Consider the following 56,924-nt stretch of genomic DNA (forward strand, 5'->3'; position numbering starts at 1 on the left):
ACTGCATTCGGCCTCGGGGCCTGAAGTAGGGTTTGCGTTCATGGGTCTGTTCGACATGATTACGTTCCCCGTCCGTGTTGCTGTCGCGTTCGGCGAGGCGAGTATCGGTGTTGCCAAATTGGTCGACCCCGATGGTCCGCTTCGGATGGCGAATCAGGTGTCGACGATGACGGCCGCCGACCAACCGCTCGGCAAGGCGTTGGCACCCGGTGGAGTGCTGGATAGGTTGCTCGCCGAGGACGGGATCGTCGCGAGACTGTCGACCCCCGGCGGCCCGTTGGACCGGTTGATGGAGCCCGGTGGCGCGGTGGATCGCGTCACGGCACCGGGTGGTCCGTTGGAGCGTCTGCTGTCCGACGACGGTGCGCTGGAACGAGTTCTTGCCAAGGGCGGTGTGCTTGATCAGCTACTTGCAGAGCAGGGTTTGATCCAGCAGCTCGTCGAAGACGGCGGCATCATCGAACGCGTCACCGACTCTTTGGAACGTATCGCGAGGATCGGTCCGGTGATCGAATCACTGGACCGTCCGATCAAGGCGGTGGACGAGTCGGCGCAGTTGCTGTCGGTCGCTGTCGAGCCGTTGCGCGATTTCGCGATGCGGATGCCGGGGATGAAGCGCAGACCTGCGCCGCGGACTGTCAGGAGCGAGCGCGACATCGCGGAAGCGGCCGACGTCGCGGAGATTATCGACGCAGACACCGTCGACTAAGCACGCTCGAAGTTGTCCACGAGTAGGCCGGTGATCTTCGGCAGCAGTTCTACGGGTAGGTCGTGGCCCATGCCGTCGATGATGTGCAGCGTCGAACCTTTGATCGCGCGAGCGACGGCCTTGCCTGCCGCAGGACGGATGAGTGGGTCCTTGGCACCGTGAATCACGACGGTCGGCTTGTCGATCTTCTTTGTGAAGCGAAGCAGGCTGCCGCTACCTGTGACCGCGCCGAACTGCCGGACGACGCCTGCCGGGTGGTAGCTGCGGTCGTAACTCTCGCCCGCGCGTTGGGCGGCGACCTCGGCGGACACCCGATACGCGGGGCTGCCGATTGCTTGTTGACCTCGCATGATCAGCTTGACGACGTCGTCTCGCGTCGGGTTCTTGCCGGGGCTGGAGAGCAGTGCCTTGAGCGCGAGGGGCGCGGGAGGCGGTAGGAACGGCTGGTTCGTGCTCGAGAAGATGATGCCGAGGGTGCGGACGCGATCCGGACTCTGGGCGGCGAGCACCTGGGCGATCATCCCGCCCATCGATGCGCCGACGACGTGGGCCGAGTCGATGCCGAGGTGGTCGAGCAGGCCTCGGGTATCGGCGGCCATGTCGGGGAGGGTGTACGGCACAGCGCTTGGCCGGCCGAGTTCGAAGAGCGCCATGCGCAGCAGCATCGAGCCGGATACCCGGGTTCCGTCCATCTTGGTCGAGAGGCCGATGTCGCGATTGTCGAAACGGATCACTCGGTAGCCTGCATCGACAAGTTGGTCGCAGAACTCGGTTGGCCACAGTGTGAGCTGTGCGCTGAACCCCATGATGAGCAGCACCGGCGGTGCGCCGATATCGCCCATGTCCTCGTATGCGAGCGTCAGTCCGTTGGCGTCCGCTGTGCCGCGTCGAATGTCCTGCGTCATCGGTGACCCTCACAGTCGTCGTCGGTCGTTCTCCGCCCGACTGTAAGCGTTTTGGCTGTTCGCGCCTGGGTCGGGTACGCTGTCGGACGGCCGTCGAGCATTTCGATAGCCACCCAATCACGTTCTACCCAAGACCGTTGGTCACTGTGATTCTGGGATTTCTACCAGAAGCGCAGTTGAAGGTCCGGAAAGCATTGTCCGGCGACCCACGCAGGAGATCGAGGTAGGGATTGCGATGCTTTTGCGTTGCGTCCTCATACGCCCCGTGTGCCCTGCACCGGGGCGTTTTGCATTCTCTCCTCCCTTCGTACTTTGCCTGACCACCAACGGCTTTCGGTCGAACAGGGTCCAAGAAGTACTGACCGTCACGAGAGGAGGCGAAGTATGGCAAAGCCTGAGAAGGTCACCGCGGTAGCGGAGATCACGGAGCAGTTCAAAGGTTCCACCGCAGCGGTTGTCACGGAATACCGTGGTCTGTCCGTAGGAAAGATCACTGATCTGCGGCGTGCGCTCGGCGCGAACGCTACCTACTCCGTCGCCAAGAACACCCTGGTCAAGCGTGCCGCTGCTGAAGCGGGCGTAGAAGGCCTCGACGACTTGTTCGTCGGTCCGACCGCCATTGCATTCGTCAACGGCGAACCGGTCGACGCAGCGAAGGCGATCAAAGCCTTCGCGAAGGACAACAAGGCGCTGATCGTCAAGGGCGGCTACATGGACGGCCGTGCGCTGTCCGTGGACGAGATCAACCGGATCGCGGACCTCGAGTCTCGCGAGATCCTGTTGGCGAAGCTTGCCGGCGCGATGAAGGGCAACTTGGTCAAGGCCGCAGTTCTGTTCAACGCTCCCGCATCGCAGGTGGCCCGCTTGGCCGTTGCGTTGCAGGAGAAGAGGCAAGCAGCAGAGGGTGCTCCGGCGGTTTCCGAAGCCGCCGAAGCGACCGACGCTGCCGAAGTTGCTACCGAAAGCTGATCCGCACCCGCGCATCACGCATAACCACCACGCACGCTGCGCGTGCAATCCAGGTCGCGGGATCAGCGACTGGAACCAAAAGGAAGGACCGCCATCATGGCGAAGCTCACCACCGATGAGTTGCTCGACGCTTTCAAGGAACTGACCCTGCTCGAGCTCTCGGAGTTCGTCAAGGCATTCGAGGAGACCTTCGAGGTCACCGCCGCTGCTCCGGTTGCTGTTGCAGCCGCAGGCGGACCCCCGGCAGCCGCTGAGGCAGCCGAGGAGCAGGACGAGTTCGACGTCATCCTCGAGGGTGCCGGCGACAAGAAGATCCAGGTCATCAAGGTCGTTCGCGAGATCGTCTCCGGCCTGGGCCTCAAGGAAGCCAAGGACCTCGTCGAGAGCGCTCCGAAGGCCATCCTGGAGAAGGTTGCCAAGGACGCAGCCGAGGCTGCAAAGGCGAAGCTCGAAGGCGCCGGCGCCAAGGTGTCCGTCAAGTAGTTCGGCGAAACGCGCGTCGAGCGCCTACGCCAGGCGGGCGATCCCTTCGGGGGTCGCCCGCTTTCGTTTGTGTTGCGGGTTTGCAAGCACTGTCACCTGAGGCACACCCCTTGGGATACAGTGTCCGAACGCACAATGGCTCGGGTCAGGCTCGTGTCGATGGGTTGTGTCTGTTCGAATGTGGAGGTTGGCGTGGGCGTAGCAGTCAGGACCGAAGGCATCAGTAAGTCTTTCGGACGGCAAAATATCTGGCAGAACGTCACGCTGAACATCCCTCCGGGTGAGATCAGCCTGATGGTCGGCCCGTCGGGCACGGGTAAGTCCGTGTTCCTGAAGTCGCTGATCGGTCTGCTCAAGCCCGAAGAGGGCGAGATCTTCATCGGTGACACCAACATCACGACGTGCTCCAACAAGGAGCTGTACGAGATCCGCAAACTGTTCGGCGTCCTCTTCCAGGACGGCGCACTCTTCGGCTCGATGGACCTGTTCGACAACGTGGCGTTCCCGTTGCGCGAGCACACCAAGAAGTCCGAATCCGACATCCGCAAGGTCGTCATGGAGAAGTTGGACCTGGTCGGTCTGACCGGCGCCGAGGGCAAGCTGCCCGGCGAGATCTCCGGCGGTATGCGCAAGCGCGCCGGCCTGGCGCGTGCTCTGGTACTCGATCCGGAGATCATCCTGGTCGACGAGCCCGACTCGGGTCTCGATCCGGTGCGTACGACCTACATCAGCCAGTTGTTCCTCGACATCAACGCGCAGATCGACGCGACGTTCCTGATCGTGTCGCACAACATCAACCTCGCTCGTACGGTGCCGGACAACATCGGCATGCTGTTCCGTCGCAACCTGGTGATGTTCGGACCCCGCGAAGTGCTGTTGACCTCCGACGAGCCCGTCGTCAAGCAGTTCCTCAACGGTCGGATGATCGGTCCGATCGGTATGTCCGAGGAAAAGGACGAGGCGCAGATGGCGCAGGAGCAGGCTCTCGCCGATGCCGGTCACCATGCCGGTGGCGTGGAAGACGTCGAGGGCATCGTGCCGCAGATGGTCGCAACGCCGGGTATGCCGCACCGCAAGGCGATCGATCGCCGCCAGGCCCGAGTTCGCGAGATCATGCACACGCTGCCGCACGCCGCTCAGGTCGCGATCCAGAACGACCTCGACGCAACGCAGGACACGCAGCAGTACTCGACCTACGACAACGGCGATCAGTACGACAACGGCGATCAGTACGACAACAGCAACCAGGACACCCAGGTGCTGCCGACTTACAACGAGGGCGGCTACGAATCTTCGCCTTCCCTGCGCAAGCAATAGCGTTCGACTCGAGATCCGTCGAGGCCAGGTTTTCCTGAGCCTCGGCGGATTTTGCGTTCCAAAACGATGGAGCGGCGATGCATGGCGCATTTCCCCTGATCGGATTGCGTAAAACGCCGTAAGAAGCCTTGACGCGGGCGGGATGAGGCGTCACTCTAGTGGCGAGACATGCGAGAGATCGCGGGCCGAGCGGTGCTTCGCCAGAGCAGTGATTTGTATTACTGCTCGCTGGCAACCAGCGTCGTTACCGCACGGACGCCCAGCTCGGATGTTACTTTTGGTGCGCCGCTCGACATACGTCGAGATTCGGTGTAGTTTTGGACGTTGCGCTGGCTGCCTCCTGTCCACCCCTCAACTGCTTAGCTGAAAGTGTCACTCTCGGGTGCCGCTTACTTCATGTTGCGGGCGTATTTCCGTTCGGGCGTCATCCAGCTCCGTGCCCGATCAGTTTAGAAAACGCCCCGCAGAACAAGCAGATACGAGCGAAGGTCACGCGATTTGCGTGGCCCGCGTGAGGTGCTGGAAGGACGCATCTTGGCAGTCTCTAGCCAGACCAAGGCCAATGCCGGTATTCCCGGAGCCCCGCCTAGGGTTTCTTTTGCAAAGATTCGTGAGCCCCTGGAAGTTCCTGGGTTGCTCGACCTACAAACAGATTCGTTCGAATGGTTGGTCGGTTCGCCGGCTTGGCGTGAACGTGCAACCGCACGCGGCGACAACGCACTCGCAGGTGGTTTGGAGGAGATCCTCACCGAGCTGTCCCCGATCGAGGACTTCTCGGGATCCATGTCGTTGTCCTTCTCGGACCCACGCTTCGACGAGGTCAAGGCCTCGACCGATGAGTGCAAAGACAAGGACATGACCTACGCGGCGCCGTTGTTCGTCACCGCCGAATTCATCAACAACAACACTGGCGAGATCAAGAGCCAGACGGTCTTCATGGGAGATTTCCCGATGATGACCGACAAGGGCACGTTCATCATCAACGGCACCGAGCGCGTGGTAGTCAGCCAGCTCGTTCGTTCGCCGGGTGTGTACTTCGAGCACAACATCGACAAGACGACGGAAAAAGACCTCCACAGCGTGAAGGTCATTCCGGGTCGTGGCGCATGGCTCGAGTTCGACGTGGACAAGCGCGACACCGTTGGTGTTCGTATCGATCGCAAGCGTCGTCAGCCGGTCACCGTGCTGCTGAAGGCACTGGGTTGGTCCACCGAGCAGATCACGGAGCGCTTCGGCTTCTCCGAGATCATGATGGCGACCCTCGAGAAGGACAACACAGCAGGTACCGACGAGGCCCTGCTCGACATCTACCGCAAGCTGCGTCCGGGCGAGCCGCCCACGAAGGAGAGCGCGCAGACTCTGCTGGAGAACCTGTTCTTCAAGGAGAAGCGCTACGACCTGGCTCGTGTCGGTCGCTACAAGATCAACAAGAAGCTCGGCATTCACACGGGCGAGCCGATCACGTCGTCGGTTCTCACCGAAGAAGACATCGTCGCCACCATCGAGTACCTGGTCCACCTGCATGCGGGCGATCAGTCGATGACGGCTCCCGGTGGCATCGAGGTTCCCGTCGAGGTCGACGACATCGATCACTTCGGTAATCGTCGTCTTCGTACGGTCGGCGAGCTGATCCAGAATCAGATCCGCGTCGGTCTGTCTCGTATGGAGCGCGTCGTGCGCGAGCGGATGACGACTCAGGACGTCGAGGCGATCACGCCGCAGACCCTGATCAACATCCGTCCCGTCGTCGCCGCGATCAAGGAGTTCTTCGGAACTTCGCAGCTGTCGCAGTTCATGGACCAGAACAACCCGTTGTCGGGTCTCACCCACAAGCGTCGCCTGTCGGCTCTTGGTCCCGGTGGTCTGTCCCGTGAGCGTGCCGGCCTCGAGGTTCGCGACGTGCACCACAGCCACTACGGCCGTATGTGCCCGATCGAGACCCCTGAAGGCCCGAACATCGGCCTGATCGGTTCGCTGTCGGTGTACGCGCGGGTCAACCCGTTCGGCTTCATCGAGACGCCGTACCGCAAGGTCGTCGAGGGTCAGGTCACCGATCACGTCGACTACCTCACCGCCGACGAAGAGGACCGCCACGTCGTTGCTCAGGCGAACTCGCCGATCGACGCCGACGGTCACTTCACCGACGAGCGCATTCTCGTTCGTCGTAAGGGTGGCGAAGTCGAGTTCGTCCTGTCGACCAACGTCGACTACATGGACGTCTCGCCGCGACAGATGGTGTCCGTCGCAACCGCGATGATTCCGTTCCTCGAGCACGACGATGCAAACCGCGCCCTGATGGGTGCGAACATGCAGCGTCAGGCGGTTCCGCTCGTTCGTTCCGAGGCGCCGCTCGTCGGCACCGGCATGGAACTGCGTGCGGCGATCGACGCAGGCGACGTCATCATCACCGAGAAGAGCGGTGTGGTCGAAGAGGTTTCGGCCGACTACGTCACGGTGATGGCCGACGACGGCACTCGCAAGAGCTACCGGATGCGGAAGTTCGCTCGCTCCAACCAGGGCACCTGCGCGAACCAGCGGCCGATCGTGGACGAGGGTGCACGGGTCGAGAAGGGCCAGGTACTCGCCGACGGACCATGCACCGAAAACGGTGAAATGGCACTCGGCAAGAACCTGCTCGTGGCGATCATGCCGTGGGAAGGCCACAACTACGAGGACGCGATCATCCTGTCGCAGCGCCTCGTGGAAGAGGACGTTCTCACCTCGATCCACATCGAAGAGCACGAGATCGATGCTCGCGACACGAAGCTGGGCGCAGAGGAGATCACTCGGGACATCCCGAACGTCTCCGACGAGGTCCTCGCGGATCTCGACGATCGCGGCATCGTCCGCATCGGTGCCGAGGTTCGTGACGGCGACGTGCTGGTCGGCAAGGTCACGCCGAAGGGCGAGACGGAGCTGACGCCGGAAGAGCGCCTGTTGCGCGCGATCTTCGGTGAGAAGGCCCGCGAGGTTCGTGACACGTCGCTCAAGGTTCCGCACGGCGAGTCCGGCAAGGTCATCGGCATCCGGGTGTTCTCCCGCGATGACGACGACGATCTGCCTCCCGGCGTCAACGAACTGGTCCGCGTGTACGTGGCACAGAAGCGCAAGATTCAGGACGGCGACAAGCTCGCAGGCCGACACGGCAACAAGGGCGTCATCGGCAAGATCCTCCCCGCTGAGGACATGCCGTTCCTGCCCGACGGAACCCCTGTCGACATCATCCTGAACACGCACGGTGTGCCGCGTCGTATGAACATCGGTCAGATCTTGGAGACCCACCTCGGGTGGATCGGCAAGACCGGCTGGAACATCCAGATCGCAAGTGACGGAACGCGTCCCGACTGGGCAGCAACTCTTCCCGAAGAGATGCTGGCTGCGGGTCCCGATTCGAACATCGCGACTCCGGTGTTCGACGGTGCGCAGGAGAAGGAACTCACAGGTCTGCTGGAGTCGACGCTGCCCAACCGTGACGGTGTGCAGATGGTCGGCGCCGACGGTAAGGCGACGTTGTTCGACGGGCGTTCCGGCGAGCCGTTCCCGTACCCGGTTTCGGTCGGCTACATGTACATCATCAAGCTGCACCACTTGGTCGACGACAAGATCCACGCTCGTTCGACCGGGCCGTACTCGATGATCACGCAGCAGCCCCTCGGTGGTAAGGCCCAGTTCGGTGGCCAGCGCTTCGGTGAGATGGAGTGCTGGGCGATGCAGGCCTACGGCGCGGCTTACACGCTGCAGGAACTGCTGACCATCAAGTCGGACGACGTGGTCGGTCGCGTGAAGGTGTACGAGGCGATCGTCAAGGGCGAGAACATCCCTGAGCCTGGTATCCCCGAGTCGTTCAAGGTGCTCCTCAAGGAGCTGCAGTCGTTGTGCCTCAACGTGGAGGTGCTGTCCTCGGACGGTGCAGCCATCACGATGGCCGACGGCGACGACGAAGATCTCGAGCGTGCCGCAGCGAACCTGGGAATCAACCTTTCCAGGAACGAAGCTGCGACGGCCGACGACCTCGCGAACTAGGACGTGTGCCGATGTGGCATTCGCACCGCTTACCGGGACGAATGCCACATCGGTTCACCGCAACTTTGAGAATTTGCAGCAACTGAACCCGTACAGGGGAAAGGAAGTTACGTGCTAGACGTCAACTTCTTCGATGAACTCCGGATCGGCCTTGCTACCGCTGACGATATTCGTCAGTGGTCGTTCGGTGAGGTCAAGAAGCCGGAGACCATCAACTACCGCACGCTCAAGCCAGAGAAGGACGGCTTGTTCTGCGAGAAGATCTTCGGTCCCACACGGGACTGGGAATGCTACTGCGGCAAGTACAAGCGCGTGCGCTTCAAGGGCATCATCTGTGAGCGCTGCGGCGTCGAGGTGACCCGTGCGAAGGTTCGCCGCGAGCGGATGGGCCATATCGAGCTCGCCGCTCCGGTCACGCACATCTGGTACTTCAAGGGTGTGCCGTCGCGGTTGGGCTACCTGCTCGACCTCGCGCCGAAGGATCTGGAAAAGATCATCTACTTCGCCGCGTACGTCATCACGGCCGTCGACGACGAGCTGCGCCACAACGAGCTCTCCACTCTCGAAGCCGAGATGGAGGTCGAGAAGAAGGCTGTCGGCGATCAGCGCGATGCCGATCTGGAGGCTCGTGCGCAGAAGCTCGAAGCCGATCTCGCCGAACTCGAAGCAGAGGGCGCGAAGTCCGATGTTCGTCGCAAGGTGAAGGACGGCGGCGAGCGCGAAATGCGTCAGCTGCGCGACCGTTCACAGCGCGAGCTGGATCGTCTCGACGAGATCTGGAGCACCTTCGTCAAGCTGTCTCCGAAGCAGCTCATCGTCGACGAAGTTCTCTACCGTGAGCTGATCGACCGCTACGGCGAGTACTTCACCGGCGCGATGGGCGCGGAGTCCATCCAGAAGCTGATGCAGAACTTCGACATCCACGCCGAAGCGGAGATCCTCAGGGAGACCATCCGTAGCGGCAAGGGCCAGAAGAAGCTGCGTGCGCTCAAGCGTCTGAAGGTCGTTGCGGCCTTCCAGATGTCGGGCAACTCGCCGATGGGCATGGTTCTCGACGCTGTCCCGGTGATCCCGCCGGAGCTGCGTCCGATGGTTCAGCTCGACGGTGGCCGTTTCGCGACGTCCGACCTCAACGATCTGTACCGCCGCGTGATCAACCGCAACAACCGCCTCAAGCGACTGATCGATCTCGGTGCTCCCGAGATCATCGTCAACAACGAGAAGCGGATGTTGCAGGAGTCCGTCGACGCACTGTTCGACAACGGTCGTCGTGGACGTCCGGTCACCGGTCCGGGTAACCGCCCGCTGAAGTCGCTGAGCGATCTGCTCAAGGGCAAGCAGGGTCGTTTCCGTCAGAACCTGCTCGGTAAGCGCGTCGACTACTCGGGTCGTTCCGTGATCGTCGTCGGTCCTCAGCTGAAGCTGCACCAGTGTGGTCTGCCGAAGCTGATGGCACTCGAGCTGTTCAAGCCGTTCGTGATGAAGCGCCTGGTCGATCTCAACCACGCGCAGAACATCAAGTCGGCAAAGCGCATGGTCGAGCGTCAGCGTTCGCAGGTGTGGGATGTTCTCGAAGAGGTCATCGCCGAGCACCCTGTGCTGCTGAACCGCGCACCTACGCTGCACCGCTTGGGTATTCAGGCATTCGAGCCACAGTTGGTCGAAGGCAAGGCAATTCAGCTGCACCCGCTCGTCTGTGAGGCGTTCAACGCCGACTTCGACGGTGACCAGATGGCCGTGCACCTTCCGCTGTCCGCCGAGGCTCAGGCCGAGGCGCGCATCCTGATGCTGTCGTCGAACAACATCCTCTCGCCGGCATCGGGTCGTCCGTTGGCCATGCCGCGTCTGGACATGGTTACGGGTCTGTACCACCTGACTCGTCTGCAGGACGACGCGGTTGGTTCGTACACCGCGGCAGGCACCGACCTGCCTGAGACGGGTGCGTACTCCTCGCCCGCCGAGGCACAGATGGCCGTCGATCGTGGCGCGCTGTCGGTTCGAGCGGCCATCAAGGTCCGCCTGACCCAGCAGCGTCCGTCCCGCGAAATCGAGGACAAGCTGTTCCCCGAGGGCTGGCGACGCGGCGACGCGTGGACCGCGGAAACGACGCTCGGACGTGTGCTCTTCAACGAGCTGCTTCCGGCCGACTACCCGTTCGTCAACGAGCAGATGCCGAAGAAGCGTCAGGCAACGATCATCAACGATCTCGCCGAGCGCTACCCGATGATCGTCGTTGCGCAGACCGTCGACAAGCTCAAGGACGCCGGCTTCTACTGGGCCACGCGTTCGGGTGTCACGATCTCGATGTCGGATGTTCTGGTTCCGCCGGAGAAGCCCGCCATCATGGAGGCGTTCGAGGCGCAGGCAGATCAGATCGAGCGCAAGTACCAGCGTGGCGCTTTGAACCACACGGAGCGCAACAGCGCGTTGGTCAAGATCTGGACCGAGGCGACCGACGAGGTCGGCAAGGCCATGGAGGCGCACTATCCCGACGACAACCCGATCCCGATCATCGTGAAGTCCGGCGCCGCCGGCAACATGACTCAGGTTCGGTCGCTTGCGGGCATGAAGGGTCTGGTGACGAACCCGAAGGGTGAGTTCATCCCGCGTCCGATCAAGTCTTCCTTCAAGGAAGGCCTGACCGTTCTCGAGTACTTCATCAACACCCACGGTGCTCGTAAGGGTCTGGCCGACACCGCGCTTCGTACCGCGGACTCGGGTTACCTGACCCGTCGTCTGGTCGACGTGTCGCAGGACGTCATCGTGCGCGAGCACGACTGTGGCACCGAGCGTGGCATCACGACGCACATCGCCGAGAAGCAGGCCGACGGTTCACTGGTTCGCGACGCACATGTCGAGACCAGCACCTACGCCCGTACGTTGGCCGCGAATGCGGTCGACGCGGCAGGCAACGTTGTCGTCGAGCGTGGCGCCGATCTCGGCGATCCCGCGATCGACGCGCTCCTGGCAGCCGGTATCACCCAGGTGAAGGTGCGCTCCGTGCTCACCTGCACCACGGGCACGGGCGTCTGCGCAACGTGTTACGGCCGCTCGATGGCAACAGGCAAGCTCGTCGACATCGGCGAAGCGGTCGGCATCGTCGCCGCTCAGTCGATCGGTGAGCCCGGTACCCAGCTGACCATGCGTACCTTCCACCAGGGTGGTGTGGCCGGCGAGGACATCACGGGCGGTCTGCCTCGTGTGCAGGAGCTCTTCGAAGCTCGTGTGCCGAAGGGCAAGGCTCCGATTGCCGATGTGTCCGGACGGGTCCGCCTCGAGGACGACGATCGCTTCTACAAGATCACCATCATCCCGGATGACGGTGGCGAGGAAGTTGTCTACGACAAGCTCTCGAAGCGGCAACGTCTGCGTGTCTTCAAGCACGACGACGGCTCCGAGCGTCTGCTCTCGGACGGCGACCATGTCGAGGTCGGCCAGCAGTTGCTGGAAGGCTCGGCGGATCCGCACGAGGTCCTGCGTGTCATGGGACCCCGCCAGGTGCAGATCCACCTCGTCAACGAGGTCCAGGAGGTGTACCGGAGCCAGGGTGTGTCGATCCACGACAAGCACATCGAGGTGATCGTTCGCCAGATGCTGCGTCGCGTGACGATCATCGATTCGGGTGCCACCGAGTTCCTGCCTGGTTCGCTCACCGAGCGTGCCGAGTTCGAGGCGAGCAACCGTCGCGTCGTCGCCGAGGGTGCTGAGCCCGCGGCAGGTCGTCCGGTGCTGATGGGTATCACTAAGGCGTCGCTCGCGACGGACTCGTGGCTCTCGGCAGCGTCGTTCCAGGAGACCACTCGTGTGCTTACCGATGCGGCGATCAACTGCCGCAGCGACAAGCTGATCGGTCTGAAGGAAAACGTGATCATCGGCAAGCTGATCCCTGCCGGTACCGGTATCAACCGTTACCGCAACATCCAGGTTCAGCCGACCGAAGAGGCACGTGCGGCCGCGTACGCGGTGCCGTCCTACGACGACCAGTACTACTCGCCCGAGGGCTTCGGCTCCGGAACGGGTGCTGCGGTTCCGTTGGACGACTACGGCTTCAGCAACGATTTCCGCTAGGCGGCTCCGCCGCTTGTGAGTCTTTTTGGAGGTCAGGGCCTCCGAAAGGACGCACGAGCAGAGGCCCCCAATCCCGAAAGGGACTGGGGGCCTTTGCCTATCCCCAGTCCCTTCGGGATTGGGGGCCTTGTGCTTGGTTCTGCCTTACTTTTCGCTATCCAACGACGCGAATTGTGCTGCTGCGTAACGTTCGCCCGCCACTTCGTCGGCGGGGACGGCTTTTTCGATCTCGGCGAGTTCGGTTGTCGAAAGCTGGACAGCGAGCGCGGCTTTCGACTCCTCCCACCGTGCGCGTGTGCGGGCGCCGAGGACAGGGACAATGTCGTCACCCTGAGCGAGGACCCACGCGATGGCGAGTTGTGCGACGCTGACGCCGTGGCCCTCGGCGATCGTGGCCAGGGTCTCGACCAGCTTCAGGTTTCGGTCGAGATTGTCGCCCTGGAAACGGGGGCTGTGTGCACGAAAGTCATGTGCGCCGAACGTCTTTCCCGAACGCACTGCATCGCTCAACAGTCCGCGCGACAGAACGCCGTATGCGGTGATGCCGATGCCGAGCTCGCGGGTTGTCGCCAGGATTCGGTTCTCGATGCTACGAGAAACTATGGAGTATTCGATCTGCAGATCCGCGATCGGTGCGGTCGCTGCGGCCCGGCGAATCGTCTCCTCACCGACCTCCGAGAGTCCGATGTGCTTGACGTAGCCGGCGTCGACAAGTTCGGCGATCGCACCGACGGTGTCTTCGATCGGCACGGTCGGATCCAGGCGGGCTGGGCGATAGATGTCGATGTGATCGACGCCCAACCGCTGCAGCGAGTACGTGACGAAGTTCTTCGTCGCTTCGGGACGAGCGTCGAAACCGTTCCATGATCCATCCGGCCCACGCAGCGCGCCGAATTTGACGCTCAGCAGATAGTCCTCGCGAGGTCGATCGGCGAGCGCCTTCCCGATCAGCGCTTCGTTGTGGCCGGATCCGTAGAAGTCGCCGGTGTCGACGAGGTTGGCGCCCGAGTCGAGGGCCGCGTGAATGGTTGCTGTCGATTCGGCGTCGTCGGCAGGTCCGTACGATCCGGACATTCCCATGGCGCCGAGTCCGATACGGCCGACGGTCGGACCGGTGTGCCCGAGTCGAACAGTGGCGATAGCTGCTTCGTTCGATGTCTGTGTGTTCGTCATGGTTCCACCATCGTCCGGTTGCGTCGCCGCCGGCAGAGACGGTCTATCGGGGGATCGGCGATCCCTGGCAGGGCTCGGGGGTCTGTAGGACAGTGGAATGATGGACAGACCCGAGCTCGCCGACTTCCTGCGTCGACGCCGCGAACAGTTGGTACCGTCCGACGTCGGTCTGCCGCCGGGTGTTCGACGCCGGACCCCTGGGTTGCGTCGCGACGAGGTTGCCTCGCTTGCCGGTATGTCGACCGACTACTACACCCGCCTCGAGCAAGCACGTGGACCGCACCCGTCGTTGCAGGTGCTCGGCGCTCTGGCCCGGGCGCTGCGCCTGACTGACGACGAGCGTGATCATCTGTACTGGTTGGATATTCGGCGCCGGTGCGGGGCGCTGGCGACAAGCACATCGGGCCGGGGATGTTGAACATTCTGGCGAAGCTGGACGACGTACCTGCCGCTGTGGTCTCGGATCTCAGCGAGATCCTCGTGCAGAACCCGATGCACGTTGTGCTTTTCGGCGACGCCAGGGAGTACCGAGGCCTCGAGCGCTACCACTTCTGGCGCTACTTCATGAACCCAGGGGGTCGCGGTATGTTTCCGCAAGAGGACTGGGATTACCTGAGCCGCAGGAACGTTGCGGATCTCCGTGCCACATCGGCGCGTCGTTCGGGCGACGAAGACGTCGTCGAATTGGTCGGCAGCTTGCGCTCGGCAAGTGCGGAGTTCGAGAGTTTGTGGACCGAACACGAAGTCTCCGTACGTGTTTCCGACGTCAAGCGGATCCAGCACCGCGAGGTGGGACTCGTGGAAGTGATTTGCGAGAAGCTGCTGACACCCAACGCCGCGCAGCAGTTGCTGGTCTATTCACCCCGACCCGGCACCGATGCACGCGACAAGCTCGACCTTCTTCGTGTCGTCGGTACGCAGTCGATGAGCGTTACTCTGGAATGACTACCGACGGAGGAGCTCACCATGCCAGGTAAAGGTATCGACCGGAACCGGACGCGCTCCGCTCTGGAGACGATCAAGGACAGCCCGACCATCACCCTGATCGCTCTGTCCCCGGCGATCGTCTTGTTCGCACTCGTTTGGTGGATCGGTGGTCTGGGCTGGGCCGTCCTCGCGTTGATCGCGCTCGGCGTGCTCGGTGTCGTCGGCGTGAAATACCTCCGCTAGGCGGCGTGGGCTAGTTCCCGATGCGCTCACCCGTTACCGGGTGGAACAGGTGCACGACGCCGCCTTCGTTGACGCGCATGGTGACCGATTCGGCTAGCTTCGCCGGTGCGCGCCCGCCTGAGCGTGCGACGAAGGTGACGGGTTGACCGTCCAGTCCGGTGATCGGTGAACCCGAGTTGCGTGCGTAGACGTAGGACTCGCTACCCAGCTCCTCGACCAGTTCGACCGTCACGTCGAAACCTTCTCCGTCGCGGCGCAATTCGAGCTGCTCAGGTCGCAACCCGACGGTGACGGCGACGAGTCCGCTGGAGGCAAGAAGATTCAGCGATTCGCGGGGGAGTTCCATTGTGCTGCCAGCGATGTCGACCCCACCGCTGACGATCCGAGCATTGAACAGGTTCATCGCCGGCGAGCCGATGAACCCTGCGACGAACGCGTTGGCAGGCCGATCGTAGAGTTCGGTCGGTGAGCTGAACTGTTGCAGTTTGCCGAACTTGAGCACTGCGACGCGGTCGCCCATTGTCATGGCCTCGACCTGGTCGTGGGTCACGTAGACGGTCGTCGTTCCGAGTCGCCGTTGCAGGGCCGCGATCTGAGTACGGGTCTGCACCCGCAATTTGGCGTCGAGGTTGCTGAGCGGCTCGTCCATGCAGAAGACCTGTGGTTCGCGAACGATCGCGCGGCCCATGGCAACTCGCTGACGCTGGCCGCCCGACAGCTTGCCTGGCTTGCGGTCGAGGTACTCGGTGAGGTCGAGAACTTTTGCGGCCTCGGCGACGCGTCGCTTGCGTTCGTCGGCGTCGACACCGCGCATCTTCAGCGCGAAGCCCATGTTCTCGCCGACCGTCTTGTTCGGGTAGAGCGCGTAGTTCTGGAACACCATCGCGATGTCGCGGTCTTTGGACGGAACGCCGACCATGTCCTTTCCGTTGATCGTGATGTTGCCATCGTCGATCTCTTCGAGGCCGGCGAGCATCCGTAGTGCGGTGCTCCTACCTGAACCGGAAGGTCCGACGAGGACGACGCATTCGCCGTCTTCGATTTCGAGATCGAGCGAGTCGACGGCTAGCTTGTCGGCGCCGGAGTAGATGCAGGACGCTTTCTGGTACGAGATCTCAGCCATGGTGGTTGCTCCTAGTGTGCAGACGAAAGATGTTGGGGGAGTGTGCTATTTGATGGCGCCGAACGACAGGCCGCGCACGAGCTTGTTCTGTGCGAACCAGCCTGCGAGCACGACCGGCAGTGCGGTGAGTACGGCAGCTGCCGACAGTTCCGCCCAGTAGAGGCCCTGGCCGGTGATGAAGCCGACGAGGAAGACCGGAATCGTCTGAGCCTGAACGGCTGTCAGGTTCACCGCGAAGAAGAATTCGTTCCACGAGAAGATCACGCAGATCAGGGCGGTCGCGGCGATACCGGGAGACACCAACGGCAGGATCACTTCGCGGACCGCTCGCCAGAGGCTGGCGCCGTCCATGCTGGCGGCCTCGAGCAGCTCGCTGGGTACTTCGAGGAAGAACGATCGCATCATCCAGACGGCGATGGGTAGATTCATTGCCGTGTAGAGGATTACGAGTGTCCAGACGTTGTCGAGCATGCCGATGTCGCCGACGATCACGTACAGCGGAATGATCACAGCGACTACGGGAAGCATCTTTGTGCTGATAAAGAAGAACAGAGCGTCCTTGGTGCCTTTGACGGGCCGCAGGGAGAGTGCGAACGCTGCGGGGACGCCGAGCAGCAGGACCAGCATCGTCGAAATGCCGGTCGCGAAAGCCGAATTCATCAACGTCGTACCGATCCCGCTCGACAGCACGGATCGGAACTGTTCGAGGGTCGGGGTGAAGATGACCGATGGCGGATCGGTGTACGCATCGCTCTCCTGTTTGAACGCGGTGAGCACCATCCACAGGACCGGGAAGAAGAATCCGAGTCCCACGATCCAGGCGACGACCGACCAGATCGAGTCGCGACTCCACCGGCGCTTCTGCTTGGCCTTCTTGGCAATCGCGGCTGTGTCCGTGGCGGTCTCGGCAGCGGTTTTGTTCAGCACGGTACTCATCAGGCTGCCTCCTCGGCTCCGGTGAAGCTCTTGAAGATCAAGCGCAGTGCCAACGTCGAAATGATGATGGTGGCAACAACTGTCACGACACCCATCGCTGCCGCCTGGCCGATGTCGAAGCCGAGGAAGGCGCGTTGATAGATGTAATAGGGCAGGTTCGAGCTTGCGACACCTGGTCCGCCCGACGTCATCATGTAGACCGCGTCGAAGGTATTGACGAGGTAGACGGCCCCGAGGACGGCGCCCAACTCGATGAATCGACGGAGGTGCGGCAGCGTCAGCTCGCGGAACAGTTTGAAGGAACCGGCGCCGTCGACGCGTGCGGCCTCCATGATGTCGCGTGGCATCGATTGCAGCCCAGCGAGAATCAGCAACATCATAAACGGCGTCCACTGCCACACGAGGTCGGCCATGACCGACGCCAGCGGGTACTTACTGATCCAGTCGACCTGCCCGACGCCGAACGGTTTCAGGACGAAGTTGATGAGACCGTAGACCGGGTCGAGCATCGTCGTCTTCCAGATCAGCGCCGCCGCAACGGGAGTCACAAGGAAGGGCGTGATCAGCAGCGTCCGCACGATGCCCCGACCGAAGAATTGGCGGTCGAGCAACAATGCAAGCAGCAGGCCGAGGATCACCGAGATGATGACGGTCCCGACGATCATGATCACCGTGTTGAGGGCGACCTCACGAAACTGACTGTCCTTGAAGACATCGACGTAGTTGTTGAGCCAGTTGAATTTTCGCGAACCCGGGCGGACGAGGTTCCAGGATTGCGTCGAGTAGTACAGCGTGACGAGGAACGGAATCTGCGTGATCACGATCATAAAGATCAGCGCTGGCAGCAGCGGTCCACGTAGGCGCCATTTCTCGGCACGGGTGACGTGATCGCGCTTGGACCTCAGTTTCGGCGCCGGTTCGGCTTCGGGCGCGGTAGCGGCCGCCACTTCTGTTGTTGCCCTTGATATGGCTACTGTGCCTCCTGATAGGTCTTGCCGACCACCTCGGCATACTGCTGTGCTTGTTCGAGTGCGTCCTCGACGCTGATGCGTCCGGCTACGGCTGCACTGATCTGCTGACTGACCCGTGTTCCCAGATCTTGGAATTCAGGGATCGTGAGGAACTGGACTCCGGTGTAGGGCACGGGCTGCACGGTCGGACGTTCTGGATCCGCCTTTTCCATCGCCGAGAGAGTCGGCGGTCCGTATGCCGCAGCGGCTTCCTTGTACTCGGGAATCTCGTAGGTCGACAGCCGACTGCCTGGCGGTACTCGCTCCCAGCCGAGCTGTTCGCCGACGTTGCGCAGATACTCTTTGCTGGTCATCCACGCCACGAACTTCCAAGCCTCGTCGGGCCTTTCGCTCGTCTTGGGAATGCCGAGCGACCAGGAGTACAGCCAACCGTTGTCGCTCTTTGCCGCCGATGGTGCCGGCGCGTAGCCGATCTTCCCGACAACCTTGCTCGACGACGGGTCCTCGAGCACCGAGACCGCGGCGGTGGAGTCGTACCACATCGCGGTATTGCCCTGCGAGAGCTGAGTCGCGCATTCGCTGAAGCCGCTCGTCGCGGCGCCGGGTTGACCGTAGTCGCGCACCGTGTCCACGTAGAAGTTCACTGCGCGAACAACTTCCGGACTGGTCAGCTGTGCGTTCCAGTTCTCGTCGAACCAGCGTCCGCCGAAGGCGTTGATGACGGTGTCGAGCGGTGCGAGTACCTCGCCCCAGCCGGGCTTGCCGCGGAGGCAGATGCCGGAGAGGTTGCCTGGATCGTTCAACTTCGCGGCGTAACCGGCCACTTCCTCCCAGGTCGGCTCGGCGGGCATCGTCAGTCCGGCCTGTTCGAAGAGGTCCTTGCGGTACATCAGGAACGACGATTCACCGTAGAACGGGACCGAGTACATGCTGCCCTCGTACGACAGTGACTTCTTCAGGGATGGAATGAAGTCGTCTTCGTCGTAGCCGGGCGTCTGCTTCGCGTAGTCGGAAAGATTGGTGAGCCAACCGTTCTCGGCCCACTGCGGAGTTTCGTAGTTGCTGATCATCACGACGTCGAACTCACCGCCGCCGGTCGCGACGGACGCGGTGATTTTGGCGCGCGCTTCGTTCTCCGACAGGGACACGAACTTGAGCTTGATGCCTGGGTTGTCGCGCTCGAACTCGTCGGACAGCTTGATGGCGTCCTGCATCTGCGAGTTCGAGATGATCGCAACCGTGACCGTGTCACCGCCGCCGCCTGTGAAGGAACCGGCGCCTGCGCAGCCTGCAACGGTGATCGCGGTGGTCATCGCGAGCGCTGTTGCGACCAACTTCGATCGGGGTTTCATGTTGCCGATTCCTCCTTTTGTTCCAAAAGCCACTGTGCGCAATTGATATCGGTGACGAGGATCTTCGCCATGCCGCCGGCAAGCGCTCCGAAAATTGCCTCGTGCTTCAGTTCGCCTCCGGAAACGAGTAACGATGCGCGGCAGTCGCGGATCGCTTCGAGCGGTACCGAGACGGTGCGCGCGGGAAGTGGACCGTCGACGATGCTGCCGTCGAGGCGATAGAAGCGGCCGCCGATTTCCCCGACCGCGCCATGCGTGCGGAGTTCGTCGAGGATCGCGGTATCGATGTAGCTACCTTCGAAAAGTGTGGTCGAGGTCGACACCGGACCGACGCCGAACATCATCACCTCGGCTTTGCGGCCGAGACTCAGAGCACGCCCCATGATCGAATCCTGTTCCAGCGCAGTCACTGTGGCTGGATCGGCGTAGAGGGGCGCATGGAGTCGGACGGGGGTCGCCTGCAACTGTGTCGCGCATCGTCCGAGCGTGTAGTCGACTCCGGTCTGATAGTCGATCGACGTCATCGAGCCGTCGAGCTGAACGACGTTGGCGCACTTCGTCGTTTTGGTGCGTAGCGCTTGAGCGACCGCGACTGTCTCCGGGCCCCAGGTGAATCCGAGGGTGTCGTCGGCTTGCAGGCGGCGGCCGAGGACTGCGGCCGCGGACCGGCCGAGCGGTTGGTAGCCGGTCGCGGAACCGTCGGGCACATCGCCGATCACAACGGCCTCGGTGAGACCGAACTGGCGTTCCAGGTCTCGTTCGATGTCGGTGTGTACGGCGGACCGGAGATCGTCGGGGACGCTGATCTCGATCCGTACCAAGCCTTGGGCTCGTGCCCGTGCGATGAGGCGACCGGCGGTCGGCCTCGAAACGCCGAGTTTCGCGGCGATGTCCGCCTGCGTCGCACCTTCGAGGTGATAGAGCGTCGCCGCTCGCAGGGCCAGTCGGACGTCGTCGGATGCGCCCGGGCGCACTGGATCCGTTGTCACACGCACTCCTCGTCGAGTTTCGCGTTCGCGGTGAGCAGATGCTCAGCTCGTGCACGCTTGCTCTCGTACGCTAACATCAGAATGTGACGTACACAACACTCTCTCCGCCGGAGTCGCCGCCGAGAACGATGCGTGCAAGCGTGCTGATTGCGCCCGGCGTCATCGAGCTGCAGGAGCGCCCGACGCCACGGCCCGCGCGTGACGAGGTACTGGTCAGAGTCAGTTCTGTGGGTGTCTGCGGATCCGACGCGCACTACTTCCGGCACGGCCGAATCGGCGAGTACGTCGTCGAATCGCCCCTGATACTCGGTCACGAGGCAGCAGGCAGGATCGTCGCGGTTGGTTCCGAGGTCGATGGCGAGCGGATCGGTCAGCGTGTCTCGATCGAGCCACAGCACCCCGATCCGACCTCCGAGGAGTCGCGGTCAGGCCGGCACAACCTGTGTCCACACATGAAGTTCTACGCAACCCCGCCGGTCGACGGTGCGCTGTGCGAGTTCGTCACGATTCAGTCGTCGTTTGCACATCGAATTCCGGACTCGATCAGCAACGACGCGGCGGCTCTGTTCGAACCCCTTTCGGTGGGAATCGCCGCTGTCCGTAAGGCGGGTGTCGTCGCAGGCGCGCACGTTTTGATTGCAGGGGCCGGACCGGTCGGATTGGTGACGTTGCAGGTAGCCAGAGCTTTCGGAGCGACGCGAGTTGTCGTTTCCGACCCCGATCCGAGTCGGCGAACGGCCGCGACACGGTTCGGCGCACACGAGGTCCTCGATCCGCTCACCGCTGATGTTCGCGCGCTGCGGGTCGACGCCTTCATCGACGCATCGGGTGCCCCGCGAGCCGTCGTCGACGGCATGCATGCCGTGCGGCCGGCTGGGACCGTCGTGCTCGTCGGAATGGGCGCCGACGAGCTGTCGATGCCGGTGTCGTTGCTGCAAACCCGAGAGTTGGTCCTCACCGGTGTGTTTCGATATGCCAACACCTGGCCGACGGCCCGTGAACTCGTGGAGGCGGGATCCGTCGATCTGGACTCGATGGTCACGCACAGATTCACCCTCGATCAGGTCGCCGACGCGCTCGCTGCTGACCGGATCGAAGGCAGTATCAAAGCAGTCGTCGATGTAGCAGGGAGGTAGCAATGGCCGCGGTGGTCGATCGAAAGTCGGGTTCGGTGCGACTCGACGCAAAGTCGGTCGCGCAGTTCGCCGATTCGGTGTCGGTGCCGACCTACGACCGTTCCGAGATCACGGTCGGCATAGTGCATTTCGGCGTCGGTGGTTTCCACCGTGCACACCAGGCGATGTACGTCGATGCGCTGCTCGAACGCGGCGGCGCTCGGGACTGGGGCATCTGCGGGGTCGGTGTACTCCCGTCGGATCGAACTATGCGCGACGTGCTGGCCGCGCAGGACTGCCTCTACACGCTGGCGGTGACTGCTCCCGACGGTTCGTGGACGGCGCGCGTGATCGGGTCGATCGTCGAATACCTCTATGCTCCGGACGATCCGGAGAAGGTGATCGCGACGATGGCGAACGAGGCGACCCGCATCGTCTCCTTGACCATCACTGAAGGCGGCTACAACTTCTCGGCGACGACGGGCGAGTTCGACGCGGACAATCCGGCCATCGTTGCCGACCTGGTGCCGAATGCCGTCCCTGCAACAACTTTCGGCTACGTCATCGAGGCGCTCGCTCGCCGTCGGGCGCGCGGTCTCCCTCCGTTCACGATCATGTCCTGCGACAACATCGAGGGCAACGGCCACATCGCGCGGTCGACGTTCACGGCGTTCGCACGGCTGCGAGACCCCGATCTCGCAAACTGGATCGAGACCGAGGGCGCGTTTCCGAACTCGATGGTCGACCGCATCACGCCGGCGACGACGGCTGCGACGACCGCGGAGATCGCAGAGCGGTACGGCATCGACGACGCCTGGCCGGTAGCGACCGAACCGTTCACCCAATGGGTGCTCGAAGACTCCTTCACACTCGGCCGCCCCGACTTCGACAGTGTCGGTGTGCAACTCGTCGACGATGTCGCGCCGTACGAGTTGATGAAACTCAGGTTGCTCAACGCCAGCCATCAATCGATGTGCTACTTCGGCTATCTGAGTGGTTACCGACTTGTGCACGAGGTCGCCCAGGATCCGCTGTTCGCGCGATTCCTGTTGCGGTACATGGACAACGAGGCGACGCCGACGCTGCGGCCGGTACCCGGCGTCGACCTCGACGAATACAAGCACACCCTGATCGAGCGCTTCTCGAACGCGTCCGTGCGCGATACCGTTGCCCGGCTGTGTGCCGAATCGTCCGATCGAATTCCGAAGTGGCTGCTGCCTGTCATCAGGCACCAGCTCGAGTCCGGCGGCGAGATCACCTGCGCGGCAGCGGTTGTGGCAAGTTGGGCAAGGTACGCCGAGGCCGTGGACGAGGAAGGTGAACCGATCACCATCGTCGACCAACTGCGCGATCGACTGATGCCGCTCGCCGCGTCGCAACACGAGGACCCCACCGCATTTCTCACCGATCGAGCGGTGTTCGGCGACCTGATCGACGAGCCTAGGTTCGTCGAGGCCTACCTGGCCGGCCTCGATTCGCTGCACACAATCGGCGCACGAGCGACGGTGGCACAACTAGCCGAGTAGCGGCGACCCGTCGGTCAGCTCGCGGACCGACCCGTACCGCTCCCTGATCTCGGGCGTCGCGACACCGTCGTACACGGTCGCCGTCGCGTGGGTCCAGCGCGGCGGTTCAACGTTGCCCGACAACGCCCACGCAGCTTGTCGAGCAGCACCATCGGCGACGTATTCGCCCGGTTCGGGAACGGCGACGGGAACACCGAAAATCGTAGGCGCGAGTTCGCAAATCGCTGTGGAGCGCGCGCCGCCGCCGACGAGCAGCACGCGGTCGGTCCGCACACCCTGGTGCCGCAGTCGGTCGATGCCGTCTGCAAGCCCGCACAGCAGCCCCTCGACCGCGGCCCTCGCCAGATGGCCTGGAGTCGAATTGTGTTGCCGTAGTCCGTGTATCGCGCCGGTTGCAGCAGGACGATTGGGGGTCCGCTCACCTTCGAGGAAGGGAACGAGCACCAAGCCTTCGCTCGCCGAGGCCAACGCCAGCTCTGCCAAACGGGCATGGTCGACGCCGAGCAGCTTCGCCATGGCGTCGAGCACCGGCGCACCGTTCAGTGTGCACAGCAGTGGCAGCTGCCGTCCGGTCGCGTCGGCGAACGCGGCGACCTCACCCGAGGCGTCGTTCGGCGTCACCGTCGAGACGGCGGACACCACGCCGGATGTTCCGATCGATACGACCACATCGCCGTCGCGGGCGTCGAGCGCAAGCGCGGCTGCGGCGTTGTCACCGGTACCCGGACCGAGTGCCGCGCCTGTCGACGAAGCCCGGCCGACCACCTCCGACGGACCCGCGACCCGGGGTAGCAGCGGCTCGCGTCCGCGCAGAGCGAGACTCAGCAGATCGGTTCGGTAGGCGTTCGTCGCGGCCGAGAAGTAGCCGGTGCCGCTCGCGTCACCCCGGTCGGTCGTCAACGTGTCCAGACCCGCAGCACCCGTGAGCTGCCAGGTCAGCCAGTCGTGCGGCAGGCAGACCGCTGCGGTCCGGTCGGCGGCGTCGGGTTCGTTGTCGGCAAGCCAGCGCAGTTTGGCTGCCGTTATCGCGGCGACCGGAACCACACCGACCGCATCGGTCCAGGCCTGCGCGCCACCGAGGTCGCTCACGAGGTCGGCAGCCGAGGAGGCTGAGCGGGTGTCGTTCCACAGCAGTGCGGGCCGGACGACCGCGCCGTCGGCGTCGAGGCAGATCATGCCGTGTTGTTGGGCTCCGACAGAGATGGCGTCGACGTCGTCGAGGCCGCCCGCGTCGGCGATCGCCTCGGCCATCGCGTCCGCCCAGTGTTGAGGGTCGACCTCGGTGCCGGGCGGGTGTTTGGCGCGTCCGGAGCGCACGAGAGCGCCGGTCGCGGCGTCGCGGACGACGACCTTGCAGGACTGGGTTGACGAATCGATACCGGCGACGAGAGTCACCCCACGAGCGTAGGCGGCTCCGCCGCTCGTGAGTCTTTTCGGAGGTCAGAACCTGAAGAAAAGACTCACGAGGCGCGGAGCGCCCTATCTTGGAATATGAAACGCAACCAGCTCGGCGAGGCCGGTATCGAGCTGGTACCACGGCAGATCGAATTCCAGGATCGCCAGCGCAGAGGTGGGGAACTTCTTGCTGACCTGCTCGGCGGGCGGTGAACTGCGATTCGAGGCCAGTTCCCATGTGGTGTACGGCATGCCGGGCGCATGGCCGAGGATCAGCAGCGTCGAAACAGCGTCGTCGACACCGTGCACAAGATCGATCAGTTGATGCGGCGATGCGCCGTAGATCGTCTCGTCGAAGCGGGTCGGGGCGTCTAGCTTGGTCGCGATCAACGTCTCCCGAGTGCGCAGCGATGTCGAGCACAGGATCCCGTCGACGGGCGGTTGATGCTCTCGCAACCAGTCGCCGGCAAGTGCGGCTTCGCGTTGCCCACGAGGTGCGAGGGGACGCTCGTGATCTCCGATCCCGGTCGGATATGCGGACTTGCCGTGCCGCATGAGGATCAGTACTCGCCGTGTCATACGAACACGGTATGCGCCCGATACTCGTGCGGCACACTTGAGGAGACAATGTTCAAACTATGGTCACCCTGACCTACTCGACGATTGATTGCACGACGAGGATCGACACATGGCCTACGTGATCACCCAGCAGTGCTGCAACGATGCGAGCTGCATCTCCGAATGCCCTGTCGACTGCATTCGGCCGACACCGGAGCAACGAGAATTCGACAGCACCGAGATGCTCTACATCGACCCCGACACGTGCATCGACTGCGGCGCCTGCGTCGACGCCTGCCCGGTCGACGCGATCTTCTCCGAAGACGAGTTGTCGGCGTCGCTAGCGCGATTCAAGGATGTCAACGCCGCCTGGTTCGAGCGGCATCCGCTGGAGCCGGACGTCTCGCCTCTCGTCATCCCGGTTCGTCCGCCGAAATCTCTCGGCACGCTGCGGGTCGCGGTTGTGGGTGCGGGTCCGGCTGCGTGTTACGCCGCCGAGAATCTACTGATGCGCGCCGACGTCGAGATCGAAATGCTCGAAAAGCTGCCGACCCCATGGGGTCTGGTTCGTGCTGGTGTCGCGCCGGACCATCCTGGCACCAAGGGTGTCAGCGCGATGTTCGAATCGGCGTTCAAGCGCGAGACGTTTCAGTATCACCTCAACGTCGAGGTCGGCAAGCACATCAGCCACGACGAGTTGCTCGAGCATCATCACGCCGTGGTCTACGGCGTCGGCGCGTCCAGCGACCGGCGGCTCGACATCCCAGGTGAGGACCTGCAAGGTTGCCACGCCGCAACGGAATTCGTCGCCTGGTACAACGGCCATCCCGATTACGCCGACCACACCTTCGACCTGTCGGGCGAGCGTGCCGTCATCGTCGGCAATGGCAACGTCGCCCTCGATGTCGCTCGTGTCCTGACGCTCAGCGTCGACGACCTCGCCAAGACCGATATCGCCGACCATGCACTGGAAGCGTTACGGCACAGCAATATTCGTGAAGTTGTGTTGCTCGGCCGCCGTGGACCCGCGCAGGCCGCCTACACCTCGTCGGAGTTCCTGGCGCTCGCGTACCTGAAGGACATCGACATCGTGATCGACGAAAACGATGTGGTGCTGGATGCTGCGAGCCAGGCGATCGTGGACGATCGCGAGACCGAGCCGCCGATCAAGCTGAAGGTGCAACTTGCCGGCGAGTATGCGGGCAAGCCAGTCGATCCAGGCCGCAAGCGAATTGTGTTCCGTTACCTGGTATCTCCCGTCGAGGTTCTCGGTACCGACCGAGTCGAGGGCATCCGCGTCGTCGAGAACGAACTCGATGCCGACCTCGCCGCTGTAGCGACGGACCGGACGGAGACGATCGAGACGTCGCTCGTCATCAGATCGATCGGCTACAAAGGGCTGCCTATCGATTCGTTGCCGTTCGACGATCGCCGTGGTGTCGTGCCCAACGACAAGGGCAGGGTGCTCGGCGACGACGGAGCTCCGGTTCCGGGTGTGTACGTGACGGGCTGGATCAAGCGTGGCGCACGCGGGATCATCGGCTCCAACAAGACCGACGCCGAACAGACGGTCGCGCAGATCTTGGCCGACTTCGAGGCCGGCGTACTCGCGAAGCCGGCGAAAGATCGTGCGGCACTGCAGAAACTCCTGGCGAGTCGGCAGTCGGACGTGGTCGACCGCGCGGGCTGGCGTGCCATCGATCAGGCAGAGCGGCAGCAAGGCAAAGCAGCCGGCAGGCCGCGGGTCAAGTTCACCTCGGTTGCCGAGATGATCGACGTCGCGAGAAAGGGCTGACGTCAGTCCGTGCTGTCCGTCAGTGGCGCGACCCGGGCGACAGCGCGCACGTCGTTGTCGACGACATACCAAAGTTTGAGTGTCGGTGTCCCGGTGCGCCCGTCGCCGCCTTCGAGGCGAGTCCGGATCGATACCGACTCGCGCGGAAAGATCGGCGCGATGTACTCCAGCACGGCGCGATGCGGAACGGCGACCAGTTTCGGCAGGTCGAGCAGACGCTCTTCGATGGCGTGCCAGTACGCCGCGTTGTTGAGGTGATTGAACTGGTCGATGTCGGTCGCGCGTAGCCAGAACGTGGTGTCGCGCTCCGACTCCGGAGGTGGCGGTTCGGCCAGCCACGGCCGCCACCGCAACCTGTGCTGGTCGGTTGTCTGAGCAAGGTAGCCGAGGCCCTCGTCGCTGATGCGCGTGGGCAGACCGGTCTTCTCGCTGATGTTGATCCAGAAACCTTCGGACTCGATGAGGCCGCCACCAGGACTGTTGATGCTGACCCGCATGTTGGTCCAGCGGGTCGACATGCCCGAGCACCACCGTCGCAACTCCACGACGTCGGGCCAGACAACGGGTCGAAGCACATCGACGACGGTGCGACGAACGACCCAGAACGGATCCGTCGATGCGAAGAAGGTGGACTGCAGGTTCTCCCAGGCGATGTCTTGCAGGTATCGCGCCGCGCCATCGAGTCGGAGCCGGTTGTCGGGATCGACGTCGGCTGCGCGCACTGGCCATGACGAAGTGAATCCCAACCCGTCAGCTGGTGGCGGGGCTAGCGGCTGGTCGAGTGACACTGGTCGGCTCCTCGTGATCCGCGGTGTCGGTGCGTTGTCCCCATGAACTTTACGGGGCAATCGCGACATAGCATCGATCAGGACAACCTAGACACAGGTAACAGTCCGACCCGTGAACGGAGATCGAGTGCGCGCAATCCAGGTGACCAGCCTCACTGGGCCCGCAGGAATCGAGTTCGGCGAAGTGCCCGAGCCCGTGACGACCGGCATGGTGTCCATTCAGGTTCGTGCTGTCGGCGTGTGCTTTCCGGATCTGCTCGTCAGTTACGGCAAGTACCAGATGCGACCCGATCCGCCCTTCGTCCCGGGTTCGGAGATTGCGGGTGTGGTCACGGCGGCGCCCGAAGTCAGCGAGTTCGCCGTCGGTCAGCGTGTGCTTGCGACGCTGCCCTTCCTGGGTGGTTACGCGGAACGCGCAGCGGCACCGGAGCAGCTGGTGCTCCCGCTGCCCGACGAGCTGTCGTTCGCCGAAGGCGCGTCGATGATCATCAACTATCAGACGATGGAGTTCGCCTACCTGCGACGGGCGAAGTTGGTCGCGGGGGAGACGGTTGTGGTGCTCGGCGCCGCGGGCGGAGTCGGCACCGCCGCAATTCAACTCGCGAAGGCACACGGTGCGCGGGTGATTGCGGTCGTTCGTCGCGACAGTGCGGACGACTTCCTGCGCTCGCTCGGCGCGGACGAAGTGGTCCGATTGGCGCCCGGCTGGGATGGGGTCGTTCGAGAACTAGCCGGCGACGACGGGGTCGCGGTAGTTGTCGATCCCGTTGGTGGCGATGCGTTCGACGACGCCGTGCGCGTGCTGAAGCCGGAGGGTCGGCTGGTGGTCATCGGTTTCGCGGGTGGTTCGATTCCGACCGTCAAGATCAATCGTGTGCTCTTCCGCAACATCAGCATTGTCGGGGCCGCCTGGGGCGAATTCTTGCGGCACGACCTCGGTGCGGTCAGAGAGGTGCACGATTCGCTGACTCGATTGGTTGCCGCCGGTTTGCGTCCCGTTGTGCAGGCGACGTACCCGCTCGCCGACGCGGCGCAGGCACTGCTCGATCTCGAAGAGGGTCGAGTACTCGGTAAGGCCGTGCTAGCGGTCGACTGATCAAGCAGCCTTCTCGATCAGCTTGGTCGTACCTTGGGCCGCCGCAACCAAGACAGGTGCCCGGTCGGCCTCGTCCGAGTAGATCTCGCAGTGGCACAACGCCTGTCGACGAGTAGCACTGATCACCTTCGCTTCGGCGCGCAACGTCGTGCCTGCCGCTGGGCGGAGATAGGTGATCGTGAAGCCTGCGGTCAGAACGTTCGGGCCGAGCACCGAACCGGCGGCGAACGTCAGCACGTTGTCCGCCGCGTAGGCGAGGACGCCACCGTGGACGAGACCGAACTGCTGCCGCAGTTCGTCCCGGATCGGGATCTGCAGGGTTGCTTCGCCCTCGCGGAACAACGTGATCCGTCCGCCGACAAGCGAATTGAACGGCTGTCCGGCGAGTATCCGGCGCGCGTCGTCGATGGTGAGGGTCATCGGGTCTCCTTGGTGTCCGGTGTCCTGATGTCCGGTGCCTTGACGGCCTGCCATGCGGCGTCGGCGAGTACGTCGGCAACGTCGGTCGGATCTTGTTCGAGTTCGCCGCCGAGCCACAGCCGCGAAAATTCCTGTGCAGGCCCGAGCCACAGTGCGTAGACGACGTTGAAGTCGAGCGCCTTGACAGCGTCGTAGCCGGCGTGGGTCCGCCACCAGCGCATGGTGTTTCGGAAGAACTCCACGTTTGCGGCGTTCGATGCCATGCCTGCTGGCTTGGCGCCCATGAGCACCGTGGCGCGCGATCGGTTGCTCGCAACCCAGTGGAGATGCTGTGCAACAACAGCTTTGATGCCGTCTTCGGCGGTATCGCTGTCCCGCAGGACGTTCCAGAACTGCTCCTGATAGTCGCCGAGTGCGTGTTCCCAGACCTGGCGGTACAGCTGCGATTTGTCGGGAAAGTGGTGATAGAGCGCGCCGACGCTGACGCCGACGTCGGCTCGGATGTCGGACAGCGTCGTGTCGAGGGCGCCGTGCTCGGCAAAGAGACGCTCTGCGGCAAGAATCAACCGATCTCGAACCTGCATAAACAGAATATAGTTCTGTTCTGGCATTCCGGCAAGACGAATCCGGTGGCGTGCGCCTGCCGTCGGGATCGATACCCTTCGCACGAAAAGTTCGAGAAGCGATCCGAGAACTGCAGGAAGTGCAAGGCTGAACCAAAGATCTGCAGACCGAAGGAGTATCGAGTGAACACCGCTGCGCCGACCCTGCCCAAACCGTTGATGAAGTGGAATGCATGGGGTGATCCGGCGCTGGCAAAGCCGTTGTCGGACAGGATTCTCACCCTGTTGACAAGTGTTTTCGGCGAGTTGCAGCACGTGGACACACCGGATGCGGCAGACGTTGTGCTGCGGCCGTCCGCGCTGACGCCCGACGATATTGCTGCTCTCACCGCTGCGGTCGGAGCCGAGAACTTCAGTACCGCCGACGCGGACCGACTGCCTCGCGCAGGCGGTAAATCGACGTTCGATCTGCTTCGCCGCAAAAGCCGCGATGTGCAAGACGCGCCGGACGCGGTGGTTCTGCCCGCGACCGACGAGGAGGTCGCCGCTGTGCTCGCTGTCTGTGTCGAGCGACGCATAGCGGTCGTACCGTTCGGCGGCGGCACTTCGGTGACCGGTGGTCTCGAACCGATCCGCGGTGACTTTGCCGCCGTGATCTCGCTCGATCTGCACCACTCCGATCAGTTGAGCAAACTCGACGAGGTCTCGCGTGAGGCAACGCTCGGTGCTGGTCTTACCGGTCCTGCCGCTGAAGCACTGCTAGCCGAACAGGGCTACGAACTCGGCCACTATCCGCAGAGCTTTCGTTTCGCCACGATCGGCGGGTTCGCGGCAACCCGCTCGTCGGGTCAGGATTCTGCCGGTTTCGGCCGCTTCGACGACATGATCCGCGGCCTTCGGGTCATCACCCCGGAAGGTGTGCTCGACCTCGGCCGCGCGCCGAAATCGGCCGCAGGTCCGGACCTGCGTGAGTTGTTCTCCGGCTCCGAGGGCACCTTCGGCATCATCACCGCGGTGCGGTTGCGGGTGCATCCGGTCCCCGCCGAGAAGCGACACGAGTCGTGGCGCTTTCCCGATTTCGCAACCGGTGCTGCCGCGCTGCGCGCAGTCACCCAGAACGGCACCGGCCCCACCGTGATCAGGTTGTCCGACGAGGTCGAGACCGGGCTGAACCTGGCGATGACCGACAAGATCGGGGGCGATCAGGTCTCCGGTGGCTGTATCGGCATGACCGTCTTCGAGGGCACCGCCGATCAGGTGAACGGCAGGCACGAGACAACCCGAGCGGCACTTCTGGCTGCGGGGGGCGAGTCGCTGGGTGACGAACCTGCCCTGGCGTGGGAGCACGGCAGGTTCGACGCCCCCTACCTCAGGGACGGACTGCTTGCGAACGGTGCGCTGTGTGAAACACTCGAGACCGCGACCGACTGGGGCAACCTGGATCGGCTCAAAGGTGCTGTGACACAGGCATTGCAAGCCACGTTGCAGGAAACAGGAACCGGATCGATTGTGATGTGCCACATCTCGCACATCTACCCGACGGGTGCCTCGTTGTACTTCACCGTGATCGGCGCGCAGCGCGGCGATCCGATAGCGCAGTGGCAGCGGGCCAAAAACGCTGCGTGCGATGCGATCATGGCGAACGGCGGCACCATCACCCATCATCACGCGGTCGGCGCAGATCATCGACCGTGGATGGATCAGGAGGTCGGCGAACTCGGCGTGCGTGTGCTGCGCGCGGTCAAGGCCGCCGTCGACCCGACCGGAATCCTCAACCCGGGGAAGCTGATTCCGTGACCAAGCGCGTTGCTTTGTTCTCCAATCCCAAGTCGGGTGCGGGCAAGAGCGGGGAGATCACGGCTCGTGCGGTCCGGCGACTGCGTGAGCGCGGATTGCAGGTCGACGAGTACGTCGGTAGCGACCCCGACGATGCGCGACGACTGGCAAGGGAGGTCCTCGAACGCGGTTCGGACGTGGTCGCCGCTGTCGGCGGCGATGGGATGATTTCCCATACGCTGCAGCAGCTTTGCGGAACCGATGTGCCACTCGGCATCATCCCGGCGGGTACCGGCAACGACCATGCTCGTGCCTACGACATCCCGCGGGACGATCCCGAGGCCGCGGCGGACATCATCGCGGACGGGAATTCGACGCGAGTCGACGTCGGGCAGGCTGTACGAGCGGACGGGGTCACTCGCTACTTCGGTTCCATCGCGGCCGCAGGTTTCGACTCGCTGGTCACCGACCGCACCAACCGCATGTCGTGGCCGCGCGGCCGAATGCGTTACAACGTTGCACTTGTGGCCGAGTTGGCCAACTTGCGGCCGCTGCCGTTTCGGCTGACGCTCGACGATGGAACGGTGATCGAGCGGGACATCACATTGGTGGCGATCGGAAACACACGCAGCTACGGCGGCGGCATGCTCGTCTGCCCGAATGCCGACCCGACCGACGGGTTGCTCGACGTCACCGTGATCGCTGCCGGCTCGCGACTGAATCTCCTGCGATCGTTCCCGAAGGTGTTCAGCGGCAAGCACATCGAGTTGCCCGAGGTGCAGACGTTCCGCACCACGTCGATCCGCGTCGAGTCTGCGGGGATCACGGCGTATGCCGATGGCGAACCCATCGGCCCGCTTCCCGTCGAGATCAGCGTGCTCCCTCGCCATCTCAGCATCCTCACGCCGAGCAGAAAGGCAGTAGCGAAATGACTTCCGACCAGTCGGCGAAACTGGACGCCCGGCTACGGCGCAGGCACCTCGAAGAGCTCTCGGACCGCAGCGACGTCGACGTCTTGGTGGTAGGTGGTGGCGTCACCGGTGTCGGTATTGCTCTCGACGCCGCAACGCGCGGGTTGCGGACGGTGCTCGTCGACGCACACGATCTCGCCTTCGGCACCAGCAGGTGGAGTTCGAAGCTCGTGCACGGCGGCTTGCGGTATCTCGCGTCCGGTCGGCTCGGCGTAGCGCACGAAAGTGCTGTCGAGCGGGGCATTCTTATGACCCGCACCGCGCCGCACCTGATTCATGCGATGACCCAGGTCGTTCCCCTGATGCCGTCGATCACGCTGTCCCACCGGTTGCTCGTCCGCACGGGATTCATTGCTGGGGACACGCTTCGGGCGGTGGCCCGCACGCCGGGTTCGGTGCTGCCGCGATCGCGAAAGGTGAACGCGGCGAGGACGATCGAACTTGTCCCCGGCGTCCGCACCGATGGGCTGAAAGGTGGCCTGCTCGCCTTCGACGGGCAACTCGTCGACGACGCTCGGCTGGTCGTGACAATCGCACGAACCGCTGCCGAACACGGCGCGTCGATCCTCAATCATGTGCGCGCCGACGAGGTGACCGGGTCGTCGGCTCGACTCACCGACACCACAACGGGTGAAACCTTCACGCTCGCAGCAAAAGCGGTCATCAACGCGACCGGCGTGTGGGCCGCGGAGGTGGATTCCTCGATCAAGCTGCGCCCGAGCCGCGGCACCCACTTGGTCTTCGACGCGGAACTGTTCGGCAATCCGACAGGAGCGCTGACCGTTCCGGTGCCGGGTTCGATCAGTCGCTTCATCTTCGCGCTACCGCAGCAGCAGGGTCGGATCTACCTCGGCCTCACCGACGAGGATGCGCCCGGCCCGATACCCGACGAACCGCAGGCCGCTGACTCGGAAATCGATTTCCTCCTCGACACCGTGAACACCGCTCTGCAGGTCCCAGTGACCCGCAACGACATTCGCGGCACCTACTCCGGACTGCGACCGCTACTCGACAGCGGTGGCGGCGAAACCTCGGACGTATCGCGCAAACATGCCGTACTGGAATCACCGAACGGACTGATCACGATCGTCGGCGGCAAGCTGACCACCTACCGCCGGATGGCGCAGGATGCCGTCGACAAGGCAGTCGAAGTACGTGGCCTGCAGGCGTCGGAATGCAAGACCCACAACCTGCCTTTGATCGGCGCGCCCGCCCACGCGGCGAGCACAGCGACCGACGGTCTGCCGGATTCGCTCGTCGCACGTTACGGCGGCGCGGCGCGGACCGTCCTCGATGCGGCAACCGTGGCCATGCCCCTCGAACCGATCGCCGACGGCGTCGACGTCACCAGGGCGGAGATCGAGTTCGCGATCACCAACGAGGGTGCGGTGGACGCCTCCGACGTGCTCGACCGCAGGACCAGGATCGGCCTGGTCGCGGGCGACGCCGATCGAGCGCGGCCCGCCGTACAAGAGATTCTCGATGCCGTGTCCACCTAGTGACGTCGGCGGCCCGCGTGCATTCGGTCAGGCAGCGACAGTGACGTCGAGTTCCTCGAGGAGTGCTCTGACTCGCCTCTCGATGTCGTCGCGAATCGGCCGGATGGCATCGACGTCGAGACCTGCTGGATCGGCGAGGACCCATTCCTCGTAGCGTCGCCCGGGAAATACCGGGCACGCATCCCCGCAGCCCATCGTGATGACCACGTCGGCGGCGCGGACGACCTCGTCGGTCCACGGCTTCGGGTACTCGTGGGAGATGTCGATTCCCCGCTCCGCCATGGCCGCAACGGCTTCCGAGTTCACGCTGATGCCCGGCTCGGAACCGCCCGACCATGCCACTGCGTTGTCGCCGGCAAGATGTTCGAAGAAGCCCATTGCCATCTGCGAGCGGCCCGCGTTGTGGGTGCACAGGAATAGTACCGTCGGCAGGCCGTTGTCCGATTTTCCCTCGACCTTGGCCAACGCACGGAGGCGTTGGCGGGCGAACCGCTCGGCTAGCAATGGCAGAAAGTTGACTACTGTTGCGCGGCCGGCGAATTGATCGTAGGACGAGTGCAGGAACCGCTCGATCGTCTCGACGCCGAACATGTCGCCGAACTCTGTGAGCAGTTGCGTTGCCGCAGTTTTTAGTGCGAGTCGTTGATCGATGGAAAGTTCGCGGATGGTCTCGATGTTCTGTGTCATGCGATGGCTCCGTTGCTTGTCGGGTCGAGTGCTGGCACGAGACGGCTGATGCGCTGGGTGAGGTCGTCGACGGTTCGGTCGAAGGCCGCATCCAGGTTGGCGGGCACGGGGTCTGGGATCGACCAGTGCATTCGTAGGGAATCGGCGGGCAGATCTTCGTGTGCGTTGTCGCACACGGCGATGACGAGGTCGCCGGGGGAAAGAACGTCCTCGAGTCGGCGTGGATGGCGGGGTTGCATTCGGAGTCCCAGTCGCTCGGCGGCCGCGACCGCTTGGGGATGAACCCGGGCTGCGGGCGCGGTTCCGCCCGATGCTGCAGGGACCTCGCTCAGTCGATTCCAGACGGCGACTGCCAGCTGTGATCTGGCGGAGTTCTGGGTGCAGACGAATACGACTCGGGAAGCGTCCTGGCTGGTGGAAGGAATCATCGCGTCGAGGGCGGATGGAACAAACTGCAGGTAGGTGCGTCGCCGGTCACCTTCGGAGCGCGTGCGGCTCACAACGCCGGCTCGCTCGAGTACGCGGAGATGGTGGGCGAGCAGGTTCGATGGCATCGAAATCCGGACCTGCAGCTCCGACGGCGACGCGTCGGCGAGCAACAACGCATCCACGATTGCCAGTCGGCCGACATCTGCCAGTGCAGCGTGAATCGACGCTCGCTTGGACAAATCGGCATCTAGGTCAGTAGTCATTGACTCAATAGTGATTGAGCTATTGATCGCGGTCAAGGGTCGCCGAGCTTCCCGATCGATCGGTTCATCTCTCGTTCATCTAAGGGCTGTTCGACATTCATTACGGACACCTAGGTTCACTGCCGAGCGACGACCGATTTGCTCGGCGGAATACGTTCCGCGACTCGGCCTGACCGGTGGCGACTCTGTTCACGCCACCCCAATCTTGAAGGAGCTACGTGAAGCTCAACCGATCCGGTGCTGCCCTGAGCCTGTTCGCAGCCAGCACTCTGATTCTTTCCGCGTGTGGCAGCGACAACAACGCGCCAAGCTCGTCGAACGGTGCCTCGGGTGACACATCCAACGTGCAGTGCGGCGGCAAGTCGTCCCTGAAGGCAAGTGGCTCGACCGCACAAGCCAACGCAATGACCAGGTTCGTCAATGCCTACGAGCAGGCATGCAGTGGGCAGACCCTCAACTACACCTCCAACGGCTCAGGCGCGGGCGTCACCGAATTCATCGGTAAGCAGACCGACATCGGTGGATCCGACTCACCGCTGTCGGCTTCCAAGGGCGAGTACGACAAAGCCAAAACCCGTTGCGGCTCCGACGCGTGGAACCTGCCGGTCGTGTTCGGTCCCCTCGCGGTGACGTACAACGTGGAGGGTGTCGACAACCTCGTCCTCGACGGACCGACGACTGCCAAGATCTTCAACGGCACGATCAAGACGTGGGACGACGCAGCGATCAAAGCTCTGAACGAAGGCGCGTCACTGCCTGCGGAAGAAATCAATGTGATCTTCCGCAACGACGAGTCCGGCACCACCGATAACTTCCAGCAGTACCTGGAGGCCGCATCCGACGGTGCGTGGGGTAAGGGCGCAGGTAAGGGCTTTGCCGGCGGCGTAGGCGAAGGTGCAAAGGGTAACGAGGGCACCTCGGCCGCTGTCAAGAACACGGAGGGCGCGATCACGTACAACGAGTGGTCCTACGCTCAGTCGCAGAACCTCAGCACCGCCAAGATCGTGACGTCCGCTGGACCGGACGCCGTGGAGATCAGCACCGAGACGGTCGGAAAGACCATCGCAGGCGCCAAGATCAAGGGCGAGGGCAACGACCTGGTCCTCGACACGTCGTCGTTCTACAAGCCGACCGAAGCCGGTTCGTACCCGATCGTTCTCGCGACCTACGAAATCGTGTGCTCCAAGTACCCGGACGCCGAGGTTGGCACCGCCGTCAAGGCATTCCTGCAGTCGACGATCGGAGCGGGCCAGGAAGGTCTGACCGACAACGGCTACATTCCGCTGCCCGAAGCCTTCCAAGCGAAGCTTTCCGCAGCTGTCAACGCGATTTCCTGACCGAAAGTCCAACCGATGGCCCTCCAGCCCGAAGTAACCCGTTCCTCGGGGTCGTCGCATAGTGCGACGACCCCGGGGGCGGGCGGAAAGATTCCCGGCATGCCCAATGACAGCGGTACAAAGCCGCCAACCGTTTCGACGACTCTGGGAGCGGGCTCTCGGCAAGTCGGCGACAAAGTCTTCAAGTGGGTCGCCACGACCGCCGGCGCGACGATTGTCGCTGCGATCGGCCTTATCGCGGTGTTCCTGCTGATCCGCGCTATTCCTTCTCTGCAGGCGAACAACGCCAACTTCTTCACGAGCAACGAATTTCTTACTTCCGACGAAACCAATATGCGTTTCGGCATTCGTGACCTGCTGACAGTCACTGTGCTCAGTTCGGTGTTCGCTCTGCTTATCGCTGTGCCCATCGCGGTGGGAATTGCGTTGTTCCTCACCAGGTATGCGCCGCCGCGGCTATCGCGGCCGTTCAGTTCGGTTATCGACCTACTCGCCGCCGTGCCCTCGATCGTGTTCGGGCTGTGGGGCATATTCGTCTTGGCGCCGCAGTTGGAGCCAGTAGCGACGTTCCTCAACGAGAATCTCGGCTGGTTCTTTTTGTTCTCGGAGGGCAATGTGTCCGTTGCCGGCGGTGGAACGATCTTCACAGCCGGAATCGTTCTCGCCGTCATGATTCTGCCGATCATCACATCGGTCACCCGAGAAGTGTTCCGGCAAACGCCTACATCGCAGATCGAGGCTGCCCAAGCGCTCGGTGCCACGAAGTGGGAAGTGGTTCGGATGACCGTTCTTCCCTTCGGCCGAAGTGGCATCATCGCGGCGTCGATGCTCGGACTCGGTCGCGCCCTCGGCGAGACAGTGGCTGTGCTGATCATTCTGCGGTCGGCTGCGGAGGCCGCTCATTGGTCGCTGTTCGACGGCGGTTACACCTTTGCTTCGAAAATCGCCTCGGCTGCAGCGGAATTCAGTGCTCCGCTCCCCACCGGTGCGTACATCGCCGCCGGATTCGTGTTGTTCGCCCTGACCTTTGTCGTCAATGCGGCAGCACGGGCAATCGCAGGCGGAAAGGTTAACGGATGAGTACAGGCACCTCCCTGGTCGACAGCCCGATCAAGTCGCCGGTTTTCAAGCACGTGAGTACTACTCGTCGGATCAAGAACAACGTCGCTACCGGAGTTGTCGTCAGCGCGTTCGGAATCGCGCTGATCCCGCTGCTGTGGGTTTTGTACACAGTGATCGAAAAGGGTTGGCGCGGCGTCACGTCCTCGGGTTGGTGGACGAACTCGCTGCAGGGCGTCCTCCCCGAGCAATTCGCGGGAGGCATCTATCACGCGCTGTACGGCACGCTGGTGCAGGCCGGTATTGCTGCCATCATTGCCGTGCCGTTGGGTTTGATGGCAGCGGTCTATCTCGTCGAGTACGGCACCGGCCGATTGGCCCGCGTCACCACCTTCATGGTGGATGTGCTTGCAGGTGTTCCTTCGATTGTCGCGGCGCTGTTCGTCTTCAGCCTGTGGATCACGACATTCGGTTTCACACAGAGCGCGTTCGCTGTGTCTTTGGCACTCGTTCTGCTGATGTTGCCGGTTGTTGTGCGATCAGCTGAGGAAATGCTGAAGCTGGTTCCCGACGAGTTGCGCGAAGCGTCCTACGCGTTGGGAATCCCGAAGTGGAAGACGATCGTTCGCATCGTTGTCCCTACTGCTGCACCGGGCATCATCAGCGGAATCTTGCTGGCGGTCGCGCGCATCATCGGTGAGACCGCGCCGGTGCTGATCCTCGTGGGGTACAGCAGGTCGATCAATTTCGATGTATTCGACGGCAATATGGCGTCGCTCCCGTTGTTGATCTACACGGAGCTGACGAACCCCCTGGCGGCGGGCCAATTGCGTGTGTGGGGTGCGGCACTGACGTTGATCATCGTCGTCGCGCTGCTCAACGTTCTCGCCGCCATTGCAACTCGACTCTTGACCGCCAAGCGTTAGACCCGACGGGAACATGTGACATGGCTAAACGGATCGACATCAAAGATCTCGACATCTACTACGGCTCCTTCCAGGCTGTGCAATCAGTCAGTCTGGCGGTGCCTCCCCGCAACGTAACCGCCCTGATCGGGCCGTCAGGCTGTGGCAAGTCCACCGTGCTGCGCTCGCTCAACCGGATGCACGAAGTGACACCTGGAGCCCGCGTCGAAGGCTCGGTTCTGCTCGATGGCGAAGACATCTACGGATCTCAGGTCGATGCCGTGGGAGTGCGCCGCACTATCGGCATGGTATTTCAGCGACCTAACCCTTTCCCGACGATGTCCATCAAGGACAACGTGGTCGCGGGCCTGAAGCTGCAGGGCGAGCGGAACAAAAAGCAGCTTGACGAGGTGGCCGAGCGGTCGCTTCGCGGGGCAAACCTGTGGAACGAGGTCAAGGATCGCCTCGACAAGCCGGGCGGTGGGCTGTCAGGTGGCCAGCAGCAACGTCTGTGCATCGCGCGCGCCATCGCGGTGTCGCCCGACGTGCTTCTCATGGATGAGCCGTGTTCGGCACTCGACCCGATTTCGACGCTCGCGATCGAGGACCTGATCTCGGAGTTGAAAAAGGATTACACGATCGTCATCGTCACGCACAACATGCAACAGGCTGCGCGAGTCAGCGATCAGACTGCTTTCTTCAACCTGGCCGCGACTGGTCAGCCCGGAAAGCTGATCGAAGTCAACGACACGGAAAAGATCTTCTCGAATCCTGACGTCAAGGCAACGGAAGACTACATTTCCGGGCGGTTCGGCTAAACGTCGTGCAGGCGCCCATGCGGCTTGTTCGGTTTTCAAGAGAAAGGGGGGTCCGCGGGGTTGACCATCGAGATGGGTCGGACGGTGACACCATGGGTATCGGGTCGCTCGTGACGTCCGATAAACGACAAGGTCCGCTACTGCTGACCGATTCGGACCCCGCGACCGCCACCGACTTGATCGACGCTGCTGCACGACTGGGTGTTCGCACCATATGGTGCCGTGACGGAGCGCACGCGCTGCTTGCGGTCGGCGCGGAAGCGCCGACGCTGTTGGTTATCGCCGCGAATACCGGAACGGTCGACGCTACGCAGGTGTCGGCGGCTGTCCGCAGCCATTCCGGTATTCCGATCCTGGTCGGCGCAGGACCGGGGGAAGACGAGCTCGCCGCCAGAGCGTTGGCGGCAGGCGCATCGGCCGTCATCGCGCGGCCCTATGACATTGCCGCAATCGTTGCCTTCGCTGGGGACGTAGGAAATCGCGAAAAAGCGCAGAAAGTGTTTACGGCGGGCCCGATACACGTCGACAGGCGGTGTTATGAGACGCGAGTACGCGGACGCGATGTCCAGCTGACTCAGCGCGAACTCGAGCTGTTGGTGTTTCTGATCGAATGCCGAGGACGGGTCGCGAGTCAAGAAGAGATCAGTCGCGCCGTGTGGGGGCACTCTTCCGATACGAACACCGTCGCCGTGCACATCAGGAGATTGCGAGAGAAGCTCGGACCCGATCCGGAGCACGGGCAGTTCATTCGAACGATTCGCGGAGTCGGCTACCGACTGGCGCCGTCTGTCTGCGCGTGATCGATTCGTCGAAAGCAATGTCGTCCGGTGACGACGGTTGGCAGATCGGACTGTCGGCCTTGTCGCGTTTCCTCGAGGTCCGTGGCTCGGTCCTGGGCGTAACCGCTCGAAATCGCGTCGGTGGGTTCGATCTCGGACGGTGGATCATCCAGTGCCGCAAAGATTATTGGGACGGTCAACTCGAAAACGACCGCGTCGACACCCTGGAAGGCCTGGCCGGCTGGAATTGGGGTGTGGCACCGAAGAAGTGCTGGCGCAGCTTTCTTCTGCTCCTGCAGTCGTACGTCGCCGAGAATGGCACAACTGTTCTCGGCGCGAGTGGAATCGTGCGCGGACACGATCTGGATGCCTGGATGTCCGTGCAGCGCAAGCAGTATTCCGCAGGCACTCTGACGCCATCGCGTGCAGCTCTACTCGAGGCAATGCCCGACTGGGATTGGGACGGCACAACGCACAGATGGCAGCGTGGAATTTCTCTTGCAGGTTCCTTCTTGGGCGAGCACGGACATCTGGATGTCGCTCGCGACTACCGGGTCGCCGACAGCTATCCACTCGGGCAATGGGTGCACCGCTGCCGTGAGGATTACCGCGCGGGTACTCTCCCCGCTTACCGCTGCGAAGAATTGGAATCGCTGTCAGGTTGGACGTGGGGCCGCCATCAGCAGGGCTGGGTCGACGGTATCAAGGCTCTGCGCAGTTTCACAGAATCCACAGGGTCCGCGCAACCAGCGCAGCGGTTAGTCTACGAGGGCTTTCGGCTCGGGCTGTGGGCCAACGAACGCAGAGCTGAGTACAAGCGAGGAAGCCTTGCACCGGAACGCGTTTCCGCGTTGGAAGCTCTGCCGGGATGGAGTTGGGATCCGCTCGCGCAGAAATGGCGCGAAGGCTGGGACGCCTTGGTGGCCTATTCCGCGGATCGTGGTCACGCACACCCGACTCGTACGGAGACGTTCGACAGCTATCCAGTCGGGGAGTGGGTGCGCGCCCAACGCACGGCTTACCGGAACGGTCGGCTCTCCGAGGATCGCCGGATCCGCTTCGAGTCCTTGCCGGAGTGGTGGTGGGCTCCGCCAGCCGGGCGCGGCTCCGTTTGACCAACCCATCGAAGTCCGTCAATATAGACACATGTCGAAACAAGCTGAATCACCCGACCTGCTCGGGGTTCGCTGTTCACCGTTGGTCGGAACGCCACTGACGGTGGCTCAGGCGGACGGATTGGCAACGGTGTTCAAAGCGCTCGCCGATCCAGTGCGTCTGCGCCTGTTCAGCCTGGTTGCCAGCCACGACGGCGGTGAAGCCTGCGTGTGCGATATCTCTGCCGACTTCGACGTCTCGCAGCCGACGATTTCCCATCACCTCAAGGTGTTGAAAGAAGCCGGCCTCCTGATCTCCGAGCGCCGCGCCACCTGGGTCTACTACCGCGTCACACCGGGTGCGCTCGAAGCACTGTCGACGGTCCTGGTTGCTCGCGACATTCGCGTCGAGGTGAGCGCATGAGCACGTCGGAAGTCACGAACGAACACCCTGCCGTCGTAGGAAAATTGTCTACGCTCGATCGCCTCCTGCCCATCTGGATCGGCATCGCGATGGTCGTCGGGCTGCTGTTGGGCCGGCTGATTCCTGGCCTGAACACAGCGCTGGAAAAGGTTCAGATCGACGGTATTTCGCTGCCGATCGCGCTCGGGCTGCTCATCATGATGTACCCGGTGCTGGCGAAGGTGCGCTACGACCGGCTCGACTCTGTTACCGGTGACCGCAGGCTACTCATCAGCTCGTTGGCGCTGAACTGGGTGCTCGGTCCGGCACTGATGTTCGCGCTCGCGTGGCTGATGTTGCCTGATCTGCCGGAATACCGAACCGGTCTGATCATCGTCGGTCTCGCTCGGTGTATCGCGATGGTCATCATCTGGAACGACCTAGCGTGTGGAGACCGTGAGGCAGCTGCGGTACTCGTCGCGCTGAACTCGATCTTCCAGGTATTTATGTTCGCGCTGCTCGGATGGTTCTACCTCTCGGTCCTGCCTGGCTGGCTCGGGTTGGAACAGACGACGATCGACACATCGCCATGGCAGATTGCGAAGTCTGTGCTGATCTTCCTCGGCATACCGCTCCTCGCCGGGTACCTGTCACGACGCTTCGGGGAGAAGGCGAAGGGGCGAGACTGGTACGAGTCGAAATTCATTCCGACGATCGGTCCGTGGGCGCTCTACGGTCTGCTGTTCACCATCGTGATTCTCTTTGCGCTGCAGGGTGATCAGATCACCAGCCGACCTCTGGACGTGGTGCGAATCGCACTGCCCCTGCTTGCCTATTTCGCCGTCATGTGGGGTGGTGGCTACGCGCTCGGTGCGGTACTCGGACTCGGCTACCGACGAACCACGACGCTGGCCTTCACCGCGGCGGGCAACAACTTCGAACTTGCCATCGCAGTGGCAATCGCAACATACGGTGCGACGTCCGGACAAGCTCTCGCAGGCGTAGTCGGACCGCTCATCGAAGTGCCCGTGCTGGTCGGTCTGGTCTACGTCTCCCTCGCGCTGCGCAGGCGGTTCCGGGACGAAGCCGCTTCCGATATTCCTCAATCCTGATCGCTGGAAGGTTTCCCGATGTCGGACAAACTCAGTGTCCTTTTCGTATGTGTACACAACGCCGGCCGATCGCAGATGGCCGCAGGATTTCTCACCAGTCTCGGCGGCGACGGCGTGGAGGTCCGCTCGGCCGGGAGCGCTCCCGCCGACTCGGTCAACAAGGCGGCAGTTGCTGCGATGGCAGAAGTTGGCATCGATATCTCGGCGCAGACGCCGAAGATACTCACCTTCGACGCCGTGGAGACTTCCGACGTCGTGATCACCATGGGGTGTGGCGACGCCTGCCCGGTCTTTCCTGGTGTCACCTACCGGGATTGGGCCCTTCCCGATCCGGCAGGGCAGGGGATCGAGGCGGTCCGTCCGATCCGCGACGAGATCAAAAGTCGAGTCGAGGCGTTGCTCGCCGAATTCGCCGTCACCGACGCTCGCTGATTGCCGCCACCGACATGTCGCGAGGAGATGCTGTGTCTCGAAAGCCGTCCGTGCTGTTCGTCTGTGTCAAGAACGGCGGCAAGTCGCAAATGGCTGCGGGGCTGATGCGCAGGGCGGCGGGTGACGCTGTCGACGTGTACTCGGCAGGAACGAAACCGGGCGCAGCGATCAATGATCTGGCGGCCGAGTCGTTGCTCGAGGTGGGCGTCGACATCCGTTCCGAAACACCGAAGTCCATCGATCCGCAACTTCTGCTCGACGTCGATCTGGTGGTGACCCTCGGCAGGGAGGCCGTTGTGGCAACAGGTCCGGACGTTGTCGTCGTCAATTGGGACACCGACGAACCGTCCGAGCGTGGCATCGACGGGATGGAACGAATGCGTCTGGTTCGCGACGACATCGCAAGCCACGTCGACAGCCTGCGAACCCAGTTGACCGCCGATACCGGACGACCAGCTCTTGACACTTAGAGGTCGATCGGTTTCTATCTTTGTATGACCTACGACGTCGTCATCGAGCACGGCCGCGTTTTCGACGGCACACCGCAACCGTCAGCTGTCCGGAACATCGGCGTCCGCGGCGGCAGAGTCGTTGCTGTATCCGCGGACCAGTTGGATGTGACCGGCTGCCCACGCGTGATCGACGCGCACGGCAAGTGGGTGCTGCCGGGGTTGATCGACATCCACACGCACTACGACATCGAGATCTTGCAGGAACCGAGCCTGTCGGAGTCGCTGCGCCACGGTGTCACGACGGTACTGCTCGGATCGTGTTCGCTCTCGACCGTGCACGTCGACGCCGAGGATGCAGGCGACATCTTCGGACGGGTCGAGGCCATCCCACGTCGACACGTGATCGAGGCGATCGAAGACAAGAAGACGTGGCGCAGCGCAGCCGAATACGCTGCCGCACTGGATGATTTGCCGCTCGGCCCGAATGTCGCGGCGTTCATCGGGCACTCGGACATGCGCGCTGCCGAGATGGGCTTGGATCGGGCGACGCGGAAGCAGGTGACACCGAGCGCCGACGAACTCTCGCGGATGGAGTCGATGCTGACCGAGGCGCTCGATGCCGGCTTCGTCGGTATGTCGGCGCAGCAGTTGGTCTTCGACAAACTCGACGGTGAGACCTGCCGGTCCCGCACGCTGCCCTCGACCTATGCGAAGGCGCGGGAACGTCGGCGGCTCAACGCCATTCTGCGGACCCGCGGCCGAGTGCTGCAGGCCGGACCGGACATCAAGTCGCCCAAGAGCATCGTCGCGATGGTCGCGAGCACGCTCGGCATCGTTCGCAAACCGCTCAAGACCAGCCTGCTGTCTGCGGCAGACCTCAAAGCCAATCGCTTGTTGGCGCGGATTCTCGGTCCGATCGCGTGGCTCATGAACCGCCTCGGCGGCGACTTCCGCTGGCAACACCTCCCGGTGCCGTTCGAGGTTTACGCCGACGGTATCGATCTCGTCATCTTCGAGGAATTCGGTTCCGGCGCAGCGGCTTTGCATCTCGCCGATCAAATCGAACGCAACGCCCTACTGCAGGACGAGACCTACCGGCGCACCTTCCGCAAGGACTATGACGCCAAGTTCGGTATGCGGGTCTGGCATCGCGATTTCTTCGACGCCGACATCGTGGACTGTCCCGAAGCCACTGTGATCGGAAAGACCTTCGGTCAGGTCGGTGCCGAGCGCGGGTTGCATCCTGTCGATGCATTTCTCGATCTGGTCGTCGAGCACGGCACGAAACTTCGTTGGCGCACAACGATTTCCAATGACCGGCCGGAGGTGCTGGACAGGCTCGCTCGCGATCCCGGGGTTCAACTCGGGTTCTCGGACGCGGGCGCGCATCTTCGCAACATGGCGTTCTACAACTTCGGGCTCCGGCTCCTGCGGCGCGTCCACGATGCGGAGCAGGCGGGCAGGCCGTTCCTCAGCGTGGAGCAGGCAGTGCACCGGCTCACCGGCGAACTCGCCGACTGGTATCGACTCGACGCAGGTCACCTGCGCGAGGGTGACCGCGCCGACATCGTCGTCGTCGACCCGGCACACCTCGACGACTCGCTCGACACCTACGCAGAGAGCCCGGTGGCATCGTTCGATAATCTGCCACGCATGGTCAACCGCAACGACGACACAGTCACAGCCGTATTCGTCAACGGCGAGTACGTGTTCGGGGCCGGGACACCGGCCGACGGACTCGGTCGCGAGCGCGCGGGACGATTCCTGCGCGCGCGTGAGACGGCCACGTGACGGCGCCGCCTCGGCGCACCCAAGCGCAGCGTCGTAGCGAGACGATCGAGGCGCTGATCGACGCGACCATCGAGGCGATCGCCGAGGTCGGCTACCACCGGACCTCTCTCGGGGAGGTGTGTCAGCGCTCGGGCATTTCGAAGGGCGGCTTGTTCCGGCACTTCGCGTCGCGGCTCGACCTTGTCGTCGCGGCGGCCGAAGAAGTCGGTCGCCGCCATTTCGCGGCGTTCGACGAGTTCCGTGCCGAGGGCGGGTCCGTCGAGATCGTGGACCTACTTCTGTTCGCGCGCAAAGAATCTCGGGACCCGTCGAACTCCGTGTGGTTCGAACTGCTCGTCGCGGCACGGACGGATCCAGAACTTCGTGAACGACTCAATCCGGTCGCGGTCACGTTGTACGACAACATCGAAGCGCGCGCTGCAGCCGCCTTCGCCGGACGAGGTATTCCCGCGGATGTGATCCGACTCTTCGCTACCTCCGCCTTGCACATGTTCGACGGTGAAGCGATTTTTCGGCACACCTACCCGCGACCGGAACTCGAAGCGGAACGGATAGCGGCGACAGCGTCGCTGTACGAGAGCCTTACGACTGCAGAAACGCGAGCAGATCCGCGTTGATCGTCTCGGCCTGCGTCGTCGGCATACCGTGCGGAAAGTCCTTGTAGGTCTTCAGCGTTCCGTTCTGCAGCAATTTCGCCGACAACGGTCCCGATGCGGCGTAGGGAACGATCTGATCGTCTTCGCTGTGCATGACGAGGACCGGCACCGTGATCTTCTTCAAGTCTTCGGTGAAGTCGGTCTGGGAGAACGCGACGATGCCGTCGTAGTGGGCCTTGGCGCCGCCCATCATCCCTTGGCGCCACCAGTTCTGGATCACGGCCTCGGAGGACTCGACGCCGGGTCGATTGAATCCGTAGAACGGTCCCGCGGGCAGATCGCGATAGAACTCGGAACGGTTCGCCGCAAGCTGTGCCTGCAAGCCGTCGAAAACATCCTTTGGCAGGCCGCCCGGATTTGCATCTGTCTGCACCATCAACGGCGGCACGGCACACAGGATTGCGGCCTTGGAAACCCGACTTTCGCCGTGCCGTGCGAGATAGTGCACCACTTCACCACCGCCGGTGGAGTGACCGACATGAATGGCGTTGTCCAGATCGAGGTGCGCTGTCAACGCGGCGAGGTCGTCGGCGTAGTGGTCCATGTCGTGGCCGTCGGCGGTCTGCGTCGAGCGGCCGTGGCCGCGCCGGTCGTGGGCGATGACGCGGTAGCCGTGCTGCAGGAAGAACAGCATCTGTGCGTCCCAGTCGTCGGCCGACAGTGGCCAGCCGTGGCTGAACACGATGGGCTGACCGCTACCCCAGTCCTTGTAGAAGATCTCGGTGCCGTCGGTGGTGGTGATTGTTCCCATGTGTGTTCGCCTCTCTTCTAGGTGGTGGTGCCGGACGTGCGTGTGTGATCGATGACGGTGCGCGCGGATAACGTTCGGGTGATCAGTGAACGCGCGACATCGGCAAGGGCGATGCGGTTGTCGCGTGCGTAGCGACGCAACAGCTCGAAGGCCTGGTCGAGCTCGATGTCGCCTCGCGCGGCAAGAACACCCTTGGCCTGCTCGAGTAGGACGCGGTTGGCGAGGGTTTGCTGCAGGCCCGCATGGATGGATCCGGAGTCAGGCGCGACCTGGCCCGCGACGATGGCAATACTCGCGACGTCGGCCAAACCCTGTGCGAGCGAAAGGTCTTCGGCCGCCAACGATCCGACGTCGGTTCCGAACAGGCCGAGTGTGCCGAGCACGGTGTCGTGCATTCGCATGGGGACCGCGTGCACCGAAACGAAACCCGCACCGAGGGCGCCGTCGACGAACTGTGGCCATACCTCACGTCTACCGACGAGATCGGGCGCGCTGACGGGCGATCCCATCCGGTAGCAGTCGAGGCATGGGCCTTGCTCGCGCTGCAACCGGAACAGTTCGAGGTTACGAGTGGCTTCCGAGGACGCAGCGACGACATGCAGCACTCGGCTACCGTCGGCGAGAAGAAGACCGGCCGATGCCACGTCCAGCAATCTGGCGCAGTCGGTTGTCAGGCCGCTCAGCAAGTCGATCACATCGAAGCCGTCGACCATCGTGTTGGCCAACGACACGAAGGCTGCAATCACCTCGCGTTCACGATCGGAGCTCATGGTCCCGGCTCCCCGTTCGTCGGCTTGTGCCATAAGGCATCGTCGTCGAGAACGAGCCGACGTTCCACGATGTCCCACGCTACTTCGCTCGCCGTCCGACCGACAGCAAACGCGTAGGCGCGTAATCGTGCCAGTGCCTCGGAGGCATCGATATCGAGCCGACCTATAAGCATTCCCGTGGCCTGGTAGACCTCGACGCGCTGCAGCGACGCTAACTCCGACCAACCGTCGTTACCCTGAGCGACGCTTTCGGCTTCCCAGTCGACATCCGCATTCATCAAGTCCAGCAACGGAAGTGCGGCAAGATCGGCAGCGAGTAGGCCACCGGCGAGGCTGTCATGGGAGAGCGGTCCGCGTTCGGTGCAGAACAGGTCGAGGACGCCGATGTTGGCCGCCGCGATCGTGGTCGGGAGAGCGAACACCGCGCGGACGCCGTCCGCGACTGCGGCCGCGGTGAATGCCGGCCAGCGCGGATCGTTCGGGTGTCCGAGCTCGGCGACGAGCACAGGACGACCGGTCGCGACCGCGTCGATGCACGGACCCTCACCGAAGGTGAATTGAAACTCGTCGACGCGACGGCTCGATTCGCCGCTCGATCCGAAGGTTCCGCGACTCTCGCCGTCGAGAATGAGTGAGATCGCAGCGCCGTCGACGTGCAGAAGATCGACGCACGCGATGCACAATCGGTCGGCCGCCACCAATCCTGTTGCCCCGGACATTGCTGCCGCAAGCTCGCCCCTCATGCGACTGTGAGCGTCCATCAAAGGTCGATCCGGAAAAACATGACGCCCATACTGTCGACTCTACGCACGTAGCAGGGGATTTCCATTTAGTTAGGCTTACCTTGCTAGGGTCGCGCGATGGGGTCGAACACAACACGCTCACGAGCAGGCTCGGCAATCCTGCTCCGAACCATCACTCGCAATGCTCGACGGTTGAGCATCGGCACGGCGCTCATCAGTTTGCATCAGGTGAGTGAGGCGTTGGTCCCAGTGGTCATCGGGATCATCGTCGACCGAGCCGTGGAGACGGGCGACGTGTCCATGCTTGCGATATGGCTTGGTGCGCTTGCTCTTCTGTTCGCGGTCCTGTCGACCGTCTATCGCCTCGGTGCGCGGCAGTTGATGCTCTCGATCGCGACCGAGGCACATCGACTGCGGGTCGAGGTGGCGGCGAAGATTCTCGATCCCCTTGGTATTCGTACGGAGCTGAGGTCGGGAGACCTGCTGACCGTGTCGACCACCGATGCCGACAGCACGGCGTATCTGCTCGACTACGTGCCGCGGATCGTCGGTGCGATCACGGCTGCACTCGTCTGCGCAGTAACGCTGGTGGTCATCGACGCCCCGCTCGGGTTCGCCGTGCTCGTAGGCACGCCGGTCGTGTTGCTCGCACTGCAGTTGAGCGCTCCCGCGATCACTCGTCGGGTTGCCGACCAGCAGGCGATGGCCGGCCGGGCGACATCGGTTGCGACAGACCTGGTCTCGGGTTTGCGACCGTTGCGGGGATCGGCGCCGAAGCTGCCGCGACGCAGCGCTATCGAGCTGTCAGCCAGCAATCGCTGCGCGCGACCTTGCGCGCCGCACGGACCCAGGGCAGTTACGCAGGCGTGTCGGCGGCACTGAGTTCGTTGCTCGCGGTGGCGATCGCAATCGCGGCCGGGTGGCTCGCCCTCGACGGTCGGATCAGCATCGGTGAACTGATCACCGTGATCGGTCTCGCGCAGTTCTTGATCGAGCCGTTCGGTCTGCTTGCCATCGTGCCGAGTTGGGTTGCCGAAGCGCGGGCATCGGCCGAGCGCATCGCCGACGTGACGACCGCCGAACCAATATTGGCGGACGGCGTTGCGTCGGTCGGTGCAGCGCCCTGCTCGCTCGAGTTGGTCGGGTTGACCTACGGTGCGCTCGACGGTGTGGATCTCACGGTCGCGGCCAGTGAGTTGGTCGGCGTCGTCACACCGGCACCGACTGCGGGCGACTCCCTCGTCGCGGTCCTGTCGGGCAGAGTTGCGCGTTCGGACTACGGCGGTGAAATCCTGCTCGGCGGAACGCCGTTGCACACGATCGAGCACGTACAGGCGCGCAAGAACCTGTTGGTAGAACCACACGACACCGACTTGTTCGCGGGCACGGTCGGTTCGAACGTCACGGTCGGCGCAGGACCGAACGTCGACGAGCGCTTCGTCGACCGAGTCCTACACGCCTCTGCCGCAATACATGTCGTGACGGTGCATTCCGATGGAATGTCCACGGTGGCGGCCGAACGGGGCGCGAGCCTGTCGGGAGGCCAGCGGCAACGGGTCGCGTTGGCGAGGGCGCTGCTGACGCAGGCCCCGGTACTGGTGCTGCACGAGCCGACAACTGCGGTGGATGCCGTCACCGAACACGCCGTTGCAGAGGGTATTTCGTCGCTTCGGCACCGGGCGGGTGACGGGAAGGGCTGCGGCTTCACCACGATCCTGGTGACAAGCAGCCCAGCGTTGCTCGCCGTGACGGACCGCGTCGTTGTACTCGACTCGGACGGGGTCGTCGCCGAAGGAACGCACGCCGACCTTGCAAGGTCCGACGAGCGTTACCGAAGGGCAGTGCTGCGATGACCGAGCTGCTACCGATCGCTGATTCGGCACGAACGTGGAACTGGTTGCGACGAGCCCTGATTCATCGACGCCGGGACGTATCGTTCACGCTCGCTGTCGGACTCGTCGGTGCCGCGATGTCCGTAGTGCCGATCTACGTTCTCGGTGCACTCGTCGACCGCGTCACCGACGGCGAACCGACATCGTCGATCGTCCCGATCGCGGTCGTCATCACGATCGCTGCCTTGCTCGGCGGCCTTGCCTCAGGATTCTCGTCCTACCTTGTTGCCAAGCTCGGCGAAGGTATCCTCGCCGAGTTGCGTGAGCTGACCGTGTTGCGGGCGTTGCGGCTTCCGACCCCAGTGCTCGAACGAGTCGGCAAGGGCGACTTGCTTTCTCGTGTCGGAGCCGACGTCGCTGCGATCGGCAAGGCGGTCACCGATGTCGTACCGACGATGATCTCGTCGTTGCTTCTCGGCGTGCTCAGCATCGTCGCGATGCTCGGTCTGGATTGGCGCCTCGGTCTTGCTGGTTTGGTGTCGGTCCCGATGTACGCGGTGGCGCTGCGGTGGTACCTCCCGAAGTCCGCTCCTCGTTATGCCGAAGAGCGGCAAGCGATTGCGGCACGATCGCAGGTCCTTGTGGAGAGCATGGTCGGTATCCGAGCAGTGCACGCTTACGGTTTGGAACGCCGTCATCTGCGGGCGGTCGACGAGGCGTCGGCACGTGCGCGCGATATCTCGGTCGACGTGTTCACCCTGTTCACTCGGTTCTCCGGCAGGGTCAACCGGGCCGAGTTCTTCGGCCTCACCGTGATTTTGGTTGTCGGCTTCGTGCTTGTCAGGAGCGGCGACGTGTCGGTCGGGCAGTCGGCTGCCGCCGCGCTGTTGTTCAACCGATTGTTCAATCCGATCGGCATGCTGCTGTTCACATTCGACGAGGTGCAAGATGCTGGAGCCAGCCTCGCCCGGCTGGTCGGTGTCGTGGAGATCGCGGACACGAAAGGCCCTGATTCGATAGGCATCGAGCCGACCGAATCGCTATCTTCCGGTACCGACCTCGACCTCCGCGAGATCGAGTACAGCTACGACGGCGGCGAGCCCGTTCTCCATGGTGTCAGCATTCATATTGCGGCAGGATCGCGTGTTGCACTCGTTGGTTCTACGGGTGCGGGTAAGTCGACGCTGGCGGCCATCGCTGCGGGTGTTCTTGTCCCTGATCATGGTTCGGCGCTCGTCGGTGGCGTTGCACTGACGGATATGACCGCCGAGCAGTTGCGCACGCAGGTCGCGATCGTCAGTCAGGAAGTGCACGTATTTGCAGGGCCGCTGATCGAAGACATCCGGCTGGCTCGGCCGTCGGCAACCGCCGACGAGGTATCGGCCGCACTCGACTCTGTGGGTGCACTCGATTGGGTGCGGTCGTTGCCGAACGGACTGCAGACCGAAGTCGGTGAGGGAGCCCACGACCTGAGCGCCGCCAAGGCGCAGCAACTCGCACTCGCCCGGCTGGTACTTCTCGATCCGGCAGTTGCGGTACTCGACGAAGCGACCGCAGAGGCGGGCAGCCTGGGAGCGCGTTTCCTCGAGCGATCAGCTGGTGCCGCTACCAAGGGCAGGACGACACTCGTCGTCGCGCATCGTTTGACGCAGGCGGTCGCAGCGGACCGGGTGATCGTCGTCGAACATGGCCGAATCGTCGAGGAGGGTGCCCACGCCGACCTCGTCGAGGCCGATGGACGGTACGCCAAGCTCTGGAGTGCATGGCAGACAGGTGGAATCGAGCGGTAGCTTCCTGTCCGCACCCTGTTCGCGCCCCGATCAGGGCTTGCGCGGCACAGGGACGTCTTTGCGCGCTTTGATAGGACCGGTCGATGCAGGCGGGAGAAAGAGGTTGCCGCGCAGGCTACCGTTCGCGGTACGGACCGCAACCAAGCCCCAGGTGCCGAGTAGTCCCGCGTAGGCGATGACGGCAGCCACGCGAAACGCGGGCAACTGGGTGTGAATAGCCAATTGTGTTGTGCCGGTGACGAAGGTACCGACCGGGAAGGTGAGGCTCCACCAGGTGAGGGCGAACGGCATACCCCGGCGGGCTGTGCGGATCGTCAGCGCGGTTGCAAGTCCGATCCATAGAACTGCGAAGCCCCACACCGGAACTCCGTACAGGATGGCAAAGACGTTCATCCCGTTCGCGAGTCGCGGTTCGACGGCAAGTGCCGCGTTGGTGCCGAGTAAACCTGCGGCCGTTATGGATTGACCGAGTGGACCGAGAACGATCCACAGCGTCGGCACCCGCGCCGTTCCGGAGGTGCCGAAGTGCGCGAGCCGACTCCAGACCATCGTGATGATGATGATCGATGCGAACAGTGACAGCCCGAACATCGCGTAGCAGCCGTATAGCAGCGTCTGCCGACCGGTGCCCGGCGGTAGGTGCTGGATCAGCAGCGCGCCGGTTGCAGCAGAGACCATCGGCGGAACGATCGGCATCAGCCAACCGCCGAACGCCGCGTCCGGCTCGACGTTGTGCTGGGTGAACATCAAGTAGGGGATCGTCATTGCGGTGAACAGTCCGCCGACGGTGCCGCCGGTCCACAGGATCCAGTCGAGAGTGATCGCGGCGGTCTCGCCGATGATGTGCTTGCCGACCAGCAGTGCGCCCGCACCGACGGTCAGCAGCGCCATCGCACCATAGAAATGTGCCATCTGGGGTTGTAGGCGTGACTGCGTGCGACCGTCGGATGTCGCACCCAGTGTGCGGTGACAGCAACGATCAGCACGGCCAGCAGGACCGCGGCAAGCACCCACACGACCCGCGCGAAAACCTGCAGACCCGGAACCTGTACTGGGAGTGTGGCGCCCGCCGTCGCAACGATGCCTGTGCCCATCACGGATGCGAACCAGTTCGGACCGAGATGGCCGAGAACCTGCCCCGGTGCCGTCAGTGACGACAACAGCCAGGGCAGGTTCTTGGGGGCGGTTCCGGAAGGGACGTCGGTGCCTTTGTCAGCCATGACGATCTCGGAGACCTCTCGCTCGGTGCACACGAAATGCTTTCCGGCGAAACGGTACTCCTCGAAATCGTTTACACGGCCGCTTTGAGTTCGGCGAATTCCTCGTCGGTCAGTGTCAGCGCCGCGGCGTCGATGTTGTCGTCGAGGTGCGCGACCGAGGATGTGCCCGGTATCGGCAGCATGACGGGGGAGCGGCGCAGCAGCCACGCCAATGCCAGTTGCGACGGCGAGGTATTGTGCTTCTTCGCCAACGTGTCGAGCGGACCACCCGGCGCCGCAAGCTTTCCGGTCGCCAATGGGAACCACGGGATGAACGCGATCGAGTTCTGCTCGGCGTAGTTCAGCAGGTCTTCGGCATCGCGATGTGCCAGGTTGTACAGATTCTGGACGGAGGCGATGGTCGCGAATTCCGCTGCGGCCTTGACGTCTTCAACGCTGACCTCACTGAGGCCGATGTGCTTGATCTTGCCTTCCTGCTGCAACAATGCCAATTCTCCGACCTGGTCGGCCAACGGCACCTGCGCATCGATGCGGTGTAGCTGGAAGAGTGGAATCTGTTCGAGCCCAAGGTTTCTCAAGCTCAGTTCGGCCTGCTGACGCAGGTATTCAGGGCGACCGACCGGCTTCCAGATGCCGGGACCCGACCTGGTGAGTCCGGCTTTGGTCGCGATGACGACATCGTCCTGGTACGGGTGTAGCGCCTTGCGCAGCAAGTGTTCGGCGACGACGGGTCCGTAGGAATCCGCTGTGTCGAAGAAGGTCACGCCGCGCTCGACCGCGCGCTGCAGAACTCTGACGGCTTCGTCCGGATCCTTGGGATCGCCCCAAACTCCTTCGCCCGTCAACTGCATGGTGCCGTATCCGAGTCGAACGACGGGGGTGTCTCCTCCGATGGAGAACGTTCCGGACTGTGCGGCGGTCAGTGTGCTCGCTGTCATGAGAGGCTCCTTAGCTTTGGCAAACGTTAGCTTTGGCAACGTTGCTATAACCCAAACCGCGCTTCCCGTTATTCCGAGAAGCGTGGAATCGTTTCGGTCGACCGCCGGTTCTCCAGTCCGTCGAGGATCAGCTCCAGTCCGAACGCGAACTCGTCGCCGTACGCGTAACCGGGTTGCAGTACGTGCTCGACGGTGAGTTCGGCGAGGTGCGGGTAGTCGCCTGCAGCGAATCGACCCATGATCTGCTGCGCCAGTTCGACAGTCTCCTCTTCGGTGTCGAACGGCAAGGCGTGCTCCTGGAGCGCGAAGCCGCAGGTGTAGCTGTCCAGCAGGGACAGGGCGTGGGCGGAGAGTGGTATCGAAAAGCCTTCGCCACGTAGCTTTCCGAGCGTGGCGTCGTGATATCGCAGCGTTGCGGGACCCGGCGTGGATCTCGAATCCAGCAATGCGGTTGCCCATGGGTGCCGACCGAGGACCTCGCGGGTGCTGACAGCTCGTCTGCGCATGGCGGAGCGCCAGTCGTCCTCGGCGGTCGGCAGTTCGATCTCGCTGTAAATGCGGTCGATCATGCCGTCGAGGAGGTCGTCCTTGTTGGCGACGTGGTGGTACAGCGACATCGCCTCCACGCCGAGTTCGGTGCCGAGCTTGCGCATCGTGAGCGAGTCGAGCCCGGCGGCGTCGGCAAGAGCGGTGGCGGTTCGCAGCACGTCGTCCCTCGTCAGGTGAGTTCGTGTCATCTGCACCCTTCCTATCGGCAGGCGTTTCGATTGACAGGCTTACAGCGTAAGTGTAGGAACGGATGGCACACACTTACAACGTAAGGGATGAAGAACGTGGTTATGAAAGCGATAGTTCAAGACGAATACGGCGAGGCCGCGGCGGTCATGCGCAGCGACAAAATCGACGAGCCCGCCGTTGGTGCCGCAGAGGTCCTCGTCGAGGTCGTCGTTGCAGGCGTCGATCGTGGGGCGTGGCACCTCACCGCGGGTCTGCCCTATCCGGTCCGCCTTGCGGGCTACGGCGTGCGTGCGCCGAAAGACCCCGTTCGCGGCCGCGAGTTCGCCGGCCGTGTTGCGGCGGTCGGTTCTGACGTGACCACCTTCGGAATCGGTGACGAGATCTACGGGGTCGGTGAAGGCTGCTTCGCCGAATACGCGCGGGCGGAGGTGTCGAAGATTGTGCCCAAGCCGAAAAATCTCACCTTCGAGCAGGCGGCTGCGACGCCGATTTCGGCGCTGACGGCGTTGCAGGCGGTACGCGATCAGGCCAAGGTGCAAGCCGGTCAGACGGTGCTGATCATCGGTGCATCAGGGGGCGTCGGAACGTTCGCGGTGCAGATCGCAAAGGCCTTCGGGGCTGTCGTCACCGCGGTGTGCAGCACGACGAAAGTTGATCTGGTTCGTTCGATCGGCGCCGATCACGTCGTCGACTATTCGACCGAGGATATCGGCGCGAACGGGGTCCGCTACGACGCCGTCCTCGATATCGGCGGCGGTAGGTCGCTGACCGAGTTGCGTCGCCTACTGGAACCGAAAGGCACGTTGGTGATCGTAGGAAGCGAAACCGGCGGACGTTGGCTCGGCGGCATCGATCGCCAGCTCCGCGCCCTGCTGCTGTCGCCCTTCGTCAGCCAGAAATTGACCATGTTCGTGTCGTCGGAAAATGCGGCAGACCTCGCGGCCATCTCGGCGTTGATCGAGGCCGGCCAGGTAATACCCGTCGTCGATCGCGTGTTCCCGCTGAACGAGACGGCCGCGGCCATCACCTACATGAGGGATGGCCACGTCCGTGGAAAGGTCGTCGTCACCATCTGAAACAGGACGGTGTGCAACGACGACCGCGACTGTCGAGAACTACGAAGCGAGGGTGATCGGTGCTGCGATGACCGGGGCTGCTGAGACCATCGCGCTGTCCGGGATGCCGAGCATGGCGAGCAGCAGCCTGCATTCGTCCGCATCGACCGACTGGCCTGCGACGAGTCGTTGCGCTTGACGGAAGGTGACTGTCTCCAGCTCGGTGAAGGTCGGTTCGAGTTCTGACATGTCGAAAGCGGGCACGCGCTACCTCTTCGTCTAGTGGTGAACCTCTCGCAAATGCGCGAGCAAATCTGGTCCCAAGTGTCCAAGTGTACGCCGTGCGCGGAATTTCTGCTGGTAGCGGCGGTTTTTGCGAGACGGGACCACACTCCGCGAGTGTGCACCTATCGCGCGAATTCGACGAAACTTGTGCCAGGAGGTGCACTCTCGACCCGCGGCCCGACGTCCTACCGCCGATAGATGAGACGCTGTCGATCATGAACCGCATGGTCCGTGATCACGCCGCGGACGTCCTGCTGATGGTGCTCGCTGGCTTCACGACCGCCATCGCGATGAGCGCACCGTCGCCGACGGCGGCGGTATTTGCCGATTTCCCGCAGCCGGCGAGCGTGCCGTTGTTTGCGGTGACGACCACCGTCGTGTCGGTCTTCGTTCGCAAGCCTGCCTTCTCCAGTGGCCTGCTCGGGCTCGGTATTGCGTTGATCGGTGTTGTGGCCCTTGTAGATTCGTGGGACTTGGATCCTTTCGTCACCGCACTCGGAGCAGGGTTGCTGTTGGGTGCGGCGGCTGGTCTGAAGAACGGCCCCGACCAGCGCCTGCGACAGCAGGGCCTTGCTGCCGGTGTTGTCGCGGGACTTTTGCTGACCGCGCCGATCGAGTACTTCCGCTTTTCGGCACCCCAGCGGTATGTGGACTTCTCGCCCGACGCAAACGACCCTGCGGACGTCTTCTTGCTTTGCCTCCTCGCGGTGACGTTCGCGGCGCTGCTCGCGTGTCTGCACCGACTCCGGACCGAGCCGATCACGCCTGCGGGCGACCGCGCGCGAGAACTGGCGATCGGAATCGCGATCGCAGTGGCGGGCCTGCTGCTCTACCAATCGTTCTCGGACGCCGTCATGGGATCGGACGGTGCGTCCTTCGGGCCGCACCGCTGGGT

At 63.2% G+C, this 56,924-nt stretch carries 50 protein-coding genes and 3 pseudogenes (1 of these 53 running past the window's edge); 32 read left to right on the forward strand and 21 right to left on the reverse strand.

All coding sequences use genetic code 11. From position 1 onward, the window contains the following. Window positions 1–709, forward strand: a 709-nt coding sequence (locus tag ACHIRB_RS01215; RefSeq protein ID WP_395127586.1) for a hypothetical protein, incomplete at its 5' end; no start/stop codon positions are given. On the opposite strand, the gene ACHIRB_RS01220 is transcribed toward ACHIRB_RS01215, so the two are convergent. Beyond that, entirely contained in the window at window positions 706–1,614 is a 909-nt protein-coding gene (locus tag ACHIRB_RS01220; protein WP_395123248.1) for an alpha/beta fold hydrolase, read from the reverse strand. The genes ACHIRB_RS01215 and ACHIRB_RS01220 overlap by 4 nt on opposite strands. 384 nt (window positions 1,615–1,998) lie before the next feature. On the opposite strand from ACHIRB_RS01220, the gene rplJ reads away from it, so the two are divergent. The 5 genes from rplJ to ACHIRB_RS01245 all read left to right on the forward strand — a co-directional run bounded on the left by rplJ (window position 1,999) and on the right by ACHIRB_RS01245 (window position 12,474). Then, window positions 1,999–2,583, forward strand: a complete 585-nt coding sequence (rplJ, locus tag ACHIRB_RS01225; RefSeq protein WP_395123249.1) for a 50S ribosomal protein L10 — start codon at window positions 1,999–2,001, stop codon at window positions 2,581–2,583. A gap of 96 nt (window positions 2,584–2,679) precedes the next feature. Next, complete coding sequence (rplL, locus tag ACHIRB_RS01230) at window positions 2,680–3,066, forward strand: 50S ribosomal protein L7/L12 (protein ID WP_199703507.1); 387 nt, start codon at window positions 2,680–2,682, stop codon at window positions 3,064–3,066. Window positions 3,067–3,225: 159 nt separating this feature from the next. Then, entirely contained in the window at window positions 3,226–4,383 is a 1,158-nt protein-coding gene (locus ACHIRB_RS01235; RefSeq protein WP_395113598.1) for an ABC transporter ATP-binding protein, read from the forward strand. Window positions 4,384–4,899: 516 nt separating this feature from the next. Then, entirely contained in the window at window positions 4,900–8,406 is a 3,507-nt protein-coding gene (gene rpoB, locus ACHIRB_RS01240) for a DNA-directed RNA polymerase subunit beta (protein WP_395113599.1), read from the forward strand. A 111-nt stretch (window positions 8,407–8,517) separates the two neighbouring features. Then, window positions 8,518–12,474 (forward strand): DNA-directed RNA polymerase subunit beta', encoded by a 3,957-nt coding sequence (locus ACHIRB_RS01245; protein ID WP_199703505.1) that lies wholly within the window; start codon window positions 8,518–8,520, stop codon window positions 12,472–12,474. 144 nt (window positions 12,475–12,618) lie between these two features. Here the strand turns inward: ACHIRB_RS01245 and ACHIRB_RS01250 are convergent, their stop codons facing one another. After that, a complete protein-coding gene (locus ACHIRB_RS01250) occupies window positions 12,619–13,647 on the reverse strand; it encodes an aldo/keto reductase (RefSeq protein ID WP_395123250.1) in 1,029 nt (342 codons plus the stop codon). Between the two features lie 100 nt (window positions 13,648–13,747). Here ACHIRB_RS01250 and ACHIRB_RS01255 point away from each other — a divergent pair. Together ACHIRB_RS01255 and ACHIRB_RS01260 are read left to right on the forward strand one after the other, a co-directional pair. Then, a pseudogene (locus tag ACHIRB_RS01255) lies at window positions 13,748–14,592 on the forward strand (helix-turn-helix transcriptional regulator). A 21-nt stretch (window positions 14,593–14,613) separates the two neighbouring features. Next, complete coding sequence (locus ACHIRB_RS01260) at window positions 14,614–14,817, forward strand: hypothetical protein (protein WP_395113582.1); 204 nt, start codon at window positions 14,614–14,616, stop codon at window positions 14,815–14,817. Between the two features lie 10 nt (window positions 14,818–14,827). Here the strand turns inward: ACHIRB_RS01260 and ACHIRB_RS01265 are convergent, their stop codons facing one another. From ACHIRB_RS01265 to ACHIRB_RS01285, 5 genes are all read right to left on the reverse strand, one after another. Next, complete coding sequence (locus tag ACHIRB_RS01265; protein ID WP_395123251.1) at window positions 14,828–15,940, reverse strand: ABC transporter ATP-binding protein; 1,113 nt, start codon at window positions 15,938–15,940, stop codon at window positions 14,828–14,830. A gap of 45 nt (window positions 15,941–15,985) precedes the next feature. After that, window positions 15,986–16,876 carry a carbohydrate ABC transporter permease gene (locus ACHIRB_RS01270; RefSeq protein ID WP_395123252.1) on the reverse strand — a complete coding sequence of 297 codons (891 nt, stop codon included), beginning with the start codon at window positions 16,874–16,876 and terminating at the stop codon, window positions 15,986–15,988. Next, a complete protein-coding gene (locus tag ACHIRB_RS01275) occupies window positions 16,876–17,781 on the reverse strand; it encodes a carbohydrate ABC transporter permease (RefSeq protein WP_395113601.1) in 906 nt (301 codons plus the stop codon). The genes ACHIRB_RS01270 and ACHIRB_RS01275 overlap by 1 nt, the downstream gene beginning before the upstream one ends. 65 nt (window positions 17,782–17,846) lie before the next feature. Beyond that, window positions 17,847–19,199, reverse strand: coding sequence for an ABC transporter substrate-binding protein (locus ACHIRB_RS01280; protein WP_395123253.1), 1,353 nt, complete (start codon window positions 19,197–19,199; stop codon window positions 17,847–17,849). Further along, on the reverse strand, window positions 19,196–20,188 hold the full coding sequence (locus tag ACHIRB_RS01285; RefSeq protein WP_395123254.1) for a sugar-binding transcriptional regulator: 993 nt from the start codon (window positions 20,186–20,188) through the stop codon (window positions 19,196–19,198). Before ACHIRB_RS01285 ends, ACHIRB_RS01280 begins: the two co-directional genes overlap by 4 nt. Before the next feature lie 128 nt (window positions 20,189–20,316). Here ACHIRB_RS01285 and ACHIRB_RS01290 point away from each other — a divergent pair, with 128 nt between their 5' ends. Then, entirely contained in the window at window positions 20,317–21,324 is a 1,008-nt protein-coding gene (locus tag ACHIRB_RS01290; protein WP_395123294.1) for an NAD(P)-dependent alcohol dehydrogenase, read from the forward strand. Between the two features lie 2 nt (window positions 21,325–21,326). Beyond that, entirely contained in the window at window positions 21,327–22,829 is a 1,503-nt protein-coding gene (locus ACHIRB_RS01295) for a mannitol dehydrogenase family protein (protein ID WP_395113589.1), read from the forward strand. On the opposite strand, the gene xylB is transcribed toward ACHIRB_RS01295, so the two are convergent. After that, a complete protein-coding gene (xylB, locus tag ACHIRB_RS01300; RefSeq protein WP_395123255.1) occupies window positions 22,818–24,224 on the reverse strand; it encodes a xylulokinase in 1,407 nt (468 codons plus the stop codon). The genes ACHIRB_RS01295 and xylB overlap by 12 nt on opposite strands. 84 nt (window positions 24,225–24,308) lie before the next feature. After that, complete coding sequence (locus ACHIRB_RS01305; protein ID WP_395113058.1) at window positions 24,309–24,803, reverse strand: SixA phosphatase family protein; 495 nt, start codon at window positions 24,801–24,803, stop codon at window positions 24,309–24,311. A gap of 109 nt (window positions 24,804–24,912) precedes the next feature. Here ACHIRB_RS01305 and ACHIRB_RS01310 point away from each other — a divergent pair, with 109 nt between their 5' ends. Further along, window positions 24,913–26,577, forward strand: coding sequence for an FAD-dependent oxidoreductase (locus ACHIRB_RS01310; protein WP_395113060.1), 1,665 nt, complete (start codon window positions 24,913–24,915; stop codon window positions 26,575–26,577). A gap of 2 nt (window positions 26,578–26,579) precedes the next feature. Here ACHIRB_RS01310 and ACHIRB_RS01315 read toward each other — a convergent pair whose 3' ends face one another. Further along, on the reverse strand, window positions 26,580–27,365 hold the full coding sequence (locus tag ACHIRB_RS01315; RefSeq protein ID WP_395113061.1) for an acyl-[acyl-carrier-protein] thioesterase: 786 nt from the start codon (window positions 27,363–27,365) through the stop codon (window positions 26,580–26,582). Window positions 27,366–27,492: 127 nt separating this feature from the next. On the opposite strand from ACHIRB_RS01315, the gene ACHIRB_RS01320 reads away from it, so the two are divergent. Next, window positions 27,493–28,461 (forward strand): NADPH:quinone oxidoreductase family protein, encoded by a 969-nt coding sequence (locus ACHIRB_RS01320; RefSeq protein ID WP_395113197.1) that lies wholly within the window; start codon window positions 27,493–27,495, stop codon window positions 28,459–28,461. Here the strand turns inward: ACHIRB_RS01320 and ACHIRB_RS01325 are convergent, their stop codons facing one another. Both ACHIRB_RS01325 and ACHIRB_RS01330 read right to left on the reverse strand, forming a co-directional pair. After that, window positions 28,462–28,881, reverse strand: coding sequence for a PaaI family thioesterase (locus tag ACHIRB_RS01325; protein WP_395113063.1), 420 nt, complete (start codon window positions 28,879–28,881; stop codon window positions 28,462–28,464). Beyond that, the gene (locus tag ACHIRB_RS01330) at window positions 28,878–29,465 is read right to left on the reverse strand and encodes a TetR/AcrR family transcriptional regulator (RefSeq protein ID WP_395113065.1); all 588 of its coding nucleotides are present in this window, start codon (window positions 29,463–29,465) and stop codon (window positions 28,878–28,880) included. Before ACHIRB_RS01330 ends, ACHIRB_RS01325 begins: the two co-directional genes overlap by 4 nt. A 198-nt stretch (window positions 29,466–29,663) precedes the next feature. On the opposite strand from ACHIRB_RS01330, the gene ACHIRB_RS01335 reads away from it, so the two are divergent. The 3 genes from ACHIRB_RS01335 to ACHIRB_RS01345 are packed head-to-tail and all read left to right on the forward strand — an operon-like array spanning window position 29,664 to window position 33,690. Next, a complete protein-coding gene (locus ACHIRB_RS01335) occupies window positions 29,664–31,241 on the forward strand; it encodes an FAD-binding oxidoreductase (RefSeq protein WP_395123295.1) in 1,578 nt (525 codons plus the stop codon). Continuing rightward, window positions 31,238–32,152 carry a diacylglycerol kinase gene (locus ACHIRB_RS01340; protein ID WP_395113066.1) on the forward strand — a complete coding sequence of 305 codons (915 nt, stop codon included), beginning with the start codon at window positions 31,238–31,240 and terminating at the stop codon, window positions 32,150–32,152. The genes ACHIRB_RS01335 and ACHIRB_RS01340 overlap by 4 nt, the downstream gene beginning before the upstream one ends. After that, window positions 32,149–33,690 carry a glycerol-3-phosphate dehydrogenase/oxidase gene (locus ACHIRB_RS01345; RefSeq protein WP_395113068.1) on the forward strand — a complete coding sequence of 514 codons (1,542 nt, stop codon included), beginning with the start codon at window positions 32,149–32,151 and terminating at the stop codon, window positions 33,688–33,690. The genes ACHIRB_RS01340 and ACHIRB_RS01345 overlap by 4 nt, the downstream gene beginning before the upstream one ends. Before the next feature lie 27 nt (window positions 33,691–33,717). Here the strand turns inward: ACHIRB_RS01345 and ACHIRB_RS01350 are convergent, their stop codons facing one another. Further along, window positions 33,718–34,377 carry an arsenate reductase ArsC gene (locus tag ACHIRB_RS01350; RefSeq protein ID WP_395113070.1) on the reverse strand — a complete coding sequence of 220 codons (660 nt, stop codon included), beginning with the start codon at window positions 34,375–34,377 and terminating at the stop codon, window positions 33,718–33,720. Further along, window positions 34,374–35,069, reverse strand: a complete 696-nt coding sequence (locus ACHIRB_RS01355) for an arsenate reductase/protein-tyrosine-phosphatase family protein (RefSeq protein ID WP_395113071.1) — start codon at window positions 35,067–35,069, stop codon at window positions 34,374–34,376. The genes ACHIRB_RS01350 and ACHIRB_RS01355 overlap by 4 nt, the downstream gene beginning before the upstream one ends. A gap of 218 nt (window positions 35,070–35,287) precedes the next feature. On the opposite strand from ACHIRB_RS01355, the gene pstS reads away from it, so the two are divergent. The 12 genes from pstS (at window position 35,288) to ACHIRB_RS01415 (ending at window position 45,868) form a co-directional block, all read left to right on the forward strand. Continuing rightward, entirely contained in the window at window positions 35,288–36,406 is a 1,119-nt protein-coding gene (pstS, locus tag ACHIRB_RS01360) for a phosphate ABC transporter substrate-binding protein PstS (protein WP_395123256.1), read from the forward strand. Between the two features lie 99 nt (window positions 36,407–36,505). Next, on the forward strand, window positions 36,506–37,486 hold the full coding sequence (gene pstC / locus ACHIRB_RS01365; RefSeq protein WP_395113075.1) for a phosphate ABC transporter permease subunit PstC: 981 nt from the start codon (window positions 36,506–36,508) through the stop codon (window positions 37,484–37,486). Then, entirely contained in the window at window positions 37,483–38,391 is a 909-nt protein-coding gene (gene pstA / locus ACHIRB_RS01370; RefSeq protein WP_395113076.1) for a phosphate ABC transporter permease PstA, read from the forward strand. The genes pstC and pstA overlap by 4 nt, the downstream gene beginning before the upstream one ends. Before the next feature lie 20 nt (window positions 38,392–38,411). Then, window positions 38,412–39,188: a phosphate ABC transporter ATP-binding protein PstB gene (gene pstB / locus ACHIRB_RS01375; protein ID WP_395113078.1), complete on the forward strand. Its 777-nt coding sequence runs from the start codon at window positions 38,412–38,414 to the stop codon at window positions 39,186–39,188. A gap of 92 nt (window positions 39,189–39,280) precedes the next feature. Continuing rightward, window positions 39,281–39,988 (forward strand): winged helix-turn-helix transcriptional regulator, encoded by a 708-nt coding sequence (locus tag ACHIRB_RS01380; protein ID WP_395113080.1) that lies wholly within the window; start codon window positions 39,281–39,283, stop codon window positions 39,986–39,988. Beyond that, window positions 39,985–41,082, forward strand: coding sequence for a helicase associated domain-containing protein (locus ACHIRB_RS01385; RefSeq protein WP_395123257.1), 1,098 nt, complete (start codon window positions 39,985–39,987; stop codon window positions 41,080–41,082). The genes ACHIRB_RS01380 and ACHIRB_RS01385 overlap by 4 nt, the downstream gene beginning before the upstream one ends. A 31-nt stretch (window positions 41,083–41,113) precedes the next feature. Further along, on the forward strand, window positions 41,114–41,485 hold the full coding sequence (locus tag ACHIRB_RS01390) for an ArsR/SmtB family transcription factor (protein WP_395113084.1): 372 nt from the start codon (window positions 41,114–41,116) through the stop codon (window positions 41,483–41,485). Further along, a complete protein-coding gene (arsB, locus tag ACHIRB_RS01395; protein ID WP_395113086.1) occupies window positions 41,482–42,576 on the forward strand; it encodes an ACR3 family arsenite efflux transporter in 1,095 nt (364 codons plus the stop codon). The genes ACHIRB_RS01390 and arsB overlap by 4 nt, the downstream gene beginning before the upstream one ends. An 18-nt stretch (window positions 42,577–42,594) precedes the next feature. Beyond that, complete coding sequence (locus ACHIRB_RS01400; RefSeq protein ID WP_395113088.1) at window positions 42,595–43,008, forward strand: arsenate reductase ArsC; 414 nt, start codon at window positions 42,595–42,597, stop codon at window positions 43,006–43,008. Between the two features lie 14 nt (window positions 43,009–43,022). After that, on the forward strand, window positions 43,023–43,478 hold the full coding sequence (locus ACHIRB_RS01405; RefSeq protein WP_395113090.1) for an arsenate-mycothiol transferase ArsC: 456 nt from the start codon (window positions 43,023–43,025) through the stop codon (window positions 43,476–43,478). Between the two features lie 24 nt (window positions 43,479–43,502). Then, on the forward strand, window positions 43,503–45,251 hold the full coding sequence (locus tag ACHIRB_RS01410; RefSeq protein ID WP_395123258.1) for an N-acyl-D-amino-acid deacylase family protein: 1,749 nt from the start codon (window positions 43,503–43,505) through the stop codon (window positions 45,249–45,251). Further along, window positions 45,248–45,868 carry a TetR/AcrR family transcriptional regulator gene (locus ACHIRB_RS01415; protein WP_395123259.1) on the forward strand — a complete coding sequence of 207 codons (621 nt, stop codon included), beginning with the start codon at window positions 45,248–45,250 and terminating at the stop codon, window positions 45,866–45,868. Before ACHIRB_RS01410 ends, ACHIRB_RS01415 begins: the two co-directional genes overlap by 4 nt. Here the strand turns inward: ACHIRB_RS01415 and ACHIRB_RS01420 are convergent. Genes ACHIRB_RS01420 through ACHIRB_RS01430 form a run of 3 tightly spaced genes read right to left on the reverse strand, consistent with a single transcriptional unit; the run spans window position 45,834 to window position 48,171 of the window. Continuing rightward, the gene (locus ACHIRB_RS01420; RefSeq protein ID WP_395123260.1) at window positions 45,834–46,658 is read right to left on the reverse strand and encodes an alpha/beta fold hydrolase; all 825 of its coding nucleotides are present in this window, start codon (window positions 46,656–46,658) and stop codon (window positions 45,834–45,836) included. The genes ACHIRB_RS01415 and ACHIRB_RS01420 overlap by 35 nt on opposite strands. Window positions 46,659–46,675: 17 nt before the next feature. Then, complete coding sequence (locus ACHIRB_RS01425) at window positions 46,676–47,428, reverse strand: GAF and ANTAR domain-containing protein (RefSeq protein WP_395123261.1); 753 nt, start codon at window positions 47,426–47,428, stop codon at window positions 46,676–46,678. Then, on the reverse strand, window positions 47,425–48,171 hold the full coding sequence (locus tag ACHIRB_RS01430) for a GAF and ANTAR domain-containing protein (protein ID WP_395123262.1): 747 nt from the start codon (window positions 48,169–48,171) through the stop codon (window positions 47,425–47,427). Before ACHIRB_RS01430 ends, ACHIRB_RS01425 begins: the two co-directional genes overlap by 4 nt. A gap of 117 nt (window positions 48,172–48,288) precedes the next feature. Here ACHIRB_RS01430 and ACHIRB_RS01435 point away from each other — a divergent pair. The 3 genes and pseudogenes from ACHIRB_RS01435 to ACHIRB_RS01445 form a co-directional block, all read left to right on the forward strand. Next, a pseudogene (locus tag ACHIRB_RS01435) lies at window positions 48,289–49,109 on the forward strand (ABC transporter transmembrane domain-containing protein); the annotation flags it as partial. Window positions 49,110–49,340: 231 nt separating this feature from the next. Next, entirely contained in the window at window positions 49,341–50,024 is a 684-nt protein-coding gene (locus ACHIRB_RS01440; RefSeq protein ID WP_395123296.1) for an ATP-binding cassette domain-containing protein, read from the forward strand. Further along, a complete protein-coding gene (locus ACHIRB_RS01445) occupies window positions 50,021–51,793 on the forward strand; it encodes an ABC transporter ATP-binding protein (RefSeq protein ID WP_395123263.1) in 1,773 nt (590 codons plus the stop codon). The genes ACHIRB_RS01440 and ACHIRB_RS01445 overlap by 4 nt, the downstream gene beginning before the upstream one ends. A 30-nt stretch (window positions 51,794–51,823) precedes the next feature. Here ACHIRB_RS01445 and ACHIRB_RS01450 read toward each other — a convergent pair. The 3 genes and pseudogenes from ACHIRB_RS01450 to ACHIRB_RS01460 form a co-directional block, all read right to left on the reverse strand. Further along, window positions 51,824–52,887 (reverse strand): annotated as a pseudogene (locus ACHIRB_RS01450) (TDT family transporter). Between the two features lie 197 nt (window positions 52,888–53,084). Further along, the gene (locus tag ACHIRB_RS01455) at window positions 53,085–53,951 is read right to left on the reverse strand and encodes an aldo/keto reductase (protein ID WP_395123264.1); all 867 of its coding nucleotides are present in this window, start codon (window positions 53,949–53,951) and stop codon (window positions 53,085–53,087) included. Window positions 53,952–54,019: 68 nt separating this feature from the next. Then, window positions 54,020–54,688 (reverse strand): TetR/AcrR family transcriptional regulator, encoded by a 669-nt coding sequence (locus tag ACHIRB_RS01460; RefSeq protein ID WP_395123265.1) that lies wholly within the window; start codon window positions 54,686–54,688, stop codon window positions 54,020–54,022. Between the two features lie 87 nt (window positions 54,689–54,775). On the opposite strand from ACHIRB_RS01460, the gene ACHIRB_RS01465 reads away from it, so the two are divergent. After that, entirely contained in the window at window positions 54,776–55,765 is a 990-nt protein-coding gene (locus ACHIRB_RS01465) for an NAD(P)-dependent alcohol dehydrogenase (protein ID WP_395123266.1), read from the forward strand. Window positions 55,766–55,804: 39 nt separating this feature from the next. On the opposite strand, the gene ACHIRB_RS01470 is transcribed toward ACHIRB_RS01465, so the two are convergent. Then, window positions 55,805–55,993 (reverse strand): hypothetical protein, encoded by a 189-nt coding sequence (locus tag ACHIRB_RS01470; RefSeq protein WP_395113113.1) that lies wholly within the window; start codon window positions 55,991–55,993, stop codon window positions 55,805–55,807. 251 nt (window positions 55,994–56,244) lie between these two features. On the opposite strand from ACHIRB_RS01470, the gene ACHIRB_RS01475 reads away from it, so the two are divergent. Further along, window positions 56,245–56,924 carry the 5' portion of a hypothetical protein gene (locus tag ACHIRB_RS01475; RefSeq protein WP_395123267.1) on the forward strand. 613 nt of this gene lie beyond the right edge of the window, so the window shows 680 of its 1,293 coding nt (coding positions 1–680); it begins with the start codon at window positions 56,245–56,247; its stop codon lies beyond the right edge, outside the window.

Origin of the sequence: Antrihabitans spumae (assembly GCF_043944905.1) — a bacterium.
GTDB classification, from domain to species: domain Bacteria; phylum Actinomycetota; class Actinomycetes; order Mycobacteriales; family Mycobacteriaceae; genus Antrihabitans; species Antrihabitans spumae.

Excerpts from the sequence above, each read along its gene's own strand:
- ACHIRB_RS01220 (WP_395123248.1), bottom strand. The coding sequence starts at position 1,614 with ATGACGCAGGACATTCGACGCGGCACAGCGGACGCCAACGGACTGACG.
- rplJ (WP_395123249.1), top strand. The coding sequence starts at position 1,999 with ATGGCAAAGCCTGAGAAGGTCACCGCGGTAGCGGAGATCACGGAGCAG.
- rplL (WP_199703507.1), top strand. The coding sequence starts at position 2,680 with ATGGCGAAGCTCACCACCGATGAGTTGCTCGACGCTTTCAAGGAACTG.
- ACHIRB_RS01235 (WP_395113598.1), top strand. The coding sequence starts at position 3,226 with ATGGGTTGTGTCTGTTCGAATGTGGAGGTTGGCGTGGGCGTAGCAGTC.
- ACHIRB_RS01250 (WP_395123250.1), bottom strand. The coding sequence starts at position 13,647 with ATGACGAACACACAGACATCGAACGAAGCAGCTATCGCCACTGTTCGA.
- ACHIRB_RS01260 (WP_395113582.1), top strand. The coding sequence starts at position 14,614 with ATGCCAGGTAAAGGTATCGACCGGAACCGGACGCGCTCCGCTCTGGAG.
- ACHIRB_RS01265 (WP_395123251.1), bottom strand. The coding sequence starts at position 15,940 with ATGGCTGAGATCTCGTACCAGAAAGCGTCCTGCATCTACTCCGGCGCC.
- ACHIRB_RS01270 (WP_395123252.1), bottom strand. The coding sequence starts at position 16,876 with ATGAGTACCGTGCTGAACAAAACCGCTGCCGAGACCGCCACGGACACA.
- ACHIRB_RS01280 (WP_395123253.1), bottom strand. The coding sequence starts at position 19,199 with ATGAAACCCCGATCGAAGTTGGTCGCAACAGCGCTCGCGATGACCACC.
- ACHIRB_RS01290 (WP_395123294.1), top strand. The coding sequence starts at position 20,317 with ATGCGTGCAAGCGTGCTGATTGCGCCCGGCGTCATCGAGCTGCAGGAG.
- ACHIRB_RS01295 (WP_395113589.1), top strand. The coding sequence starts at position 21,327 with ATGGCCGCGGTGGTCGATCGAAAGTCGGGTTCGGTGCGACTCGACGCA.
- ACHIRB_RS01305 (WP_395113058.1), bottom strand. The coding sequence starts at position 24,803 with ATGACACGGCGAGTACTGATCCTCATGCGGCACGGCAAGTCCGCATAT.
- ACHIRB_RS01310 (WP_395113060.1), top strand. The coding sequence starts at position 24,913 with ATGGCCTACGTGATCACCCAGCAGTGCTGCAACGATGCGAGCTGCATC.
- ACHIRB_RS01325 (WP_395113063.1), bottom strand. The coding sequence starts at position 28,881 with ATGACCCTCACCATCGACGACGCGCGCCGGATACTCGCCGGACAGCCG.
- ACHIRB_RS01330 (WP_395113065.1), bottom strand. The coding sequence starts at position 29,465 with ATGCAGGTTCGAGATCGGTTGATTCTTGCCGCAGAGCGTCTCTTTGCC.
- ACHIRB_RS01335 (WP_395123295.1), top strand. The coding sequence starts at position 29,664 with ATGAAGTGGAATGCATGGGGTGATCCGGCGCTGGCAAAGCCGTTGTCG.
- ACHIRB_RS01345 (WP_395113068.1), top strand. The coding sequence starts at position 32,149 with ATGACTTCCGACCAGTCGGCGAAACTGGACGCCCGGCTACGGCGCAGG.
- ACHIRB_RS01350 (WP_395113070.1), bottom strand. The coding sequence starts at position 34,377 with ATGACACAGAACATCGAGACCATCCGCGAACTTTCCATCGATCAACGA.
- ACHIRB_RS01355 (WP_395113071.1), bottom strand. The coding sequence starts at position 35,069 with ATGACTACTGACCTAGATGCCGATTTGTCCAAGCGAGCGTCGATTCAC.
- pstC (WP_395113075.1), top strand. The coding sequence starts at position 36,506 with ATGCCCAATGACAGCGGTACAAAGCCGCCAACCGTTTCGACGACTCTG.
- pstA (WP_395113076.1), top strand. The coding sequence starts at position 37,483 with ATGAGTACAGGCACCTCCCTGGTCGACAGCCCGATCAAGTCGCCGGTT.
- pstB (WP_395113078.1), top strand. The coding sequence starts at position 38,412 with ATGGCTAAACGGATCGACATCAAAGATCTCGACATCTACTACGGCTCC.
- ACHIRB_RS01380 (WP_395113080.1), top strand. The coding sequence starts at position 39,281 with ATGGGTATCGGGTCGCTCGTGACGTCCGATAAACGACAAGGTCCGCTA.
- ACHIRB_RS01390 (WP_395113084.1), top strand. The coding sequence starts at position 41,114 with ATGTCGAAACAAGCTGAATCACCCGACCTGCTCGGGGTTCGCTGTTCA.
- arsB (WP_395113086.1), top strand. The coding sequence starts at position 41,482 with ATGAGCACGTCGGAAGTCACGAACGAACACCCTGCCGTCGTAGGAAAA.
- ACHIRB_RS01400 (WP_395113088.1), top strand. The coding sequence starts at position 42,595 with ATGTCGGACAAACTCAGTGTCCTTTTCGTATGTGTACACAACGCCGGC.
- ACHIRB_RS01405 (WP_395113090.1), top strand. The coding sequence starts at position 43,023 with ATGTCGCGAGGAGATGCTGTGTCTCGAAAGCCGTCCGTGCTGTTCGTC.
- ACHIRB_RS01410 (WP_395123258.1), top strand. The coding sequence starts at position 43,503 with ATGACCTACGACGTCGTCATCGAGCACGGCCGCGTTTTCGACGGCACA.
- ACHIRB_RS01420 (WP_395123260.1), bottom strand. The coding sequence starts at position 46,658 with ATGGGAACAATCACCACCACCGACGGCACCGAGATCTTCTACAAGGAC.
- ACHIRB_RS01425 (WP_395123261.1), bottom strand. The coding sequence starts at position 47,428 with ATGAGCTCCGATCGTGAACGCGAGGTGATTGCAGCCTTCGTGTCGTTG.
- ACHIRB_RS01430 (WP_395123262.1), bottom strand. The coding sequence starts at position 48,171 with ATGAGGGGCGAGCTTGCGGCAGCAATGTCCGGGGCAACAGGATTGGTG.
- ACHIRB_RS01445 (WP_395123263.1), top strand. The coding sequence starts at position 50,021 with ATGACCGAGCTGCTACCGATCGCTGATTCGGCACGAACGTGGAACTGG.
- ACHIRB_RS01455 (WP_395123264.1), bottom strand. The coding sequence starts at position 53,951 with ATGACAGCGAGCACACTGACCGCCGCACAGTCCGGAACGTTCTCCATC.
- ACHIRB_RS01460 (WP_395123265.1), bottom strand. The coding sequence starts at position 54,688 with ATGACACGAACTCACCTGACGAGGGACGACGTGCTGCGAACCGCCACC.
- ACHIRB_RS01465 (WP_395123266.1), top strand. The coding sequence starts at position 54,776 with ATGAAGAACGTGGTTATGAAAGCGATAGTTCAAGACGAATACGGCGAG.
- ACHIRB_RS01470 (WP_395113113.1), bottom strand. The coding sequence starts at position 55,993 with ATGTCAGAACTCGAACCGACCTTCACCGAGCTGGAGACAGTCACCTTC.